The organism is Cupriavidus sp. GW821-FHT07C08 (assembly GCF_059419025.1).
In genome coordinates this window covers 1-57,671 of the sequence record NZ_JBWKQZ010000030.1, presented here as the reverse complement: position 1 = coordinate 57,671, position 57,671 = coordinate 1, and the positions used below count along the sequence as shown (strand labels likewise).

General features: G+C 61.1%; 49 protein-coding genes, 1 tRNA gene and 7 pseudogenes. 21 read left to right on the top strand and 36 right to left on the bottom strand.

Annotated elements, in window-relative coordinates; translation table 11 throughout:
- The first annotated feature begins 47 nt into the window (after window positions 1–47).
- Window positions 48–551, top strand: coding sequence for a helix-turn-helix transcriptional regulator (locus AC07UK_RS29815; RefSeq protein WP_011154098.1), 504 nt, complete (start codon window positions 48–50; stop codon window positions 549–551).
- A complete protein-coding gene (locus AC07UK_RS29810; protein WP_494687049.1) occupies window positions 548–1,243 on the top strand; it encodes a nucleotidyl transferase AbiEii/AbiGii toxin family protein in 696 nt (231 codons plus the stop codon). The genes AC07UK_RS29815 and AC07UK_RS29810 overlap by 4 nt, the downstream gene beginning before the upstream one ends.
- A gap of 654 nt (window positions 1,244–1,897) precedes the next feature.
- On the opposite strand, the gene AC07UK_RS29805 is transcribed toward AC07UK_RS29810, so the two are convergent.
- Window positions 1,898–2,608 (bottom strand): metallophosphoesterase family protein, encoded by a 711-nt coding sequence (locus AC07UK_RS29805; protein ID WP_494687048.1) that lies wholly within the window; start codon window positions 2,606–2,608, stop codon window positions 1,898–1,900.
- 422 nt (window positions 2,609–3,030) lie between these two features.
- Here AC07UK_RS29805 and AC07UK_RS29800 point away from each other — a divergent pair, with 422 nt between their 5' ends.
- Window positions 3,031–3,408: a hypothetical protein gene (locus tag AC07UK_RS29800; protein ID WP_041688692.1), complete on the top strand. Its 378-nt coding sequence runs from the start codon at window positions 3,031–3,033 to the stop codon at window positions 3,406–3,408.
- A 202-nt stretch (window positions 3,409–3,610) separates the two neighbouring features.
- Complete coding sequence (locus AC07UK_RS29795; RefSeq protein WP_494687047.1) at window positions 3,611–4,489, top strand: hypothetical protein; 879 nt, start codon at window positions 3,611–3,613, stop codon at window positions 4,487–4,489.
- A gap of 805 nt (window positions 4,490–5,294) precedes the next feature.
- Here the strand turns inward: AC07UK_RS29795 and AC07UK_RS29790 are convergent.
- Both AC07UK_RS29790 and AC07UK_RS29785 read right to left on the bottom strand, forming a co-directional pair.
- Window positions 5,295–5,612, bottom strand: a complete 318-nt coding sequence (locus AC07UK_RS29790; RefSeq protein ID WP_494687046.1) for a hypothetical protein — start codon at window positions 5,610–5,612, stop codon at window positions 5,295–5,297.
- 74 nt (window positions 5,613–5,686) lie between these two features.
- Window positions 5,687–5,998 (bottom strand): H-NS histone family protein, encoded by a 312-nt coding sequence (locus tag AC07UK_RS29785; protein WP_011154095.1) that lies wholly within the window; start codon window positions 5,996–5,998, stop codon window positions 5,687–5,689.
- 911 nt (window positions 5,999–6,909) lie between these two features.
- Here AC07UK_RS29785 and AC07UK_RS29780 point away from each other — a divergent pair.
- Window positions 6,910–7,107, top strand: coding sequence for a hypothetical protein (locus AC07UK_RS29780; protein WP_011154094.1), 198 nt, complete (start codon window positions 6,910–6,912; stop codon window positions 7,105–7,107).
- 374 nt (window positions 7,108–7,481) lie between these two features.
- Window positions 7,482–8,429, top strand: a complete 948-nt coding sequence (locus AC07UK_RS29775) for a polyhydroxyalkanoate depolymerase (protein WP_494687045.1) — start codon at window positions 7,482–7,484, stop codon at window positions 8,427–8,429.
- A 439-nt stretch (window positions 8,430–8,868) separates the two neighbouring features.
- Here the strand turns inward: AC07UK_RS29775 and AC07UK_RS29770 are convergent.
- A tRNA-Ile gene (locus tag AC07UK_RS29770) sits at window positions 8,869–8,956 on the bottom strand.
- Between the two features lie 164 nt (window positions 8,957–9,120).
- Window positions 9,121–9,579 carry a hypothetical protein gene (locus AC07UK_RS29765; protein WP_011154092.1) on the bottom strand — a complete coding sequence of 153 codons (459 nt, stop codon included), beginning with the start codon at window positions 9,577–9,579 and terminating at the stop codon, window positions 9,121–9,123.
- 649 nt (window positions 9,580–10,228) lie between these two features.
- Here AC07UK_RS29765 and AC07UK_RS29760 point away from each other — a divergent pair.
- The 3 genes from AC07UK_RS29760 (at window position 10,229) to AC07UK_RS29750 (ending at window position 14,636) form a co-directional block, all read left to right on the top strand.
- Window positions 10,229–12,907, top strand: a complete 2,679-nt coding sequence (locus AC07UK_RS29760; protein ID WP_494687044.1) for a DEAD/DEAH box helicase — start codon at window positions 10,229–10,231, stop codon at window positions 12,905–12,907.
- 18 nt (window positions 12,908–12,925) lie between these two features.
- A complete protein-coding gene (locus AC07UK_RS29755; protein WP_494687043.1) occupies window positions 12,926–13,948 on the top strand; it encodes an SWIM zinc finger family protein in 1,023 nt (340 codons plus the stop codon).
- A 259-nt stretch (window positions 13,949–14,207) separates the two neighbouring features.
- Complete coding sequence (locus AC07UK_RS29750; RefSeq protein ID WP_494687042.1) at window positions 14,208–14,636, top strand: hypothetical protein; 429 nt, start codon at window positions 14,208–14,210, stop codon at window positions 14,634–14,636.
- 107 nt (window positions 14,637–14,743) lie between these two features.
- Here AC07UK_RS29750 and AC07UK_RS29745 read toward each other — a convergent pair whose 3' ends face one another.
- The gene (locus tag AC07UK_RS29745) at window positions 14,744–14,983 is read right to left on the bottom strand and encodes a hypothetical protein (RefSeq protein WP_494687041.1); all 240 of its coding nucleotides are present in this window, start codon (window positions 14,981–14,983) and stop codon (window positions 14,744–14,746) included.
- 154 nt (window positions 14,984–15,137) lie between these two features.
- Between AC07UK_RS29745 and AC07UK_RS29740 the strand changes: the two genes are divergently transcribed.
- Window positions 15,138–15,380 (top strand): hypothetical protein, encoded by a 243-nt coding sequence (locus AC07UK_RS29740; protein ID WP_494687040.1) that lies wholly within the window; start codon window positions 15,138–15,140, stop codon window positions 15,378–15,380.
- Window positions 15,381–15,613: 233 nt separating this feature from the next.
- On the opposite strand, the gene AC07UK_RS29735 is transcribed toward AC07UK_RS29740, so the two are convergent.
- Together AC07UK_RS29735 and AC07UK_RS29730 are read right to left on the bottom strand one after the other, a co-directional pair.
- Window positions 15,614–15,919 (bottom strand): type II toxin-antitoxin system RelE/ParE family toxin, encoded by a 306-nt coding sequence (locus tag AC07UK_RS29735; protein WP_102668631.1) that lies wholly within the window; start codon window positions 15,917–15,919, stop codon window positions 15,614–15,616.
- Window positions 15,916–16,185 carry a type II toxin-antitoxin system ParD family antitoxin gene (locus AC07UK_RS29730; protein ID WP_011154086.1) on the bottom strand — a complete coding sequence of 90 codons (270 nt, stop codon included), beginning with the start codon at window positions 16,183–16,185 and terminating at the stop codon, window positions 15,916–15,918. Before AC07UK_RS29730 ends, AC07UK_RS29735 begins: the two co-directional genes overlap by 4 nt.
- A 274-nt stretch (window positions 16,186–16,459) precedes the next feature.
- On the opposite strand from AC07UK_RS29730, the gene rpoD reads away from it, so the two are divergent.
- Window positions 16,460–18,490 carry an RNA polymerase sigma factor RpoD gene (gene rpoD, locus AC07UK_RS29725; RefSeq protein ID WP_494687039.1) on the top strand — a complete coding sequence of 677 codons (2,031 nt, stop codon included), beginning with the start codon at window positions 16,460–16,462 and terminating at the stop codon, window positions 18,488–18,490.
- Window positions 18,491–18,594: 104 nt separating this feature from the next.
- Here rpoD and AC07UK_RS29720 read toward each other — a convergent pair whose 3' ends face one another.
- Window positions 18,595–18,798, bottom strand: a complete 204-nt coding sequence (locus AC07UK_RS29720) for a cold-shock protein (protein ID WP_494687038.1) — start codon at window positions 18,796–18,798, stop codon at window positions 18,595–18,597.
- A gap of 306 nt (window positions 18,799–19,104) precedes the next feature.
- Between AC07UK_RS29720 and AC07UK_RS29715 the strand changes: the two genes are divergently transcribed.
- A complete protein-coding gene (locus AC07UK_RS29715; protein ID WP_494687037.1) occupies window positions 19,105–19,332 on the top strand; it encodes a hypothetical protein in 228 nt (75 codons plus the stop codon).
- A gap of 609 nt (window positions 19,333–19,941) precedes the next feature.
- On the opposite strand, the pseudogene AC07UK_RS29710 reads toward AC07UK_RS29715, so the two are convergent.
- Window positions 19,942–20,609 (bottom strand): annotated as a pseudogene (locus AC07UK_RS29710) (3'-5' exonuclease).
- A 506-nt stretch (window positions 20,610–21,115) separates the two neighbouring features.
- Here AC07UK_RS29710 and AC07UK_RS29705 point away from each other — a divergent pair.
- The 5 genes and pseudogenes from AC07UK_RS29705 to AC07UK_RS29685 all read left to right on the top strand — a co-directional run.
- A complete protein-coding gene (locus AC07UK_RS29705) occupies window positions 21,116–21,919 on the top strand; it encodes a transcriptional regulator (protein ID WP_494687036.1) in 804 nt (267 codons plus the stop codon).
- Window positions 21,920–21,986: 67 nt separating this feature from the next.
- Window positions 21,987–22,226 (top strand): hypothetical protein, encoded by a 240-nt coding sequence (locus AC07UK_RS29700; protein ID WP_494687035.1) that lies wholly within the window; start codon window positions 21,987–21,989, stop codon window positions 22,224–22,226.
- Window positions 22,193–22,609 (top strand): annotated as a pseudogene (locus AC07UK_RS29695) (efflux RND transporter permease subunit); the annotation flags it as partial. The gene AC07UK_RS29700 and the pseudogene AC07UK_RS29695, both read left to right, overlap by 34 nt.
- A gap of 334 nt (window positions 22,610–22,943) precedes the next feature.
- Window positions 22,944–24,911 (top strand): sensor domain-containing diguanylate cyclase, encoded by a 1,968-nt coding sequence (locus AC07UK_RS29690; protein WP_494687034.1) that lies wholly within the window; start codon window positions 22,944–22,946, stop codon window positions 24,909–24,911.
- Window positions 24,912–25,037, top strand: a pseudogene (locus AC07UK_RS29685) (IS5/IS1182 family transposase); the annotation flags it as partial.
- 619 nt (window positions 25,038–25,656) lie between these two features.
- Here AC07UK_RS29685 and AC07UK_RS29680 read toward each other — a convergent pair.
- From AC07UK_RS29680 to hfq, 4 genes and pseudogenes are all read right to left on the bottom strand, one after another.
- Window positions 25,657–25,827: a hypothetical protein gene (locus AC07UK_RS29680; protein WP_494687033.1), complete on the bottom strand. Its 171-nt coding sequence runs from the start codon at window positions 25,825–25,827 to the stop codon at window positions 25,657–25,659.
- Window positions 25,828–25,939: 112 nt separating this feature from the next.
- Complete coding sequence (locus AC07UK_RS29675) at window positions 25,940–26,308, bottom strand: calcium-binding protein (protein ID WP_494687032.1); 369 nt, start codon at window positions 26,306–26,308, stop codon at window positions 25,940–25,942.
- A 174-nt stretch (window positions 26,309–26,482) separates the two neighbouring features.
- A pseudogene (locus AC07UK_RS29670) lies at window positions 26,483–26,732 on the bottom strand (H-NS histone family protein).
- Between the two features lie 162 nt (window positions 26,733–26,894).
- Window positions 26,895–27,125, bottom strand: a pseudogene (gene hfq, locus AC07UK_RS29665) (RNA chaperone Hfq); the annotation flags it as partial.
- Between the two features lie 193 nt (window positions 27,126–27,318).
- Between hfq and AC07UK_RS29660 the strand changes: the two are divergent.
- Window positions 27,319–27,552: pseudogene (locus AC07UK_RS29660) on the top strand (PHA-granule associated protein 4); the annotation flags it as partial.
- Between the two features lie 1,197 nt (window positions 27,553–28,749).
- Here the strand turns inward: AC07UK_RS29660 and AC07UK_RS29655 are convergent.
- On the bottom strand, window positions 28,750–29,061 hold the full coding sequence (locus AC07UK_RS29655) for a hypothetical protein (protein WP_494687031.1): 312 nt from the start codon (window positions 29,059–29,061) through the stop codon (window positions 28,750–28,752).
- Between AC07UK_RS29655 and AC07UK_RS29650 the strand changes: the two genes are divergently transcribed.
- On the top strand, window positions 29,044–29,403 hold the full coding sequence (locus AC07UK_RS29650; RefSeq protein WP_494687030.1) for a hypothetical protein: 360 nt from the start codon (window positions 29,044–29,046) through the stop codon (window positions 29,401–29,403). The genes AC07UK_RS29655 and AC07UK_RS29650 overlap by 18 nt on opposite strands.
- Before the next feature lie 540 nt (window positions 29,404–29,943).
- On the opposite strand, the gene AC07UK_RS29645 is transcribed toward AC07UK_RS29650, so the two are convergent.
- From AC07UK_RS29645 to AC07UK_RS29630, 4 genes are all read right to left on the bottom strand, one after another.
- Entirely contained in the window at window positions 29,944–31,122 is a 1,179-nt protein-coding gene (locus AC07UK_RS29645; RefSeq protein WP_494687029.1) for a porin, read from the bottom strand.
- A 224-nt stretch (window positions 31,123–31,346) separates the two neighbouring features.
- Complete coding sequence (locus tag AC07UK_RS29640; protein ID WP_494687028.1) at window positions 31,347–31,655, bottom strand: family 1 glycosylhydrolase; 309 nt, start codon at window positions 31,653–31,655, stop codon at window positions 31,347–31,349.
- A complete protein-coding gene (locus tag AC07UK_RS29635; protein ID WP_494687027.1) occupies window positions 31,582–32,763 on the bottom strand; it encodes a glycoside hydrolase family 1 protein in 1,182 nt (393 codons plus the stop codon). The genes AC07UK_RS29640 and AC07UK_RS29635 overlap by 74 nt, the downstream gene beginning before the upstream one ends.
- 113 nt (window positions 32,764–32,876) lie before the next feature.
- Entirely contained in the window at window positions 32,877–33,584 is a 708-nt protein-coding gene (locus tag AC07UK_RS29630) for a Crp/Fnr family transcriptional regulator (RefSeq protein WP_494687026.1), read from the bottom strand.
- 89 nt (window positions 33,585–33,673) lie between these two features.
- Between AC07UK_RS29630 and AC07UK_RS29625 the strand changes: the two genes are divergently transcribed.
- Entirely contained in the window at window positions 33,674–34,183 is a 510-nt protein-coding gene (locus AC07UK_RS29625) for an Mpo1 family 2-hydroxy fatty acid dioxygenase (RefSeq protein ID WP_494687025.1), read from the top strand.
- A 741-nt stretch (window positions 34,184–34,924) separates the two neighbouring features.
- Here AC07UK_RS29625 and AC07UK_RS29620 read toward each other — a convergent pair.
- The 13 genes from AC07UK_RS29620 to AC07UK_RS29560 form a co-directional block, all read right to left on the bottom strand.
- Entirely contained in the window at window positions 34,925–35,581 is a 657-nt protein-coding gene (locus AC07UK_RS29620; protein ID WP_494687024.1) for a bile acid:sodium symporter family protein, read from the bottom strand.
- Window positions 35,582–35,988: 407 nt separating this feature from the next.
- Entirely contained in the window at window positions 35,989–37,155 is a 1,167-nt protein-coding gene (locus tag AC07UK_RS29615; protein WP_494687023.1) for a porin, read from the bottom strand.
- A gap of 119 nt (window positions 37,156–37,274) precedes the next feature.
- The gene (fabG, locus tag AC07UK_RS29610; RefSeq protein ID WP_494687091.1) at window positions 37,275–38,018 is read right to left on the bottom strand and encodes a 3-oxoacyl-ACP reductase FabG; all 744 of its coding nucleotides are present in this window, start codon (window positions 38,016–38,018) and stop codon (window positions 37,275–37,277) included.
- An 85-nt stretch (window positions 38,019–38,103) separates the two neighbouring features.
- Window positions 38,104–40,425, bottom strand: a complete 2,322-nt coding sequence (locus AC07UK_RS29605; RefSeq protein ID WP_494687022.1) for a hydantoinase B/oxoprolinase family protein — start codon at window positions 40,423–40,425, stop codon at window positions 38,104–38,106.
- 21 nt (window positions 40,426–40,446) lie between these two features.
- On the bottom strand, window positions 40,447–42,570 hold the full coding sequence (locus AC07UK_RS29600; protein WP_494687021.1) for a hydantoinase/oxoprolinase family protein: 2,124 nt from the start codon (window positions 42,568–42,570) through the stop codon (window positions 40,447–40,449).
- A 68-nt stretch (window positions 42,571–42,638) separates the two neighbouring features.
- Window positions 42,639–43,907, bottom strand: a complete 1,269-nt coding sequence (locus AC07UK_RS29595; protein ID WP_494687020.1) for an MFS transporter — start codon at window positions 43,905–43,907, stop codon at window positions 42,639–42,641.
- A 70-nt stretch (window positions 43,908–43,977) separates the two neighbouring features.
- Complete coding sequence (locus AC07UK_RS29590; protein ID WP_494687019.1) at window positions 43,978–45,162, bottom strand: acetyl-CoA C-acyltransferase; 1,185 nt, start codon at window positions 45,160–45,162, stop codon at window positions 43,978–43,980.
- Window positions 45,159–45,950 (bottom strand): maleate cis-trans isomerase family protein, encoded by a 792-nt coding sequence (locus tag AC07UK_RS29585; protein ID WP_494687018.1) that lies wholly within the window; start codon window positions 45,948–45,950, stop codon window positions 45,159–45,161. Before AC07UK_RS29585 ends, AC07UK_RS29590 begins: the two co-directional genes overlap by 4 nt.
- Before the next feature lies 1 nt (window position 45,951).
- A complete protein-coding gene (locus AC07UK_RS29580) occupies window positions 45,952–46,407 on the bottom strand; it encodes an acyl-CoA thioesterase (RefSeq protein ID WP_494687017.1) in 456 nt (151 codons plus the stop codon).
- Complete coding sequence (locus AC07UK_RS29575; RefSeq protein ID WP_494687016.1) at window positions 46,404–47,558, bottom strand: FAD-dependent monooxygenase; 1,155 nt, start codon at window positions 47,556–47,558, stop codon at window positions 46,404–46,406. Before AC07UK_RS29575 ends, AC07UK_RS29580 begins: the two co-directional genes overlap by 4 nt.
- On the bottom strand, window positions 47,555–48,412 hold the full coding sequence (locus AC07UK_RS29570) for a VOC family protein (protein ID WP_494687015.1): 858 nt from the start codon (window positions 48,410–48,412) through the stop codon (window positions 47,555–47,557). Before AC07UK_RS29570 ends, AC07UK_RS29575 begins: the two co-directional genes overlap by 4 nt.
- 18 nt (window positions 48,413–48,430) lie before the next feature.
- Window positions 48,431–50,122 carry an AMP-binding protein gene (locus tag AC07UK_RS29565; RefSeq protein WP_494687014.1) on the bottom strand — a complete coding sequence of 564 codons (1,692 nt, stop codon included), beginning with the start codon at window positions 50,120–50,122 and terminating at the stop codon, window positions 48,431–48,433.
- A 21-nt stretch (window positions 50,123–50,143) separates the two neighbouring features.
- The gene (locus AC07UK_RS29560) at window positions 50,144–51,400 is read right to left on the bottom strand and encodes an alpha/beta hydrolase (RefSeq protein WP_494687013.1); all 1,257 of its coding nucleotides are present in this window, start codon (window positions 51,398–51,400) and stop codon (window positions 50,144–50,146) included.
- A gap of 147 nt (window positions 51,401–51,547) precedes the next feature.
- Here AC07UK_RS29560 and AC07UK_RS29555 point away from each other — a divergent pair, with 147 nt between their 5' ends.
- Window positions 51,548–52,354 carry a TetR/AcrR family transcriptional regulator gene (locus AC07UK_RS29555; protein ID WP_494687012.1) on the top strand — a complete coding sequence of 269 codons (807 nt, stop codon included), beginning with the start codon at window positions 51,548–51,550 and terminating at the stop codon, window positions 52,352–52,354.
- Here the strand turns inward: AC07UK_RS29555 and AC07UK_RS29550 are convergent.
- The 4 genes and pseudogenes from AC07UK_RS29550 to AC07UK_RS29535 all read right to left on the bottom strand — a co-directional run bounded on the left by AC07UK_RS29550 (window position 52,351) and on the right by AC07UK_RS29535 (window position 57,347).
- Window positions 52,351–53,532, bottom strand: a complete 1,182-nt coding sequence (locus AC07UK_RS29550) for an OmpP1/FadL family transporter (protein WP_494687011.1) — start codon at window positions 53,530–53,532, stop codon at window positions 52,351–52,353. The two genes, AC07UK_RS29555 and AC07UK_RS29550, sit on opposite strands and share 4 nt — an antisense overlap.
- A 663-nt stretch (window positions 53,533–54,195) precedes the next feature.
- Complete coding sequence (locus AC07UK_RS29545; RefSeq protein WP_494687010.1) at window positions 54,196–54,702, bottom strand: 6,7-dimethyl-8-ribityllumazine synthase; 507 nt, start codon at window positions 54,700–54,702, stop codon at window positions 54,196–54,198.
- Window positions 54,703–54,840: 138 nt separating this feature from the next.
- A complete protein-coding gene (locus tag AC07UK_RS29540; protein WP_494687009.1) occupies window positions 54,841–55,986 on the bottom strand; it encodes an LLM class flavin-dependent oxidoreductase in 1,146 nt (381 codons plus the stop codon).
- Window positions 55,987–56,260: 274 nt separating this feature from the next.
- Window positions 56,261–57,347 (bottom strand): annotated as a pseudogene (locus tag AC07UK_RS29535) (IS630 family transposase).
- Window positions 57,348–57,671: the final 324 nt, after the last annotated feature.

Sequence of the window (57,671 nt, the reverse complement as noted above, 5' to 3'; positions counted from 1 at the left end):
CATCCATCTTGTCGTCTATACTTGACACATGTTTGGAGATTATCGCCATGAATCCCGCTCTCTTGGGCAACGCGATCCAGCGCAAGCGGGTTGCCTTGGGGCTGACCCAACAGCAGCTGGCCGACATGGCAGGGCTGTCGCGCCAGTCGCTGAACGGCATTGAACACGGCAGCGTCAACGCTACGCTCCAGTCGCTCGGGCGACTGATGGATGTGCTCGGCTTAGCACTTGATATAAACGATCCCGATGAGCGCCGCCTGGCTAGCGGGTCGCCAATGCGGGCGCTGTGGATGGCCGCGAAGGGCGCCAACGTGAGCTACACCGGCGAGCTCACGCCAGACGAGCTCGAGCGCGCCCTCGCCACCGGCGAGGTGCCGTCGGAGTATCGTCCACAGGTGGCCCATGTCTTGGACGAGGCGCCTCTGCAACTCGTCACCAAGGTGGTCGCGGAGGTAGCGGCGAAGCAACATCGGAATCCAGCCGACATCTGGAAGAACCTCAGGCGGCTTGCGCAGACCTTGATGGTCACGCGCGGAGGCCTGTGGGCATGAAAGTTGAACTAAAGGGCGACATCTGGGAAAGCCTGTTCCCTCATGCCTTTACGCTGATGGAGGAGGTCAGAAAGCACGGGGGCATTGAGCCGTTCTGGACCTTCGGCGGCGGGACGGTCCTGATGCTTCGGTACCGCCATCGTTTTTCCCGCGATATCGACCTCTTTGTCCCGGATCCGCAATGCCTGGGATTCGTGTCGCCGCGTTTGAGCGAGGCCGCGGAAAGCATCACGAGCGACTACGTTGAGCAAGGGGATTTCGTGAAGCTGGTGCTCGACGCTGGGGAAATCGACGTCGTGGCCTCGCCCAACCTGACCGACAAGCCATTCGAAATCTGGGAGATCATGGGGCAATCCGTCAAGGTGGAGACCGCGGCCGAGATCGTTGCCAAAAAGCTTTACCATCGTGGCGACCGTGCCACTGCGCGGGATCTCTTTGACCTGGCCGTCGTGGTCGAGCATGAACCGACGGCACTCACACACGCTGCGCCGTTTCTGCTTCGACACGCCTCCGCCTTCCGGGGCCAGGTCGAGGCCGGCCCGCCGATCATGCGTGAGCAGTTCGACAGGATCCAGCGGATTAATTTCAACAGATGCTTTGACGAGTGTGTCGCACTGGTGGGAGATTTTCTTCATTCCCTGCAGGAAACCGACGACACTGCGCAGAAGTCGCGGGAAAGGCAGCGTCCATAGGATTCAACGCCGGCACCCTCCCTCGCTTTTTACGTCCGCGCGCGTGTGAGTTCTCCGGCGAGCAGTGCATCCGACTCAATGCGTCACGCCGAGCGCTCCAACAGCATCGAGGCGGCCCTGCAAGGTCGGAGGCTCCACCCATCGTTCCATTGTCTGCCCGCTACATGACAATTTTTTCGCTGGCAAAAGAACTGCCGGGAAAAAAGCCTCCTAATCCTGTGTTGCGCGATGTTTATATCGCCGTATCCTGCTCCGGTAGGTCCTGCTACCACCCGCGCCCGTCCCCTGATGAGCGCGGGTTCTTTTTTCGCGAACCGGTGAACTGCGCGGCGCCAGGCTGGATTGCCGTCCACGGCAACCTGGTGGGTACTGAATGTGGGTGGCGCCGCAAGGTGTTTCCCGATTTCTTCTTGGACGTTTCTGCGGCTCTCCTCCATCGGATCGAGGGCTGTTTTTTTGGTCGCACTCACCATCTGGCAACCGGCGCGTCCAACTTGCCGACGGCCGCCGCCGCTGCGCGATCGATCACCGGATCTGCCGGTGTCATGTTGACCTGCGGGCGGTCTGACCATCGTGCACAATTCGCAAACGCGCCAGTCGTTTGCCCGGCCCGCTGGCGCCCCACAGCGTTGCCCGTGAACCTCAACCGTTGGTCTAGCCTCCTTCGACTTGATCCGGACAAGTCAGGACGCTGGGCAAGAACTCGCCCTCGATCGTGGCCACCGCGCACGCACCGAGACCGAAGATGCGGCACGGTCCTGCGGTCGGATAAGCCGTGGATTCGTGGTGATGGCCGTGGAAAGCTCGTTTCACTCGCATTGCTTCGATGAGCATGTCAATCGCCTCGAACCCGTGTGGGTGACAAGCCGGAGCCTCATGGCTGACCAGGACATCCGCATGCTGACTCAATAACGCGTTGTAGGTCTGCGGGAAGATCGTGCTGCGATGGCGCGGCGGCAGACCACCCCGCCAGTAATTCCCCTTCCCACATTTGGCCAGATAGTCAGACTCGCTCTCCATGCGCGCTGGTTCGGGCGGCATCCAGACTTGGCCGCGAAAAATCCCCCCTAGCCCGGCAATCCGAAGGCCTGCGATGGTGACCACCCTCCCATCCAGGTTCCGGTCGGCCAGGGCCGAGCCGAAAAGATTGTCGTAGTCGGCATCGCTGTCGGTGTCGTGATTGCCAGGAATCCACCACACCTGCGTCAGAGGAAGGATGCTGGCGAGCTCTTCATCCAGTGGGCGCCTGGCCTGGATGTCGCCTGCGAGCACCACTGCTTCGGGGCGGTGACGGTGGACGCTTTCAATCAGCGGGCCGAACTCGCCATGGGGGTCGCCGCAAATGAATACGTGGCCTTCAGACATCGGTCTTTGGGATAGGTGACGTGGTTTGATGGAATCGACGGCGGTGAATCTGAACGGCCGGCAGGTGTAGGCCCGCCATGCGTCTCGGCCACGGTCTGGGTAAAAGCGCCCTGCATGACCTCGTGCAACTGTGCATGACCTATCGAGCGCGCTCCGTTTGCAAAGTGGCAGTCCGCTGTCACCCGATTATCTCTGAATGATCACCAATCTACCTGATCACAAATCTGTCGAAGGCGTAATCGCGACTTGCGCCCGCAAGGTTACTGCCTCGACCGGTACAGGTGCTTAAGTCAAAGTGGTACGCGAGACGACAAGACCTGACGAAATAGACCGTTCCCCGCTTACAATGTTGCTATGCAATATGAATCTGGGCCGTCGAAGCGCGCGAATCGCCACAGGTCCTACGAGCAGGGGAGGCGGCAATGGCGACAGATCTGGCTGCGACCAAAGGCGAAGCACTAAAGCTCCTGGAAACAGTGGGCGTCACGGTCGTGGAATTGGACTACGAATCAGGATGGCAGGATGCGATTGAGCTGGGCAGGCTGGGCGAAAAGCTTGGCATACGTGTCCAGTATCGCGGCCATGAGAGCATTGCCGTCAGCTCGCCCGCCGCACTCGTTGCGGGACTGAGTCGTCCAAAGTTGACGTTCCGTCAGCGCAATCTTTACTGCCAATTTGAGCTCAGCATGCTACCAGCGGCTGACTTGGAGCGCCTGGAGGGAAAAGCGGAGAAGCTCGGAGACTACATCCTCGCTGGACATCTATCGAGAGATGTCGATGCTGTATGGGCGGAGTCCTGAAGTCCAAGGCAGAATCAGCGCCACGCGTCGCGCCTTGATTTGCCTGGCCGCCCTCGGGTAGCGCTTGTCTCGTCGAGATCTGGTTGGCCGGTTGCGGATTGCCCGTAGTCGCGGCAGCAGCTACCATCCCTGAAGACTTGTTGTGCCCGGCGATGTCGGGCCGGTCCTGCAGGGGCGCAATCTGACTACCAACGGGAACGCCGTGACGAATCAGCTCGATCTTTTTGAAGATGGCCGCGATGTCATGCTTCGCAACGACGTGCTCACAGCGCTTGAGCAACGCAATGCCGCCGCCGGGCGTGAAGCACTGCAGCGCCTGGTCGCGGAATATCCGGACGACACGCTTGTGCCGACCCTGGAGACACTTGTCTGTGTGCTGGAGGCTCCCGTCCACGAACACTTCGCGACTCAGACGGCACTGCGCGACACCTGCGAAGGGTGGTGTTTGCCGTGCATGCCGGCAGCGCGCCGAGCATTCGGCGACGCAGCGGGCATGGCTTGGTGCCTACCGCTGTGGCGTGCTGTTGCCCGAGCCGCCTCTCAATTGCCGTTTCACCGGGAGATGCCCGAATGGCATGCGGCACCCCTATGGATGCGCGCTGCGGAGTGGACTGCAGCATCTGACAGCATCAAGCGAATTGGGTCATGGCGACGAATTCCAACTCCCCTCGCCTGGATGGCCGAGACGGTCTACCGGCTACAGGGGCTTGACCCGGCATGGCCGCTCTTGGCCGAGCTTGCTTGGCTATCCCCGAAGAAGCTCGGCGCGCTCATACAAACGCTCGGTGATTCGTCATTGCTGGCGCTGCGCCGGCGGTTCGATGCGAAATTCGATGGTGACGGTACGCTAGATGATCTCGCGTGGCTCCCAGCCTGGTCCTTGACCGAAAAACCCGGACTTGCTGTCCTCTTACGCGCGTCCGAGCCCTCGACGGGCACATTACCCGAAAAGGGATTGCGGATCATGCTGGAGTTGTTGAACCTTGAGCGCCAGGGCCGCCAGCATGATTTGCTGGAACGGCGAAAGGACTTACGCGGCCTGCACGCGGGTCTCTTCGAGGCCTACATCCGTACGCGGTAACGTTTCGGGTTTTTTCGCGTTTGCACGCACTCACAGGGTACAAAAAAATGCTCTCTACCTCTCGGACGAGAGCGCGCGCCGCGTCGACATCCATGTCCTGGGAACGGCAGTAATCGGCAAGTTCAAGCTCCCGCGCAGCCACCACGTGTTGTCACATGACCACGCTGAAGTTGCTCCCGACACCAGTAACGTACAGAGCAGCGCCGGCGGCGCCTGCCGGTGCGAGCCGCGTAGTAGGGGCTATGTGATCGTGACGGGCAAGCCCTTCCCAATTTTGACTCGGCGGCTTGGTTGGTGTGCCAAGACACAGTTGGTTCTTGTGGCAGCGCCTCGTCATGCTTCGCCGTAACAAAACCAAACTGCCGTACGCTGAAACAGGTACGCTCGGTCGCTGGCGAGTGTCGTTGGCGCAACGATAGTGGTGTGGAATTGGGCGCCCCGTGAGTCGAGCACCGACCAATGGATTATGAGGCTCTCGCGCTGCATTTGCTTTCCCCTTGGCGGGGGCGACGGCCAAGGTGCAATGAATTGGGCCGCAATGGGCGACCTGCATCTACGATCCCAGCAATCGATCGGTCGAAGCCCAGCCTCGTAGGCTCTTCTGCTGTAGTCACAAGGTCTTTGGGGGCCAAAATTCCGTCTTGCGGCCCAATCTGTTACACCCTCAGGCCCTTCACTTCGACCCGAGAGCGTCCTCGCTGGTCGACATGGCGCCAATTCTACGAAACTGAAGCGGCACGGCGGCCGCGTGGATCGGAACGTACCGCCCTGCTTCTCGTGGGCGGCCTGGTCTTGGCCAGCAAACCTATGAACCAGGCTTCGATACCAAGCGCTCATCCTTGCAAAGGATGTCGATCTCTTCGTCAATAATGGCTATCAGCTCGGCTATGGACCCGGAAAACCGTTGACGTATTTTCTGACGCGTTCTGCGCTCGCTGGCCGCACGCACCAACTCATAGCTGTCGCCAGACTGGTGCGAAAGGCGGATCACTCTGAGTTCCTTGCTGGGCGGAAGCCGGAGCCAGTAGGAATAGCCGTTCCGTATCCCCCGCTCGGTACGTTCACGAGGAACCAAGTTTGGCCGGGCGAGCATGATATCGGCATGAATCACTTCAAATGACATGGCGATTGCTCTCAAAAAGAAAACCCCTGCATGCAGGGGTTGGACACTATTCTGGCGGGACGTGCTGCGCCTATTTACGCCTCTTCTGCAATCAGGAACTTGTTAGGGTTCTTGCCAAGCCAGGACGGCGCACGACCGCGGCCAGACCAGGTCTTGCCCGTCTTCGGATCCTGGTATTTCGGGGGCAATCCCGCTTTCGCCTTACCAGCGCCGCTGCCGGCAGGACGACCACGACGGCGTTTGGTAACGTCTTCGACAGTCAGCCCGTATTCCGCCATCAGGTTCTGAATCTGCTCGATGACAGAGGCGACTTCATTCGCACGTGCCTCTTCCAAGTGCGCCTCCAGAGCTGCCTTCTGCGCCATCAGTTCTTTGTAAGTTGCCATCTTCTGGTTTCCTTTCCGATCGAGAGATCCAGATAGGTAGTTTAGAGCCAATTTGATCTTCAGGGCATAAAAACTTTAACCTTCTGGGTAATGAGCAGTCCAATGATTCGCTTGGCGGCTCCGAATCATGACCAAAAAAGCTGAGCGAGAAAGTATGACAGCGACTGAGTACCACCGCCGCGCCACAGTGAGGCTCCATGCGGTAAGGGCAGCGAGAACTGCATTAAAGGGAGCGCCGTAAAACAATGCGCGTGATTCGGGTGCAAAGTCCCCTCGGTTTGAACTGATAAGAACCAGCCTCAGGCTTGTGGCCCTGACCGTGACACTCACGGCAATCGGCCGGTCCAAAAAATTTCGACCGAGTACTCGAGGCTGCATTTGTCTAACAATCCTTGGTTAGAACGTTCGCAGAAACGGGTACGCCGCAGCCTTGACGTGGGGAAAACTTCCGAGCTCGGCAGTTTTCGCATAGTGTCCCGGCACGCGCCACGATGGCGGGACTGAAGCTTTTGTAATGCCGTTGTGCGACGTTGAGCAGTGAACTTCGCGCGAACTGCACTCAGGCAAGGAGGCCAGTGATCGCTTGAAGCGTGCCGAGAGGCGTTGGTCCGTAATTGGCCCGTTTTGGAAAAGCGCGGGTCTTGAAAGGTTCACGACGACCTTCGGGCCACACTGACGCAAGCCGCCTGCCGGGCCGCTATCCCAATCGGGGATTGGACTTCTCCGCTGCCCCGCAGCATATTCCTCACTTGCTTTCCACGACTGAAGGATTTACCGTAAACGTTCGGTGTAGCGCTCCCGGCGCGTTCCTTGCACCGACATCATCCAATTGCGGTTCCTAACTCCCCCGTGGAGCACGGTACACAGATCAGCCGTCGCAGTTCCCTTTTGACTCGATCAAGGAGACCGACATGCTAAGTCCGCATGAAATCGCAGCACTGCTGCTGCTTGGCGATGCACCGGACGTTCACGACGTCGATCCCGATCGGTTGGACGCATTGTTGGAACAGAAACTGGTCACGATGGAGCATGGTCATGACAGCGGCGCCCATCCGCGTCTGACCAGCCGGGGGCATTCTCTGCTCGACGCCGTACGCCGCATTCGCTAGGCGTTAAACTTGGGCGCAAACGGAGCCGCCGGCTCCACGGCAGAAAACGGTCGTCTCCGCTTGAAGTTGGCGACCTCAACGTGGCTTCAGGGCAGCGTCTTTAGCGTTCTGCTGACCGCCGTGAGTGCCACGCACCTTGACAATGCGCTTTGCGGTAGCGCGTCAACGTCCGCAATTTCGGAGTGATGGCGCTCTTTCTCCTGACGCATTCGTTGGTTTGGAGTCCGCATGCTCTATCAGATTTTTGAATATCAGCGGACCCTGATGAAGGCGTGGGCGGATGAATCTGCCCGAGCCTTGGTCAGCCCTCTAGTCCACTTGCATATCTTCCGGGGGCCGGGAACTTGGCCGCCTGCTGGGAAAACCTGTATCGCTTGAGCACGGCCAGCGAGGAACCGACGTTTGGCGTTACCGCTATCCTTCGTGACGGCCGTGTTGTTCCCGTGGTCGAGCAACTCGTATCGGAAAGCCCTTTTTGCCGCCTGCTGCGCTTTGAAGCTGCCCCAGCGGTTGGGCATGATAACGGGCAGCAAGGGATTCCCGCGGTACTCGTCTGTGCGCCGCTTGCCGGGCATCACGCCGTCATGCTTCGCGACGTGGTGCAATCGCTACTGCAAGAGCACATTGTCTATGTCACTGACTGGAGCAATGGCGCCATCGCGCTGTTGGCAAGCCGCGATGAGGCGACGCCAACCAGCCTGACTCTCATCGGCGGTCCGATTGACGCGCGTCGCAGCCCCACTGCAATTGGGCGCCTCGCCTCGAGCCGCTCTATCCAGTGGTTCCGACGCAATCTGGTTTACCCAGTGCCGCATCCCTATGCAGGTGCTGGACGTCAGGTCTGTCCGAGTTTTGTGCAACTTTCCGGTCTCGCCGCTGCGCAGTCATCACCGCTATGGGGCCCATGTGAAGGGTACTGGGCAAACCTTGCTCGTGGCGATGCCGAGCGAGCCAATGTTCACTGGCAAGCATTGCTGGACTACAGCGCGGTGCTCGACATGGCCGCCGAGTTTTATCTCGACACGGTTCGGACCGTGTTTCAGGAGTTTCAGATCGCCTTTGGCACCTGGCGAGTGCGAGGTCAGTTGGTGCGTCCCCAGGACATCCGTTCCACCGCCTTGCTTACCATCGAAGGCGAGCTCGACGACATATCCGGCCGCGGGCAGACCCACGCCGCGCATGACCTGTGCCGAGGCCTATCCGCGCACGACAGGCGACTGGTCACGATTGCCGGTTGTACTCACTATGACTTGTTCCGTGGACCTGTCTGGCATACTGAAGTCTTCCCTTGGATTTGCGATATGACACGAGACGACATGTAAGACGCTGGCGTCTCGCCCAATCAGCGCATTTCAGGTAGGCGAGGCGTAGGCGCCCTTCCACTCCAGCCTACCTTCGACCGGCGAACTTCAGTCGATCGATGTCGTCGATGACCTACGCCAGCCCACGTTGGCGTAGAGACCAGCCATACCGATGCCGATAGCACGGTAGCCGTGCGCGATCATGGAATTCGCCAGATCGGTTGTCAGCGAGACGCCCTGAGCAATCCAGAATTGGAGCCTCAAGTTGTGCGATTGCCGCTTGTACCTCCGGGCTCGACCAGCGGAGCTGTCATAGCACACCAGTCGGGTGCGATCGTCAAAGATCGCGATGCTAGGCTCACCTGCCAGGCGCGACTCGGGCGCGGCCATCCAAGGCGAGCCGGCAAATGCATCGGCTACGCAGTTCATCCTCATCGAGCAGTAATGGCAGACGCAAACCTGGTGGGCCGGGTGGGATTCGAACCCACGGTGGGATGTCTCCGGCGGATTATGAGTCCGCTGCCTGCAACCAACACGGCGTCCGGCCCTATAACGTCGCGCGAAATTCTACCCTGATGTTCGCACAACTTGCCTCTAATTTGCTGAGCTAATGGCTCGATACACGACTCAGTCGAGCAGGCTTGGCGCAAGCTGTGCGCCCATCTTCGGTCATCGACCGGTCGGCGAAGTGCCATACCGGCCGAGGCCAAAATCACGCCGAAACTTCGGGTGTCGCCACGGTCGGCACCACTGCCTTTGCGGGAGTCCGCTTCTTCGTCACGGCTTTCACTGCGGCCTTCTTCGGCGCAGCTTTCACGGAGGCTTTGGTACCGGTCACTGCCTTTTTCGGGGCTGCCTTCGTGGCGGCCACTTTGCCCGCGGCCTTCTTGGCGTCCGCAGCCTTTGCCTTCTTCGCCGCCAGCTTGTCCTTTGCGGCTTGCTTCTCGAAGCGAAGCGCGGACCTGGCGGCTTCCACTGCCTGCGCAACTTCGCGCTTTGCTGCCTCAATGGCCTTCTTCATGTCGGCGCGCAGCTTCAGCAAGCGCTTTTTCGCCGCCTGAGCCTCACGCGCGAGCACGCTGGCCTTTTTCGTTGGCACGGCCACCTTCTTGGCGGCAGACTTGTTCTTCGAGACTGCACTGACCTTCGTTGCTTTCGTTGCAGCGACCATTATGGATTACCCGTTAGTTGTGAAGCGCGGAGTATAACCGTACGTGTGCCTGCCTAACAGAGGTCTATCTCTTCGTTGTATTGCAACGGACTCGGCCGGCGCGGCCAAGGGCAGCCGAGATGCCAGACTCCGCCGCGCGTAGCCGGCCATCTCCAGACACTCGAACGGTCGGCTCTGCCGAGGCAACTGCCATTCGCCCCGTCACTCGCCTTCGAAGCGATTCAGGCCATTCGGGACACTCCGCCATTTTGTCGTTTGTAACAAGCGCGCCAGCTGATTTTCGCCGTGCGGGGGACGCCGGCGGCATCCCATCTCGTGTGACTGAGGTTTTGGTACCCTTTCATGGAAAGTCGTGCTTGCCTTTGGCAAAATTCGGTAGCGGAGCCGGGAGCGAATTTGCGTGAGTGATTACTAGCAAACAGGTTGTCCTACAGCAGATGAATAGACAGTTCACAAGACATGTGCAGCGCAGCAGGCAGGCATACCCTGGAGGGTTGCTTGAGCCGATCATTCGGTCGGTCCAGAGGCAATCGAAGATTTACCCAGTCCAACCTAGGCCGGAGGGCCTGCTGGTGGATTTCGCAGCCGCTTCCCTTGAAAACATGCAGCTTCAGCGCTTGCTGAAACAGTGCGATTGGAACGGGCACCTGTGACTGCGCCCGACATTCTTGTGCCACACCTGACGCCCGGCGGGCACCTGCTTGCAGTGCCGGAGGACGCCGCGCCAATCTTGGCAGATGAAACGCGACAGCGGCTTGAGAGTTCTTTTGCGCTTGGCGCGGGACATGGCCTGCTGCACCTGGGAACGGCCGAAATCGGCCGCATTTTGCCCCCTGCATGGGCCTGGTGGCGTGATTTTGCGGCGCGCTATGTCACTGCCTTGTGCGCCACGCCCGAAGGCGGCGAGATCGCGGTCGCAACGCCTGCTGCCAAGGATTTCGATGCCATGATTGACGATGCACCGCCGATGACGGGCGGCGAGTATCTGACGCCAGCCGTGCTGGGCACGTTGTGGGGCGAGATCGATACTGCCTTGCACCAGGAACTGGCGACCGCAAACGTCTCGCTTCAGGATTTCCTCAAGCTGCGTCACCCGGCCTGGAATCTCGTCGGCCGCGTGCATTTCAACCTTGCTGAGAACCGCAAGGACCCGGAGTCACCGTTCGCCTTCCTTGCGACTTACACGTCGCGTCTGTCGGCCCATGGTAAAGCGCAACATCAGCCACTGTCGCAGGCCCTGGCGGAATTCTCGGGAGTCAGGAGCAAGGCGCAGCTCCTGTCATTACTGCTGCCGGTGCAGCGCGCCGCGGAACACTGCGACTGGCTTCGCGAAATGGTGGATACCGGCGAGATATACCATCCGCTGCGCTGGACGCCGCTCGATGCCCATCGCCTTCTCTCGGACCTGTCCAAACTCGAAGCTGCCGGGATTGTCGTACGCATGCCAGGCGTCTGGCAGGCGGGCCGCCCTGCTCGTCCCGTTGTGAAAGCCAGTGTCGGAGCACGGCCACCCTCGCTCTTGGGCAAAGACGCGTTGCTGGACTTTAGCATGGAGGTTTCGCTCGATGGCGAGTGTCTCAGCGCCACCGAGGTCAGGAATCTGCTCAAAGGCGCCGACGGCTTGCAGCTCATCCGTGGTCGCTGGGTCGAGGTGGACAAGAAAAAGCTCAGTCGTCTCATGAAGCGATTCGAGGCCATGGAAAAGGCGGCGCGAAGCGGTCTGCCGCTTAATGAGGCTCTACGCCTTCTGGCGGGGGTTTCGCTCGACGATAGTGCCGACCCCGCTGACCGCGACTGGTCGCAGCTTGTTGCAGGGCCCTGGCTGGCTGACACCCTGCAGGAGTTGCGTCAGCCAGAGGGGTTGGCGCAGATCAGCCCGGGACCGGAACTGAAGGCCACCCTGCGGCCCTACCAACAGGCCGGCGTGCGGTGGTTGTACCTGCTCACCCGGCTCGGTTTGGGCGCTTGCCTGGCGGATGATATGGGCCTGGGCAAGACCATGCAGGTACTCTCGCTTCTGCTCGTGCTGAAGCGAGAAAGTGCCGAGGCGCGGCCCAGTCTGCTGGTCGCCCCTGCATCGCTGCTGGCCAACTGGGCGGCAGAGGCTGAGCGCTTTGCCCCCGGCTTGCGCCTACTGATCGCCCATCCGTCGGCCATGCCGACGGCCGAATTGCGTGCGCTGGACCCGGCGCGACTTGCGGACATCGATCTCGTCATCACCAGCTTTGGCGCGCTTCTTCGCCAGCCGGTACTGGGAGCCTTCCAATGGCGCGTTGCCATTGTCGACGAAGCACAGGCGATAAAAAATCCGGGCGCCAAGCAAACGCGACAGGTCAAGCAGCTCCAGGCACAATCGCGCATCGCGCTGACCGGCACTCCCGTGGAAAACCGCCTGTCCGATCTGTGGTCCATCTTCGATTTCACCCACCCCGGATTGCTGGGCTCAGACAAAGTCTTTGCCGACTTTACCAGGCGGCTGGCGAAGGCCGAGCACTTCGGTCCGCTGCGAACGCTCGTACGGCCCTACATCCTGCGCCGCCTGAAGACCGACAAGCGGATAATCGACGACCTTCCGGACAAGACCGAGCTCAAGGCCTGGTGCCACCTGAGCCCGAGCCAGGCGGCACTGTATCAGCGTGCGGTGAAGGATCTGGCTGCCGCGCTTGAAGACGCCGAAGGCATCGGTCGCAAGGGGGTAGTGCTGAGCTACCTGATGCGCTTCAAACAGATATGCAATCATCCGTCGCAGTGGTTGGGCGACGCCGCCTGGAAGGCGGAAGACAGTGGCAAGTTCGCCCGCCTGCGCCAACTGGCCGAAGTCATTGCCGCCAAACAGGAAAAGGTGCTGGTATTCACCCAGTTCCGCGAGACCACTGAGCCGCTGGCGGCTTTTCTAGGTTCGATCTTTGGCCGCGAAGGTCTGGTGCTTCATGGCGGCACCCCGGTCGCCAAGCGCCGCGAACTGGTCAAGCGATTCCAGGAAGATGAGCTGACCCCCTTCTTCGTGCTCTCGCTCAAGGCCGGTGGGGCAGGTCTGAATCTCACCGCCGCGTCGCATGTGATCCACTACGACCGCTGGTGGAACCCGGCGGTGGAAAACCAGGCGACTGATCGTGCATTTCGTATCGGCCAGCGGAGGAACGTCCTGGTGCATAAGTTTATCTGCCGTGGCACGGTCGAGGACCGTATCGACCAGTTGATCGAAGCGAAGCAGCAATTGGTGAAGGATGTGTTGGAAGGCGGCGCAGAACTCCTGCTTACCGAGATGAGCAATCGTGAATTGCTCGATCTCGTGAAGCTCGACGTTCATGCCGCGCAAGAAAACTGATCGTCAAGAGGAACCGGAATGGGTTACGGTTACGGGGGATGGAAGCCCTATGTCTCAGTCGCCGAGCGCAGAAAGAAGGCTGAACGAGCCGCCGAGAAGGCGAAGAAGGCAGGTTCGGTGCTGTCGCCAATCGCCTCATACCGCGGTGCCATCGCCAAGACCTTCTGGGGCAAGGCCTGGTGCGACAATCTGGAAAGCTACAGCGACTATGCCAACCGCCTGCCGCGCGGCCGTACCTATGTGCGCAACGGTTCCGTTATCGACCTTCAGATTACGGCAGGCGAAGTCCGCGCGCAGGTAATGGGTTCGAGTCTGTACACGGTCGCTGTGACCGTGACGGCGTGTCCCACAAGGCAATGGCGAGCGATCGGCACCGATTGCGCGGGGTCGATCGATTCGATCGTGGAACTCTTGCAGGGGAAGCTCTCGACAGCCGTGATGGAGCGCATCTGCAAACCTCGCAGCGGTCTTTTCCCGATGCCGGAAGACATCAGGTTCAGTTGCAGTTGTCCGGACTGGGCGTCAATGTGCAAGCACGTTGCTGCCGTACTTTACGGCGTCGGCGCGCGGCTCGACCAACAGCCGGAATTGCTCTTCGCCCTGCGCCGCGTCGATGCCAATGATCTCGTCAGGCAGGCCGGCGCTGGCCTGCCCAAATCGACAAAACGACCCGCCACCAGCAAGGTGCTCGACGACGCCCTGGTGGCCGATGTGTTTGGCATCGAGATGGCCGACGCTAACCCACCGCCGAAGCCTGCTGTCGGGCGTAACAAGCCACCGTCAGGTAAGGTGACAGCGAAGAAGGCGACCAAGTCGGCCGTCTCGACAACCCGTAAACCACCTGCGAATGCGAAGACTGCGGAGGACAATAAATCGGTAACCAAGAAGTCCTCAGTCAAGGCATCCGCAGGGCCACGCAAATCAGCATCTGGCAACATTGTTGCCGGTAAAGAAGACGTGGCGACCCCGCCTGCAACCCCGAACGAGGCTGCAACAAGGAAGCGCACCAGTACTGCACCGGTGAAGGGGACGTCCCGCTAGTCTCCGATTCCATCTCGCATGGAAGCCGTCGTGATGTTCCGGGAAATTGTCCTGGCTAGAGGATGTGCGGTGTACGCTAGTTCTGCGTCTTGCGGGAAGGCGATCCGCTTTCAGCAGTCGGTGGATGACCATGGCGCTCTGCCTTCGCGCCGCGATGAGCGCTGCAGTACCATCATGCATCGGCCCTTGATGAAGCTGATGTCCGGCTGTCGCCGAATATCGCTGGGCCGTTCAACTCGCAACCTATGGGAGTCCAGACATGGTCGCAGTCAAACACGACGATCTTTCCATGGCATTCGACTTCGTCAGCTGCGCGGCGCCGATGGAGCACAACGCGTATGTCTCACTCGATACGGGCAAAGTCTATTGGACTTCTGATTACAACGACACCTTCGACGAGGAGGGTCCTGACGACCTTGAAACCTCGGACCGCTACCTTGCGATACCGCATAAGAACGAACTCGGTCTTGGACGAAGTCTCGCCCTCCAATTTGTTGCACAGGAGTTGCCTGAGTGTTGCGACCAGGTGGAAGAATTCTTCCGACGACAAGGCGCTTACGCGCGCTTCAAGGACTTGCTGGAGCGCAATGGCATTCTCGAGCTCTGGTATTCGTTTGAAGCCGACTCGACCGAAAGAGCGCTGAGGCAATGGTGTGTCGAAAGCGGGCTGGAGATTCTGGAGTCGTAGCGCCGGATAGACATGCCGCAATGTCTGGCCGTAAGGAGCGGTCCTCTGGTCAATTCAGGCACCGCCGTGACAGACACATTGCCTGGCCGAGTGGCCATATCCTGAAGTCAGGACTCCCTGCAACGCTCGCGTGGCCGCTCGTCAACCTCCGCAGCCGACCTGTGCCGGTTCTGCAGTCGTTCGTGCATCGTCTCGCAGCGTATCAACATCATTGTCGCAGGCTCCTCGTCTGCGCCGGCGTCGGCCGCCTCCGCAGCGCTGCGCAGATATACTTGCCGGGAGACGATGGCGACGATCACGATCAGGGCGCCTACGCCGAAGGCGCGGGCCAAGAGGTATCGTGCCATCGACATCGCAACGGGTAGCAACAGGTGATTGGCTGGTGAAGCCTACACGAAGATGCTGTAGGACGGCCTACGCTGCTGCAGGGTGACACCATCCCCCGTTTTGCCTTCACCGGGCGATGGCGTCTTGTGTAACACCTCACTGGGCCTGATGAGCATGCCAAAGACGATCGAGCCCCTACCGAAGGGCCGCTACTGGGCCACGCCCCGCGCGTCCTTTCCGCTGGACGGACCGAATGGCCATGACGAAGTGTTTCCTGGCGCCCACTGCGTCAGCGACGGCAAATGGGTCATCTTCTACAAGGATGGCGAAGAAGTCTGGGCGTGCAATGCCATCTATGCCGCCGCGCATTTCGACTTTGCTGCCGTTTCGAGCGCCTGCGCTTCGACGGCCGACTGAGGTGCCGGTGGCGCCGACCGACGTCTCACCCTCCCCCTTCCATATAACCGCCCTGCTACCGGCAAAATTCCTCAGTATGGGCGTCGCGTTCAAATTTGGCGGTCACGCGGGGGCGCTTCGTGATCGAGGCAGAATCAATCATGGCGCACTGCCCTCCACTTTGATACCTAAGTCGTCGGGCTGCCGAAGCGACGCGACCTCGAATGTCTAGCGCCGTACTCTGGCGGGCCGCCTTAGTTGAACAGCATCGCGGCATAGTTGCGGGCGCTGTGCAGCACGTGCAGCACGTCGATTCGCGAAGGCGGATCGCCCACCACGCGGTAGAAGATCTGGTAGTTGCCGTGTACCCGGTGCCGGACGCCTCGGTCCTCATAGCGAGGGACCAGCGGGAAGGCAAGCGGCATGTCTGCGAGCGACAGGCACCGGTCGCGCAACTCCTGTACGAAGGAGAGCGCGCGGCGCGGGTTGTCGCGGGCAATGTAGTCGGCGATGGCTTCGAGTTCGGCCTCGGCCAGCGACGTCAGGCGAACGACGATCATGCGCCGTGCCCGGGTGTTCTGCCTGCCGCCGCGCGATACTTGGCTTCGAGGCGGTCGAACACGGTGGCTGCGTCGGTGCCGCGGCCCGCGTCCGCCTCGGCCAGGCTTTGCGCGAGCGCCGCGTCCAGCGCCATCAGTTGCGCTTCACGGTCCTGAATCAGACGTACGCCTTCGCGCAGTACTTCGCTCTTAGAGCCATAGCGGCCCGAGGCGACAAGTTCAGTCACGTAGCGCTCAAGTTGCTGTCCAAGGTCGGCACTGATCATATTTGCTCCTCTTCAGACGGGCCGGCGCAGGGCGTACGCCGGTGTCATGAAGTGTAGCGTCTTTGATAATAGTTATCAAATTCTAGATGAAAAGTGCAGCAAGAAGTACCAACGAAGCCGTAGTTCCGCATATTGCGCCGCACAACGGCGGCTGGTATTGTCTAGCATCCCCCCATTGTACGCAGACCGGCTTCCGCGAGAGGCATTCAGGCCTCGACTGTCCGTGCGTCATTCCACGATTTCGTTCGTACCCCGACAGGCTTGACCAGCCGTCATGTCCGCGACGATCGTCGGCCAACCTGTCGAGGAGAGTGTATTGGCAAATCCAGTTCGCGACGATTCAGCATCCCGCACGATCGCGGTCACGTCAAAGACCGGCCGGCGCTCTCCAAAAAGAAAGATCGAGGTGGTCGCAACACCGCTGGACATCGCGTCCATGGCGCGCCAGGACGAGGAGCGTCAACGCCAGATGCGCGCGCTGATTGCGCTTGGCCGTGAGCGCGGCTATCTAACCCACGCGGACATCAACGATCACCTGCCCGACAACTTTACGCAAACTGCTGCGATGGAGACGATTGTCAGCACGTTCAGCGACATGGGGGTGGCCGTGTACGAGCAGACGCCGGACGCGGAGACGCTCCTGTTAAGCGACGCCGCGCCTGCCGCGGCATCCGACGATCAGGCGGACGAGGAAGCGGAGGCTGCCCTGTCGACCGTCGATTCCGAGTTCGGCCGCACCACTGATCCGGTCCGGATGTACATGCGTGAAATGGGTGCCCGCGAACTGCTGACCCGCGCTGGCGAAATCCAGATCGCAAAACGCATCGAAGACGGCCTGCAGGACATGATTCAGGCGATCTCCACATGTCCGTCGGTCGTGTCCACGATTCTTGTCGATGCGGACCGCATCGTTGCCGGCGAACTGCGTATCGACGAACTGGTCGATGGCATCAGCGACGACGTGAACGAAAGCGAGATGACGCTGGAGTCCGAAGACGTTGAAGTGGAAGCCGACGCCTCCGACGATGACCCAGACGGTGACGAGGCTGAAACGGACGCCGGGGATCCAGAGAAAACGAACGCGGGCCGCCTCGAACAACTCACGAACGACAGTCTTGCGGTTTTCGCACGCGTGCGTGCACTGTTCGACCAGTTGCCGGATGTACCCGTGACTGGCAAAACCCGTTCCGCGGCCGTTGCGCAATTGCGCTCGGCGATCCAGCGCGAACTGGCGCCGATCCGCTTTACGGCCAGAACCATCGACCGCCTGTGCGCCAGTGTGCACGCACAGGTTACTGAGGTTCGTGCGATCGAACGCAGCATCCTGGAGATCGCCGTCGACCGTTGCGGCATGCCACGCGAGGCGTTTGTCGAGTCGTTCCCGGGCCACGAGACCGACCTTGCATGGACCAGCCGCATGGCGGCGACTTCGTGGCAATTTGGCGCGGCGCTTGAGCGACATCTGCCGGCCATTCAGGCCGGGCAGCAGAAACTCATCGACATCGAGGCCCGGGTCTCGCTGCCACTCCAGCAGCTCAAGCAGATCAACCGCCAGATGAGTGCCGCGGAGTTGAAAATGCGGCAGGCCAAGCGGGAGCTGATCGAAGCAAATCTTCGTCTTGTCATTTCAATTGCCAAGAAATACGTGAACCGCGGCATGCAGTTCCTGGATCTGATCCAGGAAGGCAATATTGGCCTGATGAAGGCGGTAGACAAGTTCGAGTACCGGCGCGGCTGGAAGTTTTCGACGTACGCCACTTGGTGGGTCCGCCAGGCTGTCACGCGTGCGCTTGCTGATCAGGCGCGCACCATTCGTGTGCCGGTGCATATGATCGAGATGGTCAACAAGCTGAACCGGATTTCGCGCGAATTCCTGCAACAGACGGGACAGGAAGCGCATCCCGCCGTGCTCGCGGCGCGCATGGAGATGTCCGAGGAAAAAGTGCGCAGTATCCTCAGGATCGCGAGGCAACCTGTCTCGCTCGAGACCCCTGTGGGCGACGATGCCGACGCGACGCTCGGCGACATGATTGAGGATGTCTCTGCGAGTTCACCGACTGAGGCCGCGATTCATGCGAACATGCGCGCCGCGATCGATGAGGCACTCGACGAGTTGTCGCCGCGCGAGGCCAAGGTCCTGCGGATGCGGTTCGGGCTCGATACGACCTCGGACCACACGCCTGAAGAGGTCGGCAAGCAGTTCGACGTGACCCGCGAGCGGATCCGTCAGATTGAGAGCAAGGCGATGCGCAAGCTGATGCATCCCAGTCGCGCTGACAAGTTGAGGCCCTTTCTCGAGCGCTGAGCAAGGCCGAGGAGTACGCGCCCCCTTTCGACGCGCCAGACCCACAGCGATCACGCATCGGCGCGATCGCTGCCCTGACAGGACGCGTTTGCAGCGCGGGAAACTTACAGCGGTTTGATGCTCGCTGCCTGTTTCCCCTTGGGGCCCTGCTTGACTTCAAAACTGACCTTCTGGCCTTCCTGAGGCGATTTGAAGCCGTTTCCCTGAACCTCGGAGAAGTGCGCGAACAGGTCATCGCCGCCGTCGTCCGGCGTGATGAACCCAAAACCCTTCGCATCGTTAAACCACTTGACGGTACCTGTTGCCATGTTCTGAATGTTCCAAGGAAGACTAGTTGTAGATGACGCCACCGGCCTGCGCCAGACGTGCGGCAATCTTGTATCACAGGTGAGCCATTGCCGACAATCCGGGGTTTTCGAACGGCTCCGACGAGCTATACCATGACGTTGTGCGCGAAGGAGATCCTAGAACGCAACTCCTTCGGCAATGACCCGCGCGACATCAAGGAATGATGCTGTGGTTGGCCGGCGCCCCAAGCCGCGCCCGGCCTGCCATATCACTCAGAGGAAGTAACCTCTGACGCTATCAAAGAACTCTCCTAAAGCAGAGGCGTGGTGACACCACAAGAAGTGGCTGTGTACGCGAGCTCCACCGTCATCTTCTTGATATGGTTGCCACGCAACGTCACCTCCGCCGTGTGCTTGCATATGGCCATCGACGAGCGTGCCGGAGATCGTGATGTGCGGCATAGAGATGGGGCAGTGAACGAACCTAAAATTATGCCTGCATTGCTCGCCGGCGAGCTACACAGCGCTCAACATGGCATTCCGAATGCGACTTGAGTCCCCGGCGTCAAGCTGCTTCCTGCAGGCTGCTGTTGAGAACCGCGCCCCCCAAGGCGCGTTCAGTAAGGTAAAGCGAGTCGGATAACGTCCGGCGATACTTCACAGCCAGTCAGTGCTCGGCAACGAATTTGGCCTGCGCCAGTTCAAGCGCTAGGGCATGCCACCCTGCCTCGCTCGCGTACTTCACCATCCGCTCTACGACGCTTGGCGCGGCTAAGGGCGTACGCTGTATGCGACCAGTACGAGATAAGTAAAAGCAAATTACGAAACGGTTCGCCTGATGTGTACGGAATTCGAACCGATCATCACTGCCCGCGTGCCGGAATCCCGAAGCGGGCGACGACAGACATGCGCTTCGCGACATCCACTGTGTTCGGTTCCGACCATAGCGACACAGTGGCATGCGTTCATATCAGATTTAGATGATATGAAATACGAAACATATGGGGCGTCATTCTCGTTGTGTGGCGATTGTGCAGGATGCCAGTTTCAGGTCCTGCACTTCTGCCCGCCCTAGCGTTCCCCGGCGCTTCGGCGGGTTTTTTTGGCCGTCAGGACCCCCGCGACACCCGCGCATAGTTGTAATGCATGCGCACGGCAACTCCTTCAACCCATATGCTGGTGATCATCATCACACCGCCACAGAAGCGATGTGGCGCTGCCCAACGTGCTTGGCACCGCAGCAATGTGAGGAAGGAGCGTCGGTACCTTAGCGCTGCTGGTGGCCTGCACACGGGCGATGAGTGCGTAATCGACCTGGCTCACTCCGTACGTCTGAGCGATATCGTATTGCAGTCGATGCCACAGATGACAGGTCATTTCAGCGTCGGCCATCGCTCGGTGTGCACGCCCGGCTGCAACATATCGACGAGTGTCGATAACCCGTGATTTTGAGCGTGTGGGTAGATACGGCTGGAAGTGAGCATCGTACACGCGAAGTGCTGATTGGCTGCGATGCCCAGAAGCGCAAGTTCGGCTTGCCAAAACCTTCGGTCAAAACCAGCATTATGGGCTACCACCGGATGTCGGCCGACAAGCCGGGCCGCTTCACTCATGACCTTCGACGCAGCCGGTGCATCTGAAATCATGTCATTGGTGATACCGGTCAGGCTTACAACCTGCGAGGGGATACGCCTTTCAGCGTTCATCAAGCTTTGAAAACGGTCGACGATCTCGCCGTCGCGCAACAGAATGACAGCAATTTTCGTCGCTCGGTCACCTCGACTTGGCGACAATCCCGTCGTTTCAAAATCCAAAATCGCAACCGTCTGCAGCCTTCTTTCCCTTGTTTCTCGAAGCCCAAATGAGATACGCCCGGGATTCCGAAATCTCTGAAGCTTCAGATATTAGCGAAGAGCGGCCGACCCTCGTGAGGTCCTCCCAGCCAATGCCGTTCGCGCTCATGATGCTCTGACTGCCCTGGCGCCGTCGCATTCCTGCGATACCTCTATTTAGAGGGATGCGCCCTGGCGTCAGGGCATGTGATCATTACTTCGCCGGCGGGTTCCGCGATCATCCGGCATGTTCACAGTCCCCGACCACCTCGGCCGGGGTTTTTTCTTTGCTGGCTGCGCCACCTCCCGCATGCCAGAGCCTTGAGATTGCACTTTGCGCTACCCAACTCAAGGAGGGAAACGAGATGACCACGTATCCCTCGCATGGGGGGAGAAAAAATCCGGATTCGCGCGGAGAATCCGTAACCGCCTAGTTTGTGCAGCGCACAAAAATGCTGATGCGGCTCAGCGTTTGTGCGTCCTTCACTTAACCACGCGGCAGAGGCATGAGAACAGAAGAACTTAGAACGGCATTTACGCGTGAGCAATTGGACCGGTATTTCGCGTCGTACGTGGGGATGGAAGGGGGTAATCCGGGCGCGGCAGTTTGGTTCTGTGACAGCTCACCGCATCCGAGGGCGGAGCCGCTAATGGCCCCGCTCGTTCCGCACGCGCAACCCCGTGCCTGGGACGATGTGTACCGAGACGGGCACCGCGACCACATGGCGCGCTGGCAGTCGCACCAGAAAATCGCGCGGATCATGTCTGCGGCACGCGCACACGTCCTCAAGGCACCTCTGGGTGAGCGGGACTGGAAGCATTACTTCGACCATCATCTGTACGCGCCGTACGGCGCGGAGTTCAAGCTCAGTCTGTTCCCACTGCCTGCCGGCCTGATCAACCAGACACCCTGGTCGAAGGCATTTCGCGGCCAGCCGGAGCTGGTGCCAAAACAACGTTACCTCGACCTTTGCCGCAGCGGCCGGCGCTTCTCCTTCATCGATGAGATCCGCCAACTCTGGAGGCCAAAGGTGGTGGTTTGCCTGGGCGAGCGGCACGCCGACGATTTCGCACAGGCGTTCGCCCTCGAGGATGTGCGCGGCACCGACTACATCCTGCAGCCCGCTGACTTGCCGAAGACCCTGCGAGTGCTGGAGCGCGACGGCACCGCCTGGATCATCTGCCCGGCTCTGGCCGGCGCAGCGGGACTGACGTCTGACGTGTTGCTTGATGCGATGGGGCAATACATTGCTGGCTGGCTGCAACCGGCCGATGTTCCTGCGCTCTGCTCGGGCACAGCCACCTGCTGACCTGGGAGAAGTAGCGATTGTTGGTGAGCGTGCATTGGCGATGCCGCAGTCCGGCTTGAGGAGTTGCGTGCAAGCAAAGACTTTCCCATCGATACGCAGGCCGCGCATTATTTTTAACAAGCACAACGACCACCGCAATAACAGCTTCGGCAATTCGCTGCGCGCGGTCCTGGGCCGTGATTGCCGTGAGCCAATACGTGGCGGGCAAGCTGAGCCAGTCGCCGTACTGCGCGGTATCGGCTATCACCGTCGCGGCTATATGATTATCAAAGCCCGGGCGGCACCTCGGCACTGGCCGAGCGCCTGACCGGCGGGCGCTACGTCGATGTGGACATCGACCGCGTGGCCGGTCGCCAGTATGGACTCAACATCGAGGATGTCCAAAGCATCTGTTCTCCGCCATCGGAGGCGACAATGTGGGGGAAGTAATCGACGAGCTGGCGCGCATTCCCATCAACGTGCGTTGTCCACGCGACTACCGCGACTCGGTGGAGCAACTGCGCGCCCTCCCATCGTCACCGACAGCGGCCAGCAGATCACACTGTCCGATGTGGTCCAGGTGGTGCAGGGTCCGCTGATGCCGCGCAGCGAAAACGCCCGCCTGTCTGGCTGAGTGTATGTGGACATCTGCGGCGCGACCCGCGCTCGGCCGGTCGCGACATGCAGGCCGTGGTGGCCCAAGGCGCGCCGCCGCTGTGCCGACAGCGTTTTGGCGACGTAGGGTCAGGCGCATCGAGTAGCCTGTCGGCAAGCTGCGCTTGCCCTACCGCAAAGAAGCGCCACTCCCACATCCATTTCCGGCGCAGCGGCCCCCAGATTGCCTCAGATTCCCTGGGATTCTCACTTTGATGCAGTTGCTCAAAATGCAGCCCCTGCTTTGTGCGCCAATAGCCTCTTGAAGGTGATTCTCGCCTCATATATGGGCTTAGTTTCCACTCCACCGGCCTCACCGTCACTCGTTCGGGTGGGATTGTGAGCACGTAGAGGCGATAATTGGCGCGAAATGGGAAGAAGGAAGATATCAGTGCGGCGTTCTCTGAAATTTCGAGCGGCCCTCGCTACCGGGTTCGTCGTAGCAGTTGTCATCTTCGCACTGGCTGTTGTCGCTCAGTACTATGCGTACTTGAGCCTGAGGGACTTGCTACAGAGCCAGCAAGATACTCTCGTCAAGCTGGTGGCCGAGCAGCTCGACGAGAAATTTGAAGGCCGAGCCATCGTGTTGCGCCGCCTGGCACGGCAGTTAGCGCCAATGCTCGACCGGAGCCCGGAAGAGCTTAGGGCCTTCGCCACGCAGGCTGTTTCTATTCCCGAGGCATTCAACGCAGTCTCACTCATCTGGCCAGACGGCGAATTGGCGTTCAACAGCGCCACGCCTTTGGGTCAACACGTATCCTTGGCCGACCGCGACTATGTTCGTGAAATTGTCCGAGGAGCATCCATCGCCGTCTCCGAACCCTTGGTTGGGAAGAACAATGGTGCGCCTGGCATCGTCATGGCTGTCGGGCTGCGTTCATCGGATGGCAGCCTGCGCGCAATCGTGGCAGGTAGCTTGAACCTGCTGCGGGAGAATTTTCTGCAGGAGCTGACACGCAATCGAATCGGCGCAACGGGCACCTTCTGCTTGATATCGTCAGGAGACAATCCGCGATATGTCATGCATACCGACGTGGCGAATTTGTTGAAAGGTGCGAAGGCGACTGGAGAGTCTTGTGAGGCGGACACAGCCCCTGCTGCTCTGGAGTTCATTCATCCGAAGCAGCCTATAGTCTCGCATTACCTGCTCGACACCAACGGTTGGGAACTAGTTGCCAACTTTCCTGCGGCTGAGGCCTACGCGCCGCTGAATGATGTAAGAAGAAAGTTGGTTCTGGCAGCTGGAATCGCTATAGCCCTTGCAGCCATTCTGATGTGGATGGTTTCGCACCGACTGATGGTTCCATTGCTTCGGTTACATGGGCTAGTACAGCAGACTGCGAAAGGCCGGCTCATGCATTCATCTATGCCAATGACAACTGGTGATGAAATCAGTGACCTCACCACGACTTTCTCAGAGTTCATGCATCAACTGGCCGAAAGGGACGCTGCCTTGGAACGCGCGAAGGATGAAGCGCGGGAAAGCGAAAGACGCATTCAGGCCATCGCCAATCACCTTCCGGACCTCGCCAGCTATGTCGGACGCGACGAACGTTACGTGTTCGTGAACGAGGCCTATGAGCGCCGGTTTGGACTTGCGTCGGAACAGATAGTTGGCCTGTCCATCCAAGAGCTTTGGGGCGCCACTGCTTATGCCGAAGTCAAGCCCTACCTCGACGACGCGTTTGCAGGCGCTTCCGTGGCCTTCGACCGAGATTCAGGAGATGGTAGCGAGTGTCTTGAGGTGACTTACCAGCCCGCTTGGAACGAGGCAATGAACACTGTCCTGGGGCTGCACATCTTCGTCCGAGACGTGACGATGGAGCGCCGCAAGATAAGGCACCTTGAAAAGCAGATGCTCCTCGACCACCTGACGGGACTGCTCAACCGAAAGGGCTTCGACCGGCGCTTAAGGCTGGCCATCGAGCGAGCGAGTGCGAACGGTCGCCAAATGGCTCTGCTGCTGATAGACCTTGATGGATTCAAACCGGTCAACGACACCTGTGGTCACGCCGTCGGCGACCAGATCCTGAGGACGTTTTCGGAGCGCCTTGCGTCCTGCGTGCGCGAATCGGATACGGTGGCACGAATAGGCGGAGACGAATTTGCCATTGTCATGGAACACATCTCGAACACCGATGCCGTGGGGCGCGTTGCACAAACCATCGTCGGGCTCGCATCAGCGCCCTATGCCATCGACGGCCATCACATCACCGCTGGCGCGACGGTTGGTGTCGCACTCCGGCATCCGCAATATGACGAATCCATTGGGGACCTGTTTATGCAGGCGGACACTGCGCTCTACACCGCCAAGCGCGGCGGCAAAGGCAGGTATGTGGTGTTCAGCGCAACCCACTAGGACGTACAGGAGTTCATTGATGCCTGTCTGGAGATAATAGTGACCCCGCACGTGCCGCAAAACACCTCAGGGCGGCGCTCGGCTGTTCCTGATGTCATTGCTCGTAGCGATGGTTATGCCATCTCGTGTGATGATTGTCAGTGGCGAGCTTGCGATTGGATGCATGGAAATGGGGCCCTGAGCCCTGGCCTGAAGCCCCAGCTTCCATGTCGCTGCGCAATGCAAGCCTTACTGACCGATCTGGTGGCTGACAGCGTTTTCCTGCTGGTTCAGCGTGCGCTGCTCCCGGCACGTGATATGGCTGCCGTTCTGGTTGGTTCGGCGTCGCCACGTCCGACAATGTAAGAAAGCAGGTCGTCGCTCTCCTGCCGTCGGGCACCTGTTTGATTGAGTGGGTGAGGCAACATCTGGGAATGGACGTTCGCACCGTCCAGCGCCGCCTTGCCCACATGGCGAGAGCTATACCGTGTCAACGTGGTTCGTGTTGATTTAGTGGCACGCCTAGGACGCGAAGCCCTCGGGGAGGCTCCACAGTACCCTCAAGAGAGCCTTCTCACATCGGGGCATAGGCCATACTGTGGCTTTCAAGTGAGCCTGCCTGGCACTGGCGACAACCAGTGGAGCGATCGGGGGCAGCTCTGGCAATCGAGGAGGCAATGGCCACCCGGATGGCATCGAGCTCCGCCGCTAATTCGCTGAGCTGTTCCGCGCCGAGAAACGAGGTTTGCGCGGCGAGTTCACTGATTCATTCGCGGACGGCGGCGACCAGGTTCTCGCCGCGTAGGGCGGCCAGCTCGAATCGCAAGCGACGCCGTAGAGGAGGATGCGTTATGGCCAACTCGACCAGCAGCGTCGCCTGGCGCTCCGGTGCGATGGTCGCCACGGCTTTGACATTAATCTCGTCGTCGATCGACAACAACTTCCCCCTCGAAACTGCACACCGAACACGCGCGACGGCCATTGCTGCATGAGATCGAGGCGCGAGGTAAGTAAGCACCGTCCGGGACAGCCCGATGGCTCTCTGGATTTTAGAATGCGAAACCTCGATCGTGCCAGTAGTGCCAGTCCGCGACCGCGACGCGCGTCGGCTTGTCGCCGTTCACCGGATCGATCTGAGCTAGGGGTGCCACGACGTCGCGTTCGCCCCACCGAACCCAGACAAAGATGCCAACCCGACAGAGATCTTCATGCGCGAGTCCGGTGACCAAGACGTGTTCGCCGATGGGCAGCGGCGAGGAGTCCATTGCCTTGCGAACGCTGGCCTTGAATGGAAACGAGAGCTGTTCTTCCAGATAGCAGTACCACGATAGCGCACGCTCCTCCTCGGTATACGCGTCGACGACGATTTCCATCTCGATGCGATGCTCACGTTGCGCGCTGAGTTTTGTCTTGGCCATGATGTCGTTCGATAACCGCCTGCGCGTGCGGCGCGTTCCAACTCGGCCCCGAATTCGGTACGCAACGCCGCCAACTGGCGGCCCCGCGGCCTCCAGTTTCGCCCGCCCCGCTTCCAGCCGTGCCCGCGCCGCCCCGAACTGATCCGCTATTGAAGTAATGATAACCCGGCGGAGTTACCCGACCCGGTGAAACTCCACGCTCTGCCCCGCATTGACCGCCCGCCGCAGCCAGTCCGGCATCTCGCCCTGCCCGTCCTAGCTCATCCCCTCGGCGTTGCGGTAGCACACCGGCGGCGGAAGGCGGCGGGGGTGGCCGCGGATCGAAGCACCCCGCCGCTTCGAGTTCCTCCATCGTCAGCCCATAGTCGGCCATCTGGGCCTGGATCCCGCGGATCGCCTCCGCGCGCTCATTGTTGACTGTCATCGCTGTCGCGCGCGCCTGATTGTTTTCTGCAGGTGTTGAGCAGCAGCCTTATCGTAGGTTGCGTGATGCAGGGACGCGTTATTTGCCTCCGCCGGCAGTTGTAATCGGCCGACGTTTCCGCTCGACCACAGAAGGCGTCGTGGACTCACTGTCATTCGCCGTACGGGGGCCAGACTGACGTACTCCCGATTGCACTTGAATGGTCGATATCGCGCTCTTGTAAATGGTCTGCATGCCGCCGCCGGGCGAACTCAGCATCACCACGAACTGGTCGAACGACTCAATTGCACCAACGAGTCGGACACCGTTGACCAGGTATACCTCCACACGCTTTCGCTCTTTGCGTGCTGCATTCAGGAACTCGTTTTGAGGAAGAGCTTGCTTAGGCTGCATGTCCATTTCACATGGCGCGGGCGGAGCCCGCCAAGATCAGAGTTCCCCGGCATTATGCACGCTCGCGGCACCGCATCCGGCAAGGGAGGCTGCCCACACTTACAATGTTGCCGTGCAATATAGGACCAGGGCGCAAGAAGCGAACGAATAGCCGCATGCCCGGCGTGCAGTGGAGGGGAGAATGGCGACAGCTCGAGCTGAGTATCGCGGGCACGAAAATATTGCCGTCAACTCGCCGGCTGCGTTGGTCGCCGGCCTGTTGCGGCCAAAGACGACGTTTCGGCAGCGGAATCTTTACTGCCAGTTTGAGCTCAACGACTTGCCGGCAGATGTGTTGGAGAGCCTGGAAGCAAAGGCGGCGAAGTTGGGGGACTACATACTTGCCGGGCATCTGCAGCGGGACGTCGATGCGGTCTGGACTGAATAGCGGCGCCACAATACACCACCAACGGTCGCGGACGGCTGAGATTGAGGCCGTCCAGTCTTCGAAATGGGTGTGAAAGCGCTCCCTGAATAGAGGAACACGCCCGGCCGCGACCGGGCCAGGACTTTTTCGGTCTTCGAGTCCGCTAGCCCGTCCCCATAGGAGGAGGAACAAGCTACGGCTAATGAGGGTGTGCTTGCTGAGGGATTACAGTGTTTCGACCAGCAGCTTTTGCTTCATAGGGTCGGTGGTCGGCCATACGCACGAGCCGGTCTGCCCTATGTCGCATAGGAGGTGCGCCTTAGCCCCGTCGCGCGACTGCTTTGAGGATGGACTGTCCGCGATGGGTGAGACGAGGGCTTGCTTGGCCTGAGGAGCCTTTCTCTATCGTGACGAGTTGGTGCCCTACCAGCGCATCAATTGCCGTGGGGTCCAAGCAAAAAGGGTCAGGACAATCCTTGACCAAGATCAGTGTGGCGATTTCATGGGGACTCAGCATGTTCACACCCTGTGTTTGTTTGCCTGCATCGCCGCGCCTTTGGTCCCATGCCTTTGGCGTGTTCACCGTCTACCGCAGAAGTGCCCGGACAGCATAGGCCACGCCCGAGGCCACTAAGCAGGCTGCAAGTGTGAAGTAATATCTCGCCCCATGATGGGGCGCCTGCGCATGAAAATGGTGAACTATCGGCTTCATGTGCCCACCTACGCTACCCAGAGTAAGAAAATTGCCCTTCCACCATTGGCAAGGCGCGGGCTTGCTTTCCTTATAGCAAACCATATGCCGACCATGCTTGATGGCGGCGGCCAAGCTGTGCAGACCCATCACATCCGACTGCGGAGGCTGAGCCGGCACCGTCAACGAGGCAGAGGCGCGTTCGCTGACCTGCCCGGCGACGCGGCGGCGTCAGCCTATTCGGCCAGGATTCCTACGCGCTGGTCGGCCCTGCTGAGCACGTCGGCCAGCATTCCGATGGAGGGGGCGACATCAATTTCTCCATCCCGATCTCCCGGGGAATAGCGCAGTTGAGCCGGCGCACCACACCTTCCATTCCCGGGTGAAGTTGCGCGAAGGTATCCCGTGGCCGTGGCACGAGGCCGGCCGCGTCGGCCCCGCCCCCCTGTGTAATCGTGCAATCCGCGGCCCGGTCACCCTGCTCGATGGGGTGGAATACGAGGGGTCCCCTGAGGCGGTCAGGGACGTCAGCCCAGATCCTGAATGATGTCGATCGCCCACTTACCGTAGTGCAATGCAGCCTGGCTGCTGCCGACCGTGGAGCCCTCGCCAAGAGTTGGTCGACCCAGGATGCGCTCGTTGCGATAGCGACCCGCAAGTCGCTGGGGCCGCCGAGCATGCGCGAGCAGTTCGGCAGGATCCAGCGGATTAGTTTCAACAGGAGCTTCGACGAGTGTGTCGCACGGGTGGGAGACTATTTCGATTCGCTGCGGGAAATTGACGACGCTCCGCAGGCGGCGCGGGAAAGGCAGCGCCAGTAGATGACCGGCAATCTCCACGCCGACTACCGGTTCTCCAGCGCGGTCGAGCCGGAGCAGGGCAAAATTCGTCCGTTCTTCGCGGTGTCAGCGCGGGTCGTGAAGCTTGATGACGACTGGGAAGGCTTCGGCCAGAAGCTCACCGGCTCGGGCACCGCCGTGTTCGACCGTGTGCGCGTGCCGGATGCGGACCTGTTTGAGGTTAGGTCGCGTGCGGACGATGGACAGCCGAAGCTGCATGGCTTTACCTTCCATCAGGCCCACCTGGCCTCGAACCCGTTGCCGGCGAAGACGCCTGGGAGGTCTCTGGCAGCACGGCTTGCTGGCCCACAAGCTGGTCACGATGGAGAGCGGACATGGTAGTGGCAATGCTTCTCCCCAAGGACATTCCATGCTCTCAGCCGTCCGAAGCATTCGGTAAGATAAGGCAACATTATCGTGCCTTATTCAAGGTGTGGGTCGCCGCCAACGTCCTTGCTGGCGAGGCGTCACCCGGCATGAGCTGCATTCTCGCTTTTGGCCGTCTTGCGCCCCCCGGGGACACGGGGGCAAATCCATTGACGACCACATTCAAGCCATGGACGATCACCACGCGCCCCTGGGCGTCCACCAGCCAGTGACCAACGTGGCCGATCGAGATACCTCGCCTCCTGTCATGGCGGCTGGCTGGGGCCCCTGCAAGGCGATGCCGTCTGGGTGTACACAGGCGACGAGGACCAAGGTAGCTAGGCCTAGGCCGGCAACCATATACAATCGCTTCTGTTGGTCAGAATTTCAATGTGTTGCTATTCGTTGCTTGCCCGCACTTGCTGCTTATATCCTGTTCTGCGGCAAGCGGAACACACTGCTCCGAACCTGTTGACCTGACTGCGGCGGCCGCCGCCGGAGTCAGGTCCATGCAGCCTAGAACTTGTGGCGGACCCCGATAGCCAAACCTGTCTGGCTATTGGTTCCCTGCGCAAGAAAGGCGCCGTTGACGAAGCTGACGGCCGATGAGTCGAAGTTCAACCCGGAATTCCTGACATACGCCACGGTCATGTAAACGTCGGTGCGTCTGGAAAACGCATAGTCCACGGAGACATTCACCTGCCACGGGTTCGCCGGGTTGATGCCCGGTTGCGTGGCACTGGTCTTGAGCGTCTTGAGATTGTCGTAGTAGTACGCCAGGTTCAGCGACAAGGTCGATGTTGCGTCGTAGTTCGCCCCGATCCACCAGTAGTCGTCGCGCACTAGCGTACGGCCTGCCGTGTCCCTGATTTGTCCCCAGCGGTACCCCCCCATCAGCTTCAAGGGGCCGAAAATATAGCTGGCGGCTAACGCGGCCTTCCTGGCTGCGCCCGTGCTGCCCGAGGCGATGGCCGGGTTCCATTGGTCGTACGCCGCCCCGATTCCGAGACCGCCGCTCGCGTACATGAGGCCAGCGCCGTAGGCGGAATCGTTCTTGGCATGTCCAGGTGTTTCGCCCGCGCCACCAGTCGGCAGCGGGGTGAGCCCGAGTGCCGGAACGCCAACGCCAAAGCTGTAATGCGCCGTAGCCGTTAGCGCGCCGAAGACACCCGCGTACTTCACAGTGTTGTCCTCGCGAAACGCGGTGCCCAACTGGACGGCGACCGGCTCGAAAAGTGACGCGTAGCGGCTTGGCGAGAAGTTCGCCATGGTATCGAACAGGCTCGTGTATTGCCGCCCGAGGCTCAGTTGGCCGAAGCGGGTATCCTGAATGCCGACCATCGCCTGTCTGCCGAACAGGCGACCGCCCTGCTGCATCTTGCCATCATCGACGCCGAAACCGCTTTCCAATACAAACAGCGCTTTGGTACCGCCACCGAGATCTTCGACGCCCCGGATCCCCCAGCGCGCGCCTGACAGCCCGCCCGCCGTCTCCAGGGAGAACTTATTGCCACCTGGTGCCTTGGTCACCGCCCCGCTCACCGGATCGATGCTGGGCGGCCTCACCGCCTGATGGTTGACGTACTCTACCGGCACATCAAGCACGCCATACAGCGTGACACTGGACTGCGCATGCGCGATGCCCGTCACCGATGCCAACACAGCCACCCCGGCAAGTGTTCTACTTTTCCTCATGGGTCTCCTCTTGTTATTGTGGAATGTAAGCAGTAATGCCACCGCGCTGCGGCGCGCGCGCGCCACCGCACGGCGTGGGGGTGCAGACCTCCGGTCTGGCCTTGTCAAGGCTGGCCGCGGCAATGTGCCGGTTCGCCAATGCGATGCGCTAGTGCCGCGGCGTGCGCGCGGGCCAGCCCTGCTAGGCAGTGCCAGCCTGCGACCTCGCCGCATCTGCGGCGCTGCTATGCAACGGCGTTGCGCCGGATGCAGTCGGCATAGAAGTGAAGGCTGCGCTTAGGGGTGCGCGCCTGCGTTGCCCGGTCGACGTGGATTAGGCCGAAGGTCTTAGAGAAGCCCTGTACCCATTCCCAGTTGTCAGTTGCGGACCAATAGAAGAGGCCATTAAGCCTAGCGCCATTTCCTACAGCGGCTTGGACCGCACGAAGATAGCTGGCCAGATACCTGACACGCTGTGGATCATCGACGATGCCTTTGCGCGGTGCCGGGTCGTTCAGCGCGAAGCCGGTCTCGGTCACGATCCGGGTGGCCATAGTCGGCATCCAGACTCGATAGCACCTCGGTCAGTCCATCAGGCTCGACCTGGAAGTAGGCAGTGCGCGGCAAGCCTGGCGGCGGCTCACCTGGCGCTACGCCGAAAGGCGCTTCCCCCGCGGCCTTCACATAGAAGCACATGTAGTAGTTCACCCCCAGGAAGTCCGGTCGAGCGGCAATGATTTCCATGTCGCCCTCCTTGACCAATGGCGCGAGGTGCTCCTTCAGCAAATCTGGATAGCCCTTGCCGTAGAGTGGGTCCAGGAAGGCCCGGTTCCATAGCGCGTCCACCGTCCTGGCGGCGGTGATGTTCTCCGCGCGCCCCCCTTCTGGGCGTATCGGCGCGACGCTGATGGTCGTGCCGATATGGCATCCCGCCGGCAGCACCGCGCGTAGCGACTGGAAGGCCAGGCCCTGCGCGAGGTTCTGGTGATGCACGGCGGCCAGCGCGGCCGGCGGTGAATTCAGGGCCGGAGCAAGGACCGAGCCACCATATCCGCGCAGCGCGACGCTGTTAGGCTCGTTCATGACGATCCAGTCCCGCACGCGATCGCCCAACTTTCGCCCAATGATCCCGGCATGGTCCGCCAGGCGTTGGGCAATGGAGCGGTCCCTAAAATCACCTGCCCAAACAGGAACGTCCCAGTGGAAGATGGTCGGCCAGGGCACCATACCCCGTTCGAGCATGGCGTCCACGAGACGGTCGTAGAATGCCAGGCCCTGCGCACTCGGCGCACCCGGACCGTCTGGCTGAATGCGCGGCCATGCAATGGAAAAGCGAAAAGCCTTCACGCCAGCAGCAGACAGGAGCGAGAGGTCCTGGCTGTAGCGCTGCTCGAACTCCGTGCAAAGCACGTTGCTGGAGCCGTCCGCAATCGCGCCCGCCCGGTCGGCGAAGATATCCCAGTTGCTACGGCCGCGACCATCCCTGCTTTCTGTCTGTGCTGCGGACGCCGCGACGCCCCAGACAAATCCATCAGGAAAGCTGTGGACCGCATCGTCGGCGATTGCCTTCAGAGCGGGGGCAAAACCAACTGCGGTCGAGGCCATGGCCTGGAGCAGCAACCTTCGAGTGTTGCTTGGCGGCTGATTCGCGCTGGGGGGCATGGCGTCTCCGGGTGGTGGAACTGTTTGTTGTGGAGTCGATCCTCCCATGCCTGCCAGCTAATGTCTGTCAGCTACCCGACAACGCAACACCCGGGGAAGCCGTGCGCGCAGCGTCAGAGCGTCCCGGCAGCTCCGGCACTGGCAAGCCGCAGCCTTTCCATATCGAGGATCTGCACTTCACCGGCCATCAGCCGCACGATGCCCTGGCTCTCCAGTTCCTTCAGAAGCTGGTTGGTGGTCTGTCGCGAAAGCGACAGCATGGCTGCCAATCGCTCCTGCGTCAGTCTGATCCTGTTCTGGCCTGCGCTCATGCCGCCATATCCCTCGGCAATCCAACGCAGACGACTCGCCAGACGTTGCGCGGCGCTGAGCAGGCTGACTGCGTCGGCATTCATGAAGGCGATCCGTACCTTCTGGGCCATAAGCAGCGCAAAATACCGCCAATGGCGAGGCTCCGCATCGAGCAGGCTCATGAGCGCCTCCTGCGGCACGTGCAGCAGCACGGGGTTCCCTACTGCCACGACGTCATGCGTGCGCGGCAAGCCGTCAAAGAGGGAAATTTCGCCGAACCAGGTTGCCCGCTCAATCACAGTTAGCAAGCTTTCCTTGCCGCCGGCATCGACCGAGCCAGCGGTCAGGGCGCCATCAAGCACGAAATAGAGGCCGCAGGGCGGATCACCGCGCCGAAAAAGCACCTGGCCAGGCTGCATGCGGCGCAACTCCGCTGAGGAAACCAAGTGCTCGCGCAGGAGTTGGGGCAAGGCGTAGAACCATCGGTTGGTGCTAAGCCGTTCGCTGAAGGGAAGCAATTCTGACTTCATGGGAGACGATGCGTTGTCGGATAGTCGACAGACTTCCGCAAGAGGTTCTTGCGATGATCGGGCCTTGTCGCTGACTTATGGAGACTGTGATGAGCCCCTTGGTGGACCAACTGGCAAAGTATTCTGCCTATCATCGTAATACACGAAACATTGCAACGCACCTGCTCGGCGTTCCCTTGATCGTGGTGGCGGTCGCCACGCTGCTCTCGCGCCCCACATTTGGAATGGGCGCCCTCGCCCTATCACCTGCCACGCTGGGTGCAGCCGCAGCAGCCTTGTACTACTTGCGTCTAGATCTACGCTTTGGCATCGTGATGACGTTGCTGCTGGCCTTGTCCGTGCTCGGCGGCGAGGCGCTCGCCGCTCAGTCAACCGCCATCTGGCTCGGCTGCGGCATGGGCATGTTTGTCCTCGGCTGGGTCATACAGTTCGTCGGTCATTATTACGAAGGTCGGAAGCCTGCATTCGCTGACGATCTGATCGGCTTGCTTATTGGACCGCTTTTCGTGACCGCGGAGATTGCATTTTTCCTCGGCATGCGCCTGGACTTGCACCGCGCGGTGGAAATGCGCGCAGGGCCGGTTCGGCGGCGCGCCTAGGAACACCTTCCCGCCGGGGGCTCGCGAGAACCCGCCTCGCTTGACATGCCACATGGCGACGTCCGCGTTCTGCGCCCAGGCGTCGAGCCAGCCGACGGAACACTGATTCTCTCAGTCAAATCGTACGGGGTACCAGATACCGCACCCCGGCAACTCACAGTCTTTACATCCGCCCTTCTAAGGCACTAGTCACTTCTCCAGCTTGCACATCCGCAGGTCCCAAAGGAGTCTTTTGAAAAGTAGCACGACTCGCCCGAACCTTGCCGCCACACGGGATTCGAGAATGCTGTCGCCAAGTTGATCGTCGGGGGCGGAGTGGACACGCTCTTTCCGACAACACCGCCATGGGCGGCAGCGCGGCTTGCAGCGGGGCTTGATGAAGAACACGCAGCAACCGCATACGCTGTTTGCCTTGAGCAATCTGTGGATGATGCGCCATCGACTTCAGCCCGGTGCCACGGGGTGAATGGCTGGGATACTGGCCGACGACCCGAAACACGGGCGACAACGCACTGGCTCATGCCGACTACGGCGCCGAATTTGGATGGAATCGCTCTTCGAATTCACTTGGCCACGCTCACACGGTCAACTCAGCGCTGTGGACGTAGTTTTGAACACCATCCTTAGGAGCTCCTTTGGCGTCCACTGTTTCCCCGGGTAGCCACCGGTGGTGCGCTGCGCACTCATTCATGCGCGTTTCGCGCTTCCAGCGCGAGCGTGCTATCGGGTTGTGCTGGAGGGCTACCTGGCTGCTCTCAATGCAGTCGACAACGTCCTCGTACACAGAGTCCTTGGGGTCGCTGTCATCAAGTTACACAAACGAAGGCCGCGCGTGGCCGGCCGGCGCCGGACTTTGAGCGGTTCGACCATCGGCGACGTCCGGACGCAGCCCCCCCGAAACGCGAGGAACCTCGGCTCGGCTACACTGCGGGCAGTGCGCGCCGCCCGGCCAGCGGCAGGCTGCCAAGCACGCTCAGCGCAACGAAGATAGCCAGCGTTGTGGATGCCGATCTCGAAGCTGATCGCGATCGAGAGCGCCTTGTCCATGCCGGCGGCGCGGCTCACGAAGTAGCCGGCACTCAGGCTCAACACATTGAACAGCACGACGGCCGGTCCGAGGCTTGCGAACGAGTGGGTGAGCGCAACCCACTCCGTTGCAATTGCAATCAGCGCGAACACCGCGAGCACGAGGGCGCTGAACAGCTTGAACGACTTTTCAATGCGCCGGGCAAACTCGGGCGGCTTCGCCGCCGAGACCATGCCGATGGCCACTGGGATCAGCGCGATACCAACCACCTCGGCCACCTTGCCAAACTGCAACGGCACCACCCGCCCAGTCTTGGCGAAGGTCGCGATCGCCCAGTTGGCGATCAGCGGCATCGTGACGATCGACAGCACGGTGTTGGTCGCCGTCAGTAAGATGTTGAGCGCGATGTTACCGCCGAACAGGTGGCGCTTGCTTGCGCCTATCGATCGGATGCAGCGTAGTCGCTAAGTTTCAATGACGCGCTATGGATGACCGTTGTACCGCGGAAATTGCCGTTGGCTAGAGGGAATGTGGGCGGCAGAGATGGGTCGGTCAGAGACAATCGTGGTTTCGCGGCGGCTATCGGACCGAGATCGGCCATAAAGCGCCATTGATCTCTACCGGCAGTCGGACAATCCACCGGCGGCACTGGTGCGATAACCAGCCATTCACGATACAAGCAGTTGCCGCTCTTTGGGGTTGCCCCGTTTCATTGGACAGCTATTCCTTCATCGTAGTGGACTTTCACCACCTACTCCTTACCGGTCTCCCGGCGCACTCAGAACCTGTGGCGAACACCCAGCGCCAAGCCAAGCATCGTACGCTGCCCCTTTCCTAACGCGTAGCTATTGCCAAGCGCAAGACTATTGGCGTAGAAGGTTGCAAGCGACTCCATCATCAAGCCGGCGTTCTTGGCATATGCTGCGGTCAGGTAAGCATCCGTTCGCCTCGAAAAGGCATAGCTGCCCATCAGGGCAATTTGCCATGGGTTTGCAACGCTCGTGCTGCCGTACAGGTTCCTGATGTTGTCGTAGTTGTACTCGACAGTCAGGTTGACGACAGGACTCGCCTGATAGTTGGCACCAATCCAGTAGAAGTCGTCGCGCTGGATCACAGCATCGGTTTGCGACTTGTTCTGGCCCCATCGGTACCCGCCCATGACCTTGGCCTGATCCCCGAAGGCGTAACTGACGCCCACTGCTGCCTTCCTCGCCGTGCCGCTTCCGGTGCCAATCGTGGGATTCCACTGGTCGTAGGCGAGCGTCGCTCCCAGGGCCTTGCCGGCATAGGCAATCGCGGCGCCATAAGCGGTATCCCGCCTGAACTGCCCTGGTACTTCGCCGTTTCCGCCGATCGGCGTTGACAGCCCTACCGATGCGGGAAGGGCCACGCCCGCGCCAAAGGACCAATGCGCAAGCGCGGTCACCGGTCCGAACTGCCCGGTGTACTTGACCGTGTTGTCCTCGCGATAATTCGCGCCGGATTGCAGCACCACGGGCTCATACTGGGTGGCATAGGCAGCGGGCGCAATATTCCCGAGTGCTTCGAGCATCGATGTGTACTGGCGCCCAAGAGTAAATTGGCCAATCCCGGCCTTCTGCAGACCAACAAACGCCTGACGGCCGAACAACCGCCCCGCTTGCTGCAGCGTGCCTGTATCCACACCAAAGCCGCTCTCAAGCACGAACATTGCCTTCATGCCGGTACCGAGATCCTCTATGCCCCGGATACCCCAGCGCGAGCCGGACAACCCGCCCGAATTGAGCCGATAAACCTGTTTGCCGACGCCAGGGTCGAACTGGTTCGATGCGGCAGGAACACTGCCGACGTGTGTGCTGTACTCAACGCTTGCATCAACCACACCATAGAGCGTGACGCTGGATTGCGCGCAAGCGCTTCCCGCACAGCCGATCAAGGCGGCTGCGCTCATACCTGCAATGTTCATGGAGCTCCTGCTGTCCTGTGGACGGCCGGCGCGTGATCGCCAACGCGTTGCGCCGCCTTCTTGTTATGTGGTTCGCGATCCGGGCGGAACGCCGGGCATCCCGCCCCTGCATGCCCGGCTCACATGGAAATGCCGCCGGACACCTCGAGCGCAACGCCATTGATATAGCTGGCGTCATCGCTTGCCAGAAAGGCATAGACGCTGGCGATCTCGTCGGGCGAGCCGATGCGGCTCTGCCAGCATGCGGCGCGGAATCCATCGAGCACCTTCTCCGGCATCGTCGCGAGGATATCGGTGGCGACGAAGCCCGGGCATACCGCGTTGACGCGGATGCCCTTGGGGCCGAGTTCGCGCGCCCAGGTCTTCGTCATGCCGATCACGCCAAACTTGCTTGCCGCATAGTTGGTCTGGCCATAGTTTCCGTAGAGGCCGACCACGCTGGACGCGTTGAGGACCACGCCGCTCCCCTGCCCCACCATCACTTCGGCGACCGCTTGCGTGCAATGGAAGACGCCCTTCAGGTTGACGTCGATCACGGCATCGAACTGCTGGTCGCTCATCCGTGCCAGTCGTGCATCGGCAGTGATCCCCGCATTGTTCACCAGCACGTCGATGCGGCCGAACCGCTCCTTCGACAAGCTGACCATATTGGCAACGCCACTCCGGTCCGTCACATCCAGTGCATACCCCACCGCCTTAGAACCTGTGTCTCGCAGCGCTGCAGCCGCCTGCTCAACTGCCGCCGCATTGCGGTCACACAGCACGACGCACGCTCCCTCTCTCGCGAACCGATAAGCCGTTGCCCTTCCGATTCCCGCTGCGGCACCTGTTATGACCGCCACACGACCTTCTAACCTCTTCATCGCTTCTACCCTTCTTTGGTTTCCCAAGTCTCGCGTGCCGGCTCGGAACGCGGCCGCTGCCGCGTCCCGTTGCCGCATCGCGGTGCTACGCCTCTGCGACCGCCGCCAGCTTCTTCAGTCCGCTAATGACATCTTCGTGCTTCTTCGGCACCAGCCCCGTATGGAGGGTCGTCCAGCAGCCCGGGCAGAAATGCTCGCGGAAGACGATTTCCTCATCGACGTAGTGGTTCGGATCGACCCGGACATTGGAACTACCCGTAAGCGGATCGGAATCGCGGCACGCAACAGATAGGTGCTTGTCGTGATCGCTTAATTGCTGTCCGCAATGCCGGCACACGACCAATTGCGCTCCCTCGTGGCGTACGAGCGCGAGGTTGTCGTCGACGGGGCGGGCGTGCTCTGTTTTGAACATACCGCTAAAGGCGACGGGCGCAGGTGCCGACTGCTCGCGCCGCTCTTGCTGGATGGCGCTCCGGCGTGCTGCCGTAGCCGGCAGGTCGGGTTCGCCCTCCGCGCTAGCGACGACGCCGTAGACCCGTTCAGCAATCCCTTTGCTGATCTTGCCGGCACGCAGGTCCGCGGCCACCGCTTGGGGATCACGTCGCACAGGGTCACCGTAGCCACCGCCGCCCTGGCAATGCAGGTAGAGGACGTCCCCGTGCCCCAGTTCGCCGCCAGTCATGCATTGGGCGATCTCCATTTCGCCGTCGAGGCCAGCCAGGTCCGTCTTGAGCTCGCCGTGGGCAAACATGCCTTCCAGGTCGACGCCCCGCACCACAACGTTATGGCCAGTATTGCCCGGATGGCCACCGGCCAACCCCTGGTTCTGCGCGGTCGCCATGCCCGAACTCGACAGCACCAGCGCCATCGGCAGCGACGTGCCGTGCGGCGTGATAGCCGCCGAGGCGCTGACGCCGCCGCGGTGGCGGCCGGGGCCGCCTGAGTCCGGCTCCTCGCGTCGCCAAAGGACGATCATGGGGTACAGTAGCTCTGTCATTTCCACATCCGGAAGCTTGCCCATCGGAATGCAGAACAGACCTCCCGTATCGATCCCGTCGGCGGTAGGCCTTGCACCGTATCCGCCCGCCATCGACTCCATCACCACGTCGACGAAAGGCGTATGTCGCTTCGCGCGCTGGTCGAGTCCGGCCAGTACCGCCGTATTCCATGTGCCACAGCAAGTTGCCTGCACATTGGCCTTCAGGTCCACGGAACAGTCGAGCATCTGCGACAGGCATTGCGCGGCCAGGTTGCCGATGGCCCAGGCGGTCGCGATCGGGGCCTTGTTGATGGCAGCCGGGAACGCGGCATTGTTCATCGTGCCTTCCGGTGTGACGATGTCGAAGCATCGCATCAGACCGCCGGCCGCCCACGGAATGTTGCCCGCCAGCGTCGGCAGCAACGCCAGCATGATGCCGCCGCGCGAGCCCGCGTACGTGCAGTTGATCACGCCGGTCTGCGCGACCGTACCAGTGAAGTCGAACGTCAGGTGGTCCTCCTTCTTCGTCATCGTCAGCATCAGCTTGTGCGAACTGCGGTCCCCGGCCGAGGACTGGTCCATGTAGCTCGTTGCCTGCCATTCGCCGTCCGGCGCGTCGCGCAGCTTGTCGCGCAGTCGCCTTTCGGCGTCGTTCATCATGCGCTTCATGACCGCCTTGACCGTGTCAGGGCCGTATTGCTCGATGAGGGCGAGCATGCGCTTGCGGCCCACCGCGTTGGCGCCAATCTTGGCGCGCAGATCCAGCCCCACCAATTGCGGCACTCGCGAGCGGCGCACCCACATGTCAGCCATATCACGCTGCAACGTGAATTTGCGCACCACCTTGATCGGGGGCGTGGGCAACGACTCGGAGAAGACGTCCGGCGCCACGATGGGCATCGAGCCCGGCGCCACGCCCCCGAGGTCCGGCTCATGACAGATCGCGCTGGTCCATGAAAACAGCTTGCCTTCGTAGAAGATCGGCTGGAACACCACCACGTCGCTCTGGTGCAGGCCGCCACCGATCCAGGGATCGTTGCACAGGAACATGTCACCGTCCTCGATCCCCGGGTTGTCCGCCCGGTTCTGCAACGTCCAGTAGATCGCCAGGTCGATGGCGCCGGCCAGCATCGTGTTGTAGAGGCCAATCTGGACTTCCTGGCCAGCCTCGTCGTTGATCGTGAAGTCGTAGTCGTTCGCTTCGCTGACGACCGGGCTGCCCGACATCCGCTTGAGTGTCTCGCCCATTTCGTCGGTGATCGACCACAACCGGTGGCGAATGACCTCATAGGTCAGCGGGTGCAGCTCATCGATCACGCGCTGGTCGACGGTGTGCATCTGCAGCGAAGGTGGTACTGAGCGGAGGATGGTCTCGGGTGCGACCGGCCGGCTGACGAAAGCCTCCGAGCCGGGAATAGTAGGCAACATGGTGTGTCTCCTTCCTGCAGTTCAAACTGCCTTGGTCTTGATGGACTGGGTCTTGATGGACAGGTTGCCGAACCGGTCGATGGTGCCGCGCATGCCGCGAGGCACTACGACGGTCGTGGTCGGCACCTGGATCACGGCGGGGCCGTCGATGACGTGCCCTGCACGGAGTCGGGTGTAGTCGTACGCGGGGGTCTCAACATAGCCGTGCTCGATGTCCAGGCATATCGGTCGCCGCTCCGCAATCGCCTCATCCACCGGCGTACCATTCGCGGCGGCAATCTCGGGCAGTTCCGGCGAGACCGGCAGCAGACCTTCGCCCCGCACGCGATAGGTCAGTGCTTGGATGCCGGCGTCACGGAATCCCGATCCCTCGCCATAGAGCTGGCTGTACTTGCTCTCGAACGCGTCGACGGCATCCTGCAGCGTCCTGGCGGTGACGTCGCCTGCCGCGAGCGATGCAGCGACCTCGCCCATCTGCATGCCGTAGCGCATGTCGATCTCGCGATGAAGCTCAATGCCGACAAAGCGAATGCCCTGCCGCGCCAGCACCGCACTGACCGCTTCTTCCAGCCGCGCGAATTTCTCGGCCACCCGCTCCGGATCGAGCGGGACCACCGCCGGGTCGGACAGCTCGCGGATCACATTGATGCTCGAGGCCGCCAGTCCAAACGCCGAGAAGGCCGAGGCAACGGGACCCAGCGGCACCAGCACCTCGCTTGCCTGCACGGCCGCCCCGTATGCCGCACAGTGCGCCGGACCGGCACCACCAAACGCGTAGACGACGAAATCGCGGGGGTCGTGTCCCGCTTCGACCGCTATCTTCCGCAGCAAGTCGGCCGTCTGCGCGTTTTGTACTGCGTAGATCGCCGCCGCCGCTTCCTCGACGCTCAGTCCGAGCGGGTCGGCGACTCGGCGCTTGATGGCTTCGCGCGCCAGTTCCAGCGACAAGGGACGCTGCCCGCCCAGCAGGCCGCGCGATGGCAGGATGCCCAGTACCAGGTTCGCGTCGGTGATGGTCGGCTCGGTGCCTCCCGCGCCATAGCAAGCGGGCCCCGGCACCGCCTGTGCGCTCATTGGTCCGACTTGCAGGTTGCCGCCCGCATCGATCCAGGCGATGGCGCCGCCTCCCGACCCGATAGCTTCCACCCTCAGGGTAGGCACATTGACCGGCGACTGGTTGATGATGGTCTGCACGGCGCGGACCGGCTCTGCATCGACGATCAGGCCGGCAAGGAAAGTCGTGCCACCGACATCCGTGGCCATGACATTGCGATGGCCGAGTTGCTTCGCAAGCTGCATTGCCCCCACCACGCCGCCGGTCAGAACAGAGCCGATGGTGGTAATCGCGGTGGCTGGCGCCTCTGCGGCGGTAATGGCACCGCCTGAGCTCTGCATGACCAACAGCGGCCCGGCCAGCCCTTCCTTGCGCAAGCCGGACTCCAGATTACTCAGGTAGTCTCGCAGGCCGGGCCCGATCTGCGTGCTCATGATCGTGGTGGCATGCCGGGCGTACTCCCGGATGCGCGGGCTGACATCCGAGGACAGCGCCACATAGATGTCGGGTGCCTCCTCGGCGATGATCTCCCGCACGCGCTGCTCATGGGACGGGTTTCGAAAGGACCAGAGCAGCGACACCGCGATAGCCTTGACATCCTGCGCCACGCAATCGCGCACGGCGGCACGTACTTCTTCCTCGTTCAGTGACACGAGCACAGTGCCCTCGCGGTCCATGCGCTGCGTGACTTCCTTCAGCAGATTTCGCGTCACCAGCGGGGGTGGCTTACGGTGACCGAGCACATTCTGCAGATCCTTTGCGGATCGGCCCAGGTACCGCCCTTCCACGTTCATGATTGAGATCGAGTCGCCGTGACCCTTCGTCGTGATGAAGCCTACAGGGGGTACCTTCCCCATCACGAGCGCATTGAGCGATGACGTGGTGCCATGCGCAATGTGATCCGTGCGCGTAAGGAACTGCTCGCGGGAAAGCCCGAACTGCTCGCCGAGCAAGGCCAGTACATTGAATACGCCTGCGGAATAGTCCGGTGGCGTGGAGGGCGTCTTGGCAGAGACGATCGTCCCGTCCGCATCAATCGCAACGCCGTCGGTAAAGGTACCGCCGACATCAACTCCAACTACGAATCCCATTTCCTGTCTCCTTATGTGCCGCGGAGGTATCGCGGCGTCTACCCTTGGAAGAAATCTTTGAGTCGGTCTCAGGTGCCGACCGCATACTTGTATTTGCCCAGCAGTGCCACCGTGACGGCGCCGACAACACACGCGGCTGCGGCACAGGCATAGGCCATCATGTAATTGCCCGTCCGGTCGAAAGCCAGGCCATACAGCACCGGGCCAACGACACCGCCGAGCGCGAATACAAAGAACAGCGTGCCGTAGAGCAACCCGAACTGCCTGAGGCCGAAATACCGGCGGACGAAGAACGGAATGAAATCCCCTTCCGCACCGATGGCGAACGCGAACAGAAAGGCGCCAGTCCCTGCCACCGCCATGGAGGCCTCGGGCTGCAAGGCGATCAACGCCAGGCCAGCGGCGCCCATCAGGAACTCCACCGCCGCCACATATGGGGCATGCGCCATATCGATCAGCAGTCCTGTGCCGGCGCGCCCAACCATCACGCCGATGCCGATCAGTGCCGCGATCTGCGAAGCCTCCCGCGACGTGAAGCCCCGGTCCGTCAGTAATGGCACCATGTGGACGATGGCGCCCAGCCCTGCCGCGGAAATCACGAACAGAACGGTCACAATCACCCAGAATCGAGCCGAGCGGACAGCCTCACGCAGCCCGACGCCTGGCAGGTTCGCCGCTTCCAGTCCCTGCTGACGACGCCTTGCCCCCGCCGCCGGCGAGAGCAGCAGGACCGCCAGCAATCCCACGACCAGCGTAGTCGCCGCGAGATAACGATAGGCAACCCGCCAGCCACCCTCGGCCATCCAGTGCTCGACGAGCAATGGCATCAGCGCGTTGCCGCAGCCCAGGCCGATCATCGCGATGCCCATCGCGAGTCCGAGGCGCCGGTCGAACGCGGCCGGCAGCACACTGAGATAGCCGGTCGGTGTGGTAGCCACGGCCACCACGCCAAGCAGGAGGCTCATGCCTGCGAAGAGCATGATGCTGTCCGGCAGTACAGACAGCGCAGCCATGCCCAGGGAGAACATCACGACGGACGCCGGGATCACGCGGTTGGCCCCGACGCGGTCGATCAGCCTGCCGACGAAGGGCGCGCCCGCCGCGAGGCCGAGCTGCGCGAGCACCGAAATTGCCGACGTCTGCCCACGTCCCCATCCGAAGGTGGCCGCAATCGGTTTGAGAAAGAGCGACAGTGTGCTGAAGTAGGCTGCCGAGAAGCCGACCAGCATGCCGATCGCCGCGCCCAGCACGAGCAGCGCCTTCCCGGCCCTGGCGAGACTGCTGTCAGGGGCGTCCTGCGAGTCCCACTCCGCAGCAAGCATGGATTCCGATTTCATGAGGTTGTCTCCCGAAGGCGATGGCGCCTTCCTTATTTGCCTTTATTGACGCGGGCTGTGACCGCTGTCGCTAGCACACTTCGAATAGCGCGGCCGCACCCATCCCGCCACCGACACACATCGCCACCACGACGTACCGCGCACCACGCCGTCTGCCCTCGATCAGTGCATGCCCGGTCAGGCGCGAGCCGGTCATGCCGTATGGATGCCCAAGCGAGATGGCGCCGCCGTTCACGTTGAAACGCGCGGGGTCGATACCAAGCGCATCGCGGCAGTACAGGACCTGGCAGGCGAACGCCTCATTCAGCTCCCAGAGTCCGATGTCGTCGACGGTGAGGCCGTGAAGCTTGAGCAGTCGGGGGATCGCGTACACAGGACCGAGACCCATTTCTTCCGGCGCCACACCCGCCACTGCCATGCCCCGGTAGACGCCGAGCGGACGCAAACCATCGCGCTCCGCCGCGCCTCGCTCCATCAGCACGCAAGCGCTGGCGCCGTCGGAGAGCTGGCTCGCGTTGCCCGCCGTGACACTGCCGCCGGTCATCACCGACTGGAGGCCGGAAAGCGCATCCAGTGACGTGTCGGGACGATTTCCCTCGTCGCGCGACAAGGTGGTCGTCTGCTGCGTGATCGCGCCGGTCTGCCTGTCGGTGACCGACATCTGGACCGTGATCGGCACAATCTCGGTGTCATACAGACCATCGCGCTGGGCGATGGCGGTGCGCTGCTGCGACTGGAGCGCATACGTATCCTGCTGCGCTCGCGAGACGCCATACTTGCGCGAGACGAACTCCGCGGTCTCAAGCATCGGCATATACGCATGCTCGGCGAAGCGCACCACGTTGGCGTCCGTTTCGGCGTACACCCACTTGTAATATGGGTTCTGAACGGCGGAGATGTTCTCCTGGCCCCCAGCCACGACGACCTCCATGCCATCCACCACGATCTGCTTCGCGGCCGTGGCAATCGCCATCAGCCCGGACGCGCACTGGCGATCGATCGTTTGCGCACTCGCCGTATGCGGGACCCCGGCGGCAAATGCCGCCAGGCGGGCGACGTTCGAGCCAGCGGTGCCGGCAGCGAGTACGGTTCCGACAATGACGTCGTCGATCCGTGCAGGATCGACCTGCGACCGCTCGACGGCGTGCCGGATGGCATGTCCCATCAACGTCGGGGACTTGGTGCTGTTGAAAGCGCCGCGGAAAGCCCGGCCAATCGGCGTGCGTGCGGTGGAAACAATGACGGCTTCTCTCATGCCACGCCCTCCCCTGCCGCAACCGGCGCGTTCGGATAGCGCCCCGACAGCAACGCCCCCGCCCCCGGCACCACCGGGTCGAGACCGAGATGGTCGAGCATGCGGCGGGCCGTGCAGACCGCGGTGGACGTCACTGGAATGCCGATGTGGTCTTCCACGATCTGGATCGACGGCAGCGACTGCATTTGCACGCACGCCGAGAGCACGACGACATCCGCGTTGGCGATATTCAGGCGCTTCACGTCCTCGATCAGCCGCGCCGGGTCTCGCCGCCCGACTTCCAGGTTGTCAGGAATCTCGAAGGCGAGCGAATCGACAACCTCGATACCTTCATCTTCGATGTACTCGATCACTCGGTCGCACAGCGACCGCATGTAAGGCGCCAGGAGCGCAATCCTCCTCGCTCCCATGATGCGAAGGCCCTCGACCAGCGCGCCTGCGGACGTCATCACCGGCGCCTCGCAATGGTTGGCGCGGGCCACGCGCGTCAGTTCGCGCTCCACGTCACGGTGATAGCCATTGCCCATCGCCATGATGGCCACCAGGCAGGCGGTGCTCATCACGTCGACGCGCGCGTCGGCCAGTTCCGCCGCGCAGCGCAGCCCTTCCCGGTTCATTGCCTCGAGTTCCTCGCGAGTGACCTTGTGCATCCGCATGCGGCTGCTATGAAAGGTAAAGCACTCGGGGCGGATAGCTTCGCGGGCGCGCAGCATCGCCGGTATCTCGGTTTCCATCGTCGTGTTCGAGCTCGGTACGATTTGACCGATGCGATAGGTGCTGTGGGGCATGCTAGTTCTCTCGATTCGTCAGATACGGAATAAGCGCTCTGCGCAGGACTTCCGGAATGGGCGTGCGCTCCCGCACATCACCGCGTATGCAGACCGGCGAGAAGCGGCCCTCGAAGGCCAGGCGTCCGTCGGCCAGGAACGCCTCCGCCACGATATCGAAGGTGTGTTCGCGGATCTCCCCGACGCCAACACGCAGATCCACCACGTCGCCGGGATACAGCGACACGTGGAAGGTGAGCGACATGTGCTTGCACGGCAGGCCGATTCCGGATTTCCCGTTGGCGGGGAGGTCCGGCCCGAACCCAAGGTGGTTCGTGAAGTGCATGACCGCACTCAGCAGGTACTCCGTGAAGCGGCCGGTATAGACCACGCCGGCCGGATCGCAGTCGGCCCACCTGACGGTGCGCCTTACTACGAATGGCGCCTCCGACAGCACGTATTCCACGCTGCGGTTCATGTGGCCCTCGACGCCGCAGCGAGTCGCTGCATCAGGGCCGGAAACTCGTTGCGCAGCCGTTCATCATCAACCCGGCCGGTCCGCGTCATGAACTCGTACACGAATTCTTCTGGCGTGTATGCCTCCATCCACTTGGCGATGTCCTCGTACCACATGTACGAGCGCTCTGACGCTGCGATCAGCTTGGCCTTCTGCGGCGCGTGGTTGCGTTCGAAGGCCGCCAGGCCAGCAATGGCGTCGCCTTCGCTACGGAGCAGGGCATCGGCGAGGGCGCTAGCGTCTGTCATGGCGATGCGTGTTCCGGAGCCGATGGAGAAATGCGCGCTGGCTAGCGCATCCCCGATCAGCACGTGACGGCCGTAGACCCAGCGGGTGTTGCGGATGACGGGGAACTGGCGCCAGTTCGACTTGTTGGAGACGAGCCCATGACCGTCCAGTTCAGGCGCAAAAATCTTCTCGAAGAGCGCCTGCCGCTCGTCGTCGCTCATTTTGTCCAGTCCGACACTGAGCCAAGTGGCGTCGTCACATTCGGCGACGAACGTGCTCATCTCATCCGAGTAGGCGTAGTAGTGAGCGACAAAATGCCCGCCGGCATACTTGCGGAACACAAGGGCTGGCGATTCGAATACTTTCTTCGTTCCGAACCACGCGAAGTGGTTGGTCAGGGAATGCTGCGTAGTACCATAGTGATCGGCGAACTGCCGCCGGATCACTGAGTTGATGCCATCCGCACCCACCACGACATCGGCATCCGCCAGGCCAAGCCGATCGAGGTCCTCGGTGGACTCGATGCGTTCATCGAAATGGATGCGAACGCCTGCCGTCAAGGCTTCGTCGCGTAGGACCTGCAGCAACTTGAGCCGCGGAATTGCGCCGCCCTTGACGTTCAGTTCGATCTCGATCGGCACTTCGCGTTGCACGATGATCTGACGCTCGTTGTAGCGCATCTCGTCGCAAAGCGCCCGATACGAGGCTTCGTCTGCATCCTGGAGCTGCAGCAGGCCAGAGTCCGCCAGCACCACGCCAAAACCGAACGTAGCGTCGGGCAAGTTCTGCTCGATGACTTCGACCTGCCATGCCGGCGCGCGACGCTTGAGCAGCAGCCCAAGATACAGGCCAGACGGCCCTCCTCCAAAGATGGCGACTTTCACTTCTGACTCCCGGGTACGATTTCCAGTCGATAGCGGTCGAAGACCTTCACGTCGCCGCCGAAGCCACCTGTCAGCGAGGCATTCCACAGCGCCGGCACGAAGCCGAGTGCCTTGCGCTCGAAGACGATGCCTTGCGGCGAGCGGACGCGCCAGTAGCCATCCGTCGGTCCTTCGACGCTGCAGCGCTTATCTTCACGGGCGGCCGCGACGAGCGGCTCGAACTCAGGCACGTCGAGTACGTAGAGCAGTGCCTCGCCCGACGCGTCACGGTCGTCGTGGCATATTCCACGCGCCTTGCGGCGCCATACCTGGTCGATGCTGGTAAATGCTTCCGTGCCGTTCGTCATAGCATCTTCCATCGCCATCGCTGCATCGAGCGTCCGCGCGGCGTCCTCGCCATCAAGCGCCGTCATCGGCCGCTCCTGGAGCGTGATTTCCAGGTAGTAGCCATTCGGGTCATTGAAGTAGATCGACTCGATCAATTCATGACGGATCTGGTAGATCAACGGGATGCCCTGGGCCTCCAGCCTGGCACGCCACGCCAGAAGTTCTTCGTAGGTGTCCACGGCCCACGCGGTATGCGTGGCCTGGAAGCGGTAGTCATCCACGGCTCGCGTGTAGTCGGGTTGTTCCGTATCTATGTAATAGAAGAAGGCGATTGTGCTGCCCTTCCCGCTCTCGAAGAAGAAGTGCAGGAAATCCGGGTGATTCGACGGGCCCCAGCCGCGCGCCGAGATCGCGTGGACCAGCGGCAGTCCGAGCTTGTCGCGGTAAAACTCGACGGTTTCGCGCAGCTTCCATGTAGGCCGCGCGGTGTGGTGGACGCCGTTCAGTACAGGCTGTTTGCTTTCCAATTTGAATCTCCTACTCGGTCAACTATTCGGGACGATGAGGCGGGCTACGTGGTCACGTAGTCCCTGCCGGCTGAGCTTTCCGGACGCAGTCAGCGGGAACTCGGAGACGACCTCGATGCGTTCCGGCCATTTGTATTTCGCCAGGCCGTATTCCTGCAGGTAGCTGCCCAAAGCCTGCACGGTCGGGGCGTCGTACCCCTCGCGGAGGATAAGAACCGCGCACAGCCGCTCGTCGTAGACTGGGTCGGGATAGGGAACGGCGACGACGGCAGCCACGGCCGGATGCCCGGCTACGGCCATTTCGACTTCCTCGCAATTGATCTTCTCGCCCGCACGGCTGACCAGGTCCTTCAGCCGACCGCAGAAGACGTAGTAAGTCTTGTCGCCGATGCGCTTTGCCTGCATCAGGTCGCCCGACCTGTAGTAGCCGTCGCTGGTGAACGTCTCGCGATTGCGTTCCTCGGCCCGGTAATAGCCGTGGATGGTGTATGGCCCCTTGAAGGCCGGCTCCCCGATCTCGCCGGGCGCAGCCGGCTCCTCTGTGCCGGGAACCAGAATGCGCACTTCGTCCAGCGCGCTTACAGGCCTGCCGTTGGCGGTATCCAGCGCTTCCGCCGGATCGTCCGGGTGGGTGAACATGATCACCCCTTCGGTGATGCCGAAGATGTGATAGACCGGCACGCCCAACAGTGCACGGAGCTTCGGCGCGCTGTTGGCCGAGATCACGCCGCGCGCATTGGACAAGTCCATACGTCCGCCCTTGAGCGCGGATTCGATGCGAGCAATGATCGGCCCGCCCAGCATGAGCCACGTGGGCCGGGTAGTTTCGATCAGCGAGATGAGCGTTTCCGGGCGTAGATCCGGGGCGACGGTCACCGTGCCGCCGCTCATCAGAATCGGGCCGAAGCAGCAACCCATGTTGAGGTTGTGCACCATCGGCTGCGGCATGAACAGGACATCGTCCGACCGATAGCCAAGCCAGTCGGCTACCGCACGCATGTTGTAGAGATACTCGTTGTGGAATCGGGGAATGATCTTCGGCACGCCGGTCGTCCCACCCGAAAGTTGGAACATCGCGACCTGGAACGGGTCGAGCACCACTTCGCCGAGTCGCGCTACGGCCTGTGCTTCGCTGACCGAGTCGATGAGTTGCTCGAGGTGCAGCACACCGTCCTGCGGCTCGCCTCGCACCTGCAGGATCCATTTCAGCGAGGGCGTGGCATCGCGCATCTTACGGGCAAACGCAATGCCATCGAATTTGGGATCGTCGCCTTGCACGATATGCAGCCTGGCTTCCGCGAGATTGGCCAGGTAGCCAATTTCCCGCTCCCGGTGCGCCGCGAGCGTGCAGATGGGAATCAGGCCGGCTTTCAGGCAAGCCAGGAAGGCCATGACTAGCTGTTCGCTGTCGCCAAGCTGGAAGACAACCCGGTCGAGCGGCACAAGTCCGGTTTCCAGCAGGGCGGCCGCGAGGCGGGTGGTCTTTGCGTCCAGCTCGGCATAGGTCATTCGCAGCCGCGGCCCCAGCAGCGCGACGTTCGCGGGATACTTCGCGGCCGCGTTGCGAAAGCCGTCGACCAGCGTCTCGAAGCCGAGCACGCCTTCGGCAACGTAGCGTTCCAGATCCTTCTGCGGCGGGTAGACCACGCCTGGCAGCGGGGCGGCAACGCCCGGCGTTCGCGGTGCGCTGGGATGCGTCGGATTTGTCACTGATGTCTCCATTCGATCTGTTTAATTGAATGTTGCGCGCAGCCATTCCCCGAGGTGGTGCCCCGCGATGACCTGCCCGGATGGCTCTCCCTCCTCCAACGACTGGCCGTGATGGTTGCCCCGGACGCGGACATGAGTCTTTTCCCCGCTCCGGATAGAAACGAAGATTTCCGCCACATCCGTGGGGAACACGCAGTTGTCGCCGGTGTATTCGATCAGCAACGTCGGCTGCTCGATCGAGTCGGCACACTTCTCGAAAGTGGCGTTCGACGACAGGCCGGACCAGGTGGACAGCCAGGACTCCGGCGTGACCAGGCGCCCGAAGCCGACACTGCCGTAGTTCGATACAGCGGGGTCGGCACCCCAAAGTGATCCCACCAGGCGATTGGAGGGGTCGAGAGACAGATCCCAGCATCGCAGGTCGGCGTCCGTGCGCCATACCTGGAAGATCAACCCGTGGCTGGCCACGAGCTTGTCCTGCCTGCCCGGCGAGTACTTGTTGCGAGCCTTGGCGTCCTGGCGGCGATTGATGGCTTCGCGTGCGAGCCCGTCAAGCCGCGCCACGCGCTCGCGTTGCGCCTGCCGATAGCGCGCACGGAAGTCCGGCAGATAGGTTGACGATTCGGGTGGATGGCGGAAGCCGTTGGCCTCGCTGAACGGGTCCAGTGCCGCATCGCAGGCAAACGGGTCCGCCTCGTCCGTCACCGAAGGGTCGAGGGCGTTCATCAGCAGGATTCCCTGCCCGGGATGCGGCGACACCAACGCCACCCCATCCGCGCCCGGCAGGTCCGCCGTCAGCAGTTGCGTGGGGCGGCCGCCAGGGGTACGCGCGATGCGCTGATCGGGTGGCAGCATCGACTGCTGGTTATAGAACGCGAACAGCCCCGCGCCACCCGAATTGCCAAGGAGAACGATGGTCTCGAAACCCAAGGCCCGCAGTTGCCGCATCCCCGCCGCCACCTCATGCAATGCGAATTCGTGCTCCAGACGCAGATCGTTTCCGATGGAGCGCGGCGCCTGTACCCAGCAGGCCCATCCCGCAGCCAGCACCTCGGGCACGAGGTAGTGCGTCAGGACAAATTCGCGCGGATGCATGATGAAGACGACCTTGCGCTCTGCGCCCCGCGAAAACAGTACGCCAAGCGTCGCCTGGCCGTCGGCCGTGATCAACGGATAGGGCTTAGTGGCGTAGGTCGAAGGCATCCGCGCTGCGTTCCAGGATGCACCGCGCAAACCTGCGGTAACCGCTACTTTCCCATCTCGATTCTGCAACTTCATTCTAACTCCGTCTGACTTCTGGACTCGAGCTTCTGCTTCGAGACGCCGCGTTATTTGATGCACCATCAATTCTGTGCCTGAAGATTAGTGCTAGAGTTGATGGGTCGTCAAATAAAATTTGAACCCTCTCTCGTTTACCCTGATGCCATGAGGACACCCAAGCAGAACGCCAGTGAAGTCACCCCCACAAAGCCATCGCGAGCTGGACGCCGCCCAAAGGGCGACGGCTCGGGCGGCCCCGAGCTATCGCGGGACGCAGTGATCCACTGCGCCGTGGCGATCGCTCAAGGCGAGTCGATCGACGAGGTGTCGATCGCCCGGGTGGCAAGGGAACTTGGCGTCGTAACCGGACTGATTCACTACTACATCGGGAATCGCAGCGACCTGTTAAGCACAGTGATCAATGCGGCGATGAAAGACCGGCTTGCATCGCTTCCTCCCATCGTCGGTGACTGGCGGGTCGACCTTCGGGCTCTCGCCCGGTCAGGCCTGGAGTCCTACGCGCGCTGGCCCGGACTGGCAACGTATATCGCCACGCAGAACCGATTCCGTCTGTTTCAGCGCGTGCAGCCCGGCGAAACAGACTACGGTCTCGCCTATTTCGATCATGTGGGCCGGATTTTCCAGCAGGGCAGCTTCACGAAAGGCCAGGCTGCGATGGCCTATCACCTGCTAATGCTGTTCGTGACAAGCATGGCCGCCGAGAGCGCCCATCACCAGGCGCCGGCGGAGCACAAGGACTTCATTATCGGATACGTGTCTGGCTTCGACAGCGAAAGCATTCCGGGCGCCTCGTACCTCGCGGGCGCGTTTGCCGAACTGGACAGCCCTACGACGTTCGATGCAGGCATGCAATTGCTGCTTACCGGTTTCGAGGAATGGCTGGCGCCGAACGCGCCCCAACGCGCTCGACGGACCGGCAAGTCTCGCCGCGCAACGCCCGACGAGTCTTAGAACTTGTAGGTGTACCCGAGCGTATAGGCCTGGTAATTCGAACTGATATTAGTGCCGGTGCTTGGCCCGGTTCCGGCAATGGATCGCGGTATTCCGTATTCGAATGCGCCGGTGATTGCGCTCTTCTTGTCGATGGCGTAGGTGAAGCCTGCGGTGACGGCACGGGTGCTGATGCCGGGTCCGTACACGTTGGCGAGCGTGTGGTCGGAGTCGAAGTAGGAACTTGCGGCGCTATAGCCGGCGCGCACTGTCCATCGGCTATCAATTTCGTACGCTGCACCAAATCGAACGAGGTTCTGGTCATGCCAGTCGAAACTGGACGGCATGTTGTACCCGGCTGCTTTCGACCATTCGATACGAAGGTAGTCCAGTCCGAGCGTCAGCCGAGGGAGCGGTCGGACCGCAATGCCGGCGCCGTACCGGGCCGGACTGTCGATGTGCCCACCGCTCTCCGCGAGCACATCGTTCTTGTATCCGGAAAGCGCACTGAATCGCGTCTTGGTGAAATAACTCAGGCCAAGGGACACCATGGACACGGGTGTCCATAGCGCACCAAAGCCCGCGCCAATGCCGCCTGCCCAGGAATTGCCGTGGCTCGGAACAGGCTGCAATGCTCCCGTCGAGTCCGGCGCCAGAATACCGTTGATGCGAAATTGCTGAACCCCGACCACGAGGGATGCGCCGACGGACAGATTGGTCAGCGGCTTGTATGTGACCGTGGGACTGATGTTGACGATCGCCAGGTGTGTCTTGGCCTCCTGCGCACCAGGCACGGGAAGCACGGGCTCACCATAGTGGGAGGCAACGCCCACCCCTGTGACTGCGACACCAAAGGTCCACTGCGGGGCAATCTGGTAGTTCACCCCTAGTCCCGGCGACGGAATGATGACCCGGGAATACAGGTGGTTATCGGGCGATCCGAATGTCGAATCCGCAGCGATGGGCAGCACGAAGCCGAACACATCGACTCTCGAGCCCACCTCAGCCATGCCTGCGGGATTGTCGGCCGCGACCGTTGCATCCTGCGGCAGGGCGATCGAGACGCCACCCATGCCTGAACTCATGGGACCGCTACCAGACAGATAAATGCCGTTGAATGCTTCGGCAGTGGACATCCCAAACACCGTTGCCGAAAGCGATACCAGCGCTACCCCGCCGCGCAACACTGCTGACTTCATTGCCCTCTCCTCCATGGTTTTTCTGATCCAACCCGGCTTACATTTCCGCCGGTGGTAATGACCTTTCAGGTGCGCTCCAGGCCTTGGCGCTTCGTGGAATGAGGAAGGCACTTCCCCACGCGGGGAACAGGCATCGATGCCGGGGGCGGCATGATTTGATGCACCATCAATTGAAATCTAATTTAGCACAAATTGATGGCTCATCAAAAATTATAGGGAGGGGAGAAAACCCTTACAGCCCCGTCACGCGGGGGGGAGGGAGCTGTCACCGCTCGGCCAGCAGAGTGCTGTCGGCAGCCTATCGGCTTGCGACGACGGGCCCAGCCTTGGAGGAGAACCGATCGGACCCCGTTGGGATTCCGTCGCCTTGCTGGCCATGGCCGCTGTCGTAACCAGCCCAGCGATGTTCACCGCTTTGCCGCCGGCCAGCATGCGCGGCGCCTCGTGGGAAGCGTCTAGAGCTGCGCGACCGCCCGGTTCAGACAGCCGAATCTTGGGCGGCCAATCGCCCAGGAGTTTCGACACTTGCCGGCAGAGGTCGCACTCCGAGTGACTGTTGATTCCTCGGACAGCCGTAGAGCCGCTAGATGGGCCGCAATCGATAGGGGATATATCACCGGGGGCGGCACGCGTGGCCACGCTTGCGAATCGAGGACGAGGTCATCAAGCAGCCGGCCCCGCCAACGCGGCTAGCTTGCTCACCGTCTCCGCACAAGCGTTTGCCACCTCAGCTCCCTTCAGAAGGAAGTGTTCACGAAAGAAGGCCACATGCTCTTCACCGTTATGGAAATGGTGCGGAGTGAGAACCGCCGAGAAAACCGGCTTTCCCATTTCGAGCTGAACCTGCATCAATCCGTTGATCACCGCCTGGGCAACAAACTCATGGCGATAAATTCCGCCATCGACCACGAGACCCGCGGCGACGACGGCGTCGTACCGGCCGGCCTGCATGAGTCGCTTGGCATGCAATGGCAGCTCGTACGCTCCGGGCACTTCATACGTGTCGATGTCTTCAAGGCAATAGCCATGCTGCTGGATGGTATTTAAAAACGACGCCCTGCATTGGTCAACGATCTCGCGGTGCCAGCAAGCCTGAACAAAAGCAATACGCGGACGTCGGCCGGTGGAAAAAAACACCGCTTTTGATTCGTTGTCCTTCGAACCGCTCATCAATATTCCCCCTGTCTCCTGTACTCCGTGCTGACTGAAGTAGCGGCACGAAGCTGCATCGAACGTACATTGCTCGCGCAGTGCATCGCGATGACCTCTATCTGGTTAATAAGCGACTTTCGGGCGTCGCTGCCCCCATCACCGTGCGGCGCCGCTTTCCAAAGGATGCTTCCAGATCCCGGCTTCTCGCAAATAGGGAAGTACCTTCGTAAAGGTTCTAAGCTCTTGCGGGCTCCAGAGCGGAAAATTGATCAAAATGCTCGACATCGAGGTGTTTGCCTTCAGGTCGATCAATTGCTCGGCAACTCGCCGTGGCGTTCCGAGCAGCTTCAGCACTGACCCACCGCCTCCGAATGCGACGGCGGCCTCGTCGGTTCCGATCTTGTCGAACATCGAACGTGCCGACTCGATCGATCCCAGCACGTCGGCCGCGATTTCCCTCGTCGCGTCCACGTTGAGGCTCTTCAGCAAGCCGTCGAACTCCTCCTGCGCCCGGCCCTCTTCGTCGCGAATCATCGCAAGGGAGAATGGACACAGCCCCACGCAGCGGCCGTGCTTCTCCGTGAGTGCCGCAAGTCGGGTTCCCACCTTGTTGAGACCCTCCAGGCTGTTGGCCAGCGTCACGAGGTCGTCGCAATGACGCGCGGCGAACGCTATGCCGGCTTCCGATGCTCCTGCAGAAACCAGACGCGGATAAGGTTTCTGTACGGGGCGTGGAACCTTTAATCTCCCTTTGACGCGATAGTACTGCCCATCGACGTCTATCGGCTCGACTTCTGACCAGAGGCGCTTGACGATATCGACAAACTCGGACGCCATCTCGTATCGCTTGTCGTGGTCAACAAACTCCTCGCCGAATAGTGCCGCTTCGTCTGCGCTGAATCCAGTCACAATATTCCATCCCCAGCGTCCTTCGCTAAACGCATCGAGCGTCGCGCCCATGCGCGCGACATGGGCAGGCTTGTGGTGAGTCGTATGGAACGTGGAGATCACCCCGATGCGGTCGGTGGCGGTCAACAGCGCCATCGCGAGAAGTGGTGCATGAAACGCCGGCGACTGGTGCCCGAACTGCTCGGCCACCCGCTGATGTCCCGACCAGTTGTCCGCGATGAACAGCGAGTCGAACCCGACGTCCTCTGCTGTACGCGCCAGCTCCAGCAGCGGTCCTCGCCGCATTTCCGGCACGCGGCGCGCGGCTTCGTCCGAATAGACGAAGTTTGTCTTTCCAGACGGGAAAAAATAACCGACGCTGAGTCGGTCGGGATCATTCGAACTAGTGATCATTTAATGTAGCCTGAATCAATGGGTTCAGCGCGCTGCGCATGCCTGAAAATGCGTGATACGCTCCGCAAAAATTTCCGATCTGACGGCTGCCGTATTTCGGACTTGTATTGGTAATGCCTAGACAGGATTCAACTCATGGACATGGTAGGGCCGGCCTGATGCCGTTTCCACTGAAATTCCTACAACTCGGCTATTCTCCTCGCGCATGCGCCCCTATCCGCAACGGCGTCGCGCGCGAGCCGCCAAACTACACTTCACCGTCTAGTGGTGTGCGTCAAACGGATTGCATCTTATTCAGCTTTGCCCGGGCACGCGTGACTTTCGCCAAGATGTCAGAAGCTTTGGCGGTCCAGATGAACGGTTTCGGATCACGATTGTGCCTCTCCATGTATTGCTCGATGGTGCTGACCAATTCGGGTACCGAGTGAAAAGCCGAGCGCCGCAATTGATTCTCTGAGAGGTCACGAAAGAAGCGTTCGACCCATGTTCAGCCAGGAGGCGCTGGTGGGGGTGAAATGCGTGTGAAATCGTGGGTGTTTGGCGAGCCACGCTTGCACATTGGGGTGCTTGTGGGTTGCATAGTTGTCAGCGATCAAATGGAGCTCGCGGTCCTTGGGCGTACTTCGATCAATCTGCCGCAAGAAGCGCAGCCACTCTTGGTGTCGATGCTTTGTCATGCACTGACCAATGACACTTCCGTCGAGGGTGTTCATCGCCGCGAACAAGGTCGTCACGCCATGACGCTTGTGGTCGTGAGTCATCGTTTGACAGCGACCTGGCTTCAACGGCAGGCCTGGCTGGGTCCGGTCAAGCGCCTGAATCTGGCACTTCTCGTCGCAAGAGAAGACCAATGCGTGTTCGGGTGGATTGAGATACAGCCCGACGATGTCTTCCAGCTTCTCGGTAAAGTGTTTATCGTTCGACACCTTGAAGCTCGCCACTCGATGCGGCTTGAGTCCATGCGCCTGCCAGATGCGCCGCACGCTCGCCGCACTGACGCTGGCCTTCGCTGCCATACTTCGCGTACTCCAATGCGTCGCATTATCCGGACGCTGTTGGGTTGTCAGTGCCACGATGGCTTTGACCTTGCGCGCGGAAATCTTCGGCTTTCGTCCCGGCCGCGCCTCATCTTGCTCGATCCCCGCGAGTCCGTTGGCTATAAATCGCGCTCGCCAGCGTGCTACTGTGCCGCGCCAGACACCGAGCTCTGCGCCGATCTCTTTATCCATTTTGCCCTGCGCTGCGAGCAAGATCATCTTGGCGCGCTCCGCAAGCCTCACCGCGATCGTCCGGCTCGTAGCCCACGTTTCTAGCTGTTTGCGCTGTGCTTCACTTACCTCAACCTGTGCCGCGATTCTCATGAGTTCGCCCTCCATATAAAGCAGACTCACTGATCGCCATTAAGTTGCATTATTTATGACGCATATCACTAGCGAAACACGACCGATATCGGTCCAGGCCTCGCCACGGTCAAAAGACCCGCCGTCCACAGGCCCAGTAGTATGAAGACGTGGCTCCCCGTTGCCGGCAGAGCAACGACAAAGGGAGCAAATCAGAAGAGGCTGGATGGATATCAATCCAATCGATCAGAATCTCTTTCAGTAGCAACCTAGTACAACATCCCGCAAATGGCTTTAATAATTATCGGGCTGCAGATATAGGTGCAGGAGCGTGACGACCACCTC

Coding starts and splice junctions, on each gene's coding strand:
- AC07UK_RS29720 (WP_494687038.1), bottom strand. CDS start 18,798: ATGGCAACAGGTACCGTCAAGTGGTTTAACGATGCGAAGGGTTTTGGG.
- AC07UK_RS29555 (WP_494687012.1), top strand. CDS start 51,548: ATGAGGACACCCAAGCAGAACGCCAGTGAAGTCACCCCCACAAAGCCA.
- rpoD (WP_494687039.1), top strand. CDS start 16,460: ATGTCCGCGACGATCGTCGGCCAACCTGTCGAGGAGAGTGTATTGGCA.
- AC07UK_RS29735 (WP_102668631.1), bottom strand. CDS start 15,919: ATGATCGTCGTTCGCCTGACGTCGCTGGCCGAGGCCGAACTCGAAGCC.
- AC07UK_RS29780 (WP_011154094.1), top strand. CDS start 6,910: ATGCTAAGTCCGCATGAAATCGCAGCACTGCTGCTGCTTGGCGATGCA.
- AC07UK_RS29550 (WP_494687011.1), bottom strand. CDS start 53,532: ATGAAGTCAGCAGTGTTGCGCGGCGGGGTAGCGCTGGTATCGCTTTCG.
- AC07UK_RS29805 (WP_494687048.1), bottom strand. CDS start 2,608: ATGTCTGAAGGCCACGTATTCATTTGCGGCGACCCCCATGGCGAGTTC.
- AC07UK_RS29580 (WP_494687017.1), bottom strand. CDS start 46,407: ATGAACCGCAGCGTGGAATACGTGCTGTCGGAGGCGCCATTCGTAGTA.
- AC07UK_RS29645 (WP_494687029.1), bottom strand. CDS start 31,122: ATGAGGAAAAGTAGAACACTTGCCGGGGTGGCTGTGTTGGCATCGGTG.
- AC07UK_RS29810 (WP_494687049.1), top strand. CDS start 548: ATGAAAGTTGAACTAAAGGGCGACATCTGGGAAAGCCTGTTCCCTCAT.
- AC07UK_RS29615 (WP_494687023.1), bottom strand. CDS start 37,155: ATGAACATTGCAGGTATGAGCGCAGCCGCCTTGATCGGCTGTGCGGGA.
- AC07UK_RS29800 (WP_041688692.1), top strand. CDS start 3,031: ATGGCGACAGATCTGGCTGCGACCAAAGGCGAAGCACTAAAGCTCCTG.
- AC07UK_RS29635 (WP_494687027.1), bottom strand. CDS start 32,763: ATGCCCCCCAGCGCGAATCAGCCGCCAAGCAACACTCGAAGGTTGCTG.
- AC07UK_RS29630 (WP_494687026.1), bottom strand. CDS start 33,584: ATGAAGTCAGAATTGCTTCCCTTCAGCGAACGGCTTAGCACCAACCGA.
- AC07UK_RS29585 (WP_494687018.1), bottom strand. CDS start 45,950: ATGCCCCACAGCACCTATCGCATCGGTCAAATCGTACCGAGCTCGAAC.
- AC07UK_RS29640 (WP_494687028.1), bottom strand. CDS start 31,655: ATGGCCACCCGGATCGTGACCGAGACCGGCTTCGCGCTGAACGACCCG.
- AC07UK_RS29545 (WP_494687010.1), bottom strand. CDS start 54,702: ATGAGCGGTTCGAAGGACAACGAATCAAAAGCGGTGTTTTTTTCCACC.
- AC07UK_RS29745 (WP_494687041.1), bottom strand. CDS start 14,983: ATGGCACGATACCTCTTGGCCCGCGCCTTCGGCGTAGGCGCCCTGATC.
- AC07UK_RS29650 (WP_494687030.1), top strand. CDS start 29,044: ATGACCGGCAATCTCCACGCCGACTACCGGTTCTCCAGCGCGGTCGAG.
- AC07UK_RS29590 (WP_494687019.1), bottom strand. CDS start 45,162: ATGAGAGAAGCCGTCATTGTTTCCACCGCACGCACGCCGATTGGCCGG.
- AC07UK_RS29755 (WP_494687043.1), top strand. CDS start 12,926: ATGGGTTACGGTTACGGGGGATGGAAGCCCTATGTCTCAGTCGCCGAG.
- fabG (WP_494687091.1), bottom strand. CDS start 38,018: ATGAAGAGGTTAGAAGGTCGTGTGGCGGTCATAACAGGTGCCGCAGCG.
- AC07UK_RS29625 (WP_494687025.1), top strand. CDS start 33,674: ATGAGCCCCTTGGTGGACCAACTGGCAAAGTATTCTGCCTATCATCGT.
- AC07UK_RS29705 (WP_494687036.1), top strand. CDS start 21,116: ATGAGAACAGAAGAACTTAGAACGGCATTTACGCGTGAGCAATTGGAC.
- AC07UK_RS29730 (WP_011154086.1), bottom strand. CDS start 16,185: ATGATCAGTGCCGACCTTGGACAGCAACTTGAGCGCTACGTGACTGAA.
- AC07UK_RS29785 (WP_011154095.1), bottom strand. CDS start 5,998: ATGGCAACTTACAAAGAACTGATGGCGCAGAAGGCAGCTCTGGAGGCG.
- AC07UK_RS29675 (WP_494687032.1), bottom strand. CDS start 26,308: ATGGCCAAGACAAAACTCAGCGCGCAACGTGAGCATCGCATCGAGATG.
- AC07UK_RS29560 (WP_494687013.1), bottom strand. CDS start 51,400: ATGAAGTTGCAGAATCGAGATGGGAAAGTAGCGGTTACCGCAGGTTTG.
- AC07UK_RS29790 (WP_494687046.1), bottom strand. CDS start 5,612: ATGTCATTTGAAGTGATTCATGCCGATATCATGCTCGCCCGGCCAAAC.
- AC07UK_RS29750 (WP_494687042.1), top strand. CDS start 14,208: ATGGTCGCAGTCAAACACGACGATCTTTCCATGGCATTCGACTTCGTC.
- AC07UK_RS29605 (WP_494687022.1), bottom strand. CDS start 40,425: ATGTTGCCTACTATTCCCGGCTCGGAGGCTTTCGTCAGCCGGCCGGTC.
- AC07UK_RS29540 (WP_494687009.1), bottom strand. CDS start 55,986: ATGATCACTAGTTCGAATGATCCCGACCGACTCAGCGTCGGTTATTTT.
- AC07UK_RS29815 (WP_011154098.1), top strand. CDS start 48: ATGAATCCCGCTCTCTTGGGCAACGCGATCCAGCGCAAGCGGGTTGCC.
- AC07UK_RS29600 (WP_494687021.1), bottom strand. CDS start 42,570: ATGGGATTCGTAGTTGGAGTTGATGTCGGCGGTACCTTTACCGACGGC.
- AC07UK_RS29765 (WP_011154092.1), bottom strand. CDS start 9,579: ATGGTCGCTGCAACGAAAGCAACGAAGGTCAGTGCAGTCTCGAAGAAC.
- AC07UK_RS29740 (WP_494687040.1), top strand. CDS start 15,138: ATGCCAAAGACGATCGAGCCCCTACCGAAGGGCCGCTACTGGGCCACG.
- AC07UK_RS29595 (WP_494687020.1), bottom strand. CDS start 43,907: ATGAAATCGGAATCCATGCTTGCTGCGGAGTGGGACTCGCAGGACGCC.